The following is a 57118-nucleotide window of genomic DNA, read 5'->3' on the forward strand; positions in this document are numbered from 1 at the left end:
GCTGCCTGATTGCGGTCTATGCCCGGATACCCGACGATTTTTCCGATCCATAGGCGCCGCACCGCGCCGCCCGCGTTTTCGCGCCTTGCAAATAGGGCTGCGCGCCCATAGGTTCCGCCAAATTCGCGGGGGCGGCCCCGCCGTCAACAGGAGTATCCCACATGGAAGGCGGATCCGCGTTCGCGCAGTTCATTCCCCTCATTCTGATCTTTGCGATCATGTATTTCCTTCTGATCCGTCCGCAGCAGCGCAAGCTGAAGGCGCATCGCGCGATGGTCGAGAATCTGCGCCGCGGCGATCAGGTGATCACCCAAGGCGGCCTGATCGGCAAGGTCTCCAAGGTCAAGGATGATGACGAGATCGAGGTCGAGCTGGCCGCGAACATCAAGGTGCGCGTCGTCAAATCGACCGTCGCGCAGGTGATCTCCAAGACCGAACCGGCCAGCGACGCGCCCAAGGCGTGATCCCGCGCCCCGATAGCCGAAACCGCCAGCACTGCACATAAAGGCGCCGACATGCTTCAGATCGATCTGTGGAAACGTATTTGCATCTGGGGTCTTGTCGCCCTTGGCCTCCTTCTGGCGCTGCCGAACGGCTTTTACGGGCGGGTCGAGACGCATAACGATGCGGCCAAGGCCATCGAGCAGGGCGTCGATCCCGCGCAGGTGCAGGACGCTCTGGACAGCTGGCCCAGCTGGATGCCAAACGGTCTGGTCAATCTGGGGCTCGACCTGCGCGGCGGCGCGCATCTACTGGCCGAGGTCAAGGTCAGCGACGTCTATCAGTCGCGTATCGAAGGCATGTGGCCCGCGGTGCGCGATCTGCTGCGCGACCAGCGCGACGAGATCGGCACCATCCGGCTGGAGCCGACCGAGGGCCCCGAACTGGTCGTGCGCCTGAACGAGCGCCCCGAACAAGCGGCCCGCGCGGCCGAGCTGGTGCGCAGCCTTGCCACCCCCGTGGCCAGCCTGACCGGCGCCGGCGCCAGCGATATCGAGGTCACCACGCGGGACGGGCGCATCGTCGTCCGCCTGTCCGAGGCCGAAATGCGCGCCACGGACGAGCGCACGGTCCGCCAGTCGCTGGAGATCATCCGCCGCCGTATCGACGAGGTCGGCACGCGAGAGCCCACCATCCAGCGCCAGGGCACCGACCGCATCCTGATCCAGGTGCCCGGCATCGCCAGCACCGCCGAGCTGAAGGAAATGATCGGCACCACCGCGCAGCTGACCTTTCAGCCGGTCATCGGGCGCGCCAGTTCCGCCGATGAAAGCGCGGGGCCGGGCAACGAGGTGCTGCCGGATCTGAACGAGAAGGGCGTCTTTTACGTGCTGGAGCGCGCGCCTGTCGTCACCGGCGACGAGCTGGTCGATGCACAGCCCGATTTCGATCAGAACGGGCGGCCCGCCGTGTCGTTCCGCTTCAACCCGACCGGCGCGCGCGCCTTTGGCGACTATACGGCGGCCAATATCGGCAGCCCCTTCGCCATCGTGCTGGACAATGAGGTCATCAGCGCCCCCACGATCCAAAGCCACATTCCCGGCGGATCGGGCATCATCACCGGACGTTTTTCGGTCGAGGAGAGCACGAATCTCGCCGTCCTATTGCGCGCGGGCGCGCTGCCTGCGGGGCTTGAATTCCTCGAAGAGCGCACGATCGGCCCCGAGCTGGGCGCCGACAGCATCGAGGCGGGCAAGATCGCCAGCATCGTGGCGTTCGGCCTTGTGCTGATCTTCATGTTCGCCAGCTATGGGCTGTTCGGCCTTTTTGCCAACATCGCGCTGATCATCAACGTCGGGCTGATGTTCGGCCTGCTCAGCCTGGTCGGCGCCACACTGACGCTGCCGGGAATCGCGGGCATCGTGCTGACCATCGGCATGGCGGTGGATGCCAACGTGCTGATCTTCGAGCGGATCCGCGAGGAGATGAAGACGGCCAAGGGTGCCGCCCGCGCCATCGAACTGGGCTATGAAAAGGCGCTGAGCGCCATTGTGGACGCCAACATCACGACGCTGATCACCGCCATCATCCTTTTCGCGATGGGCAGCGGGCCGGTGCGCGGCTTTGCCATCACGCTGGGCCTCGGCATCCTGACCTCGGTCTTTACCGCGATCTTCGTCACCCGCCTGATCACCGTCATGTGGTTCGAGCGCAAGCGCCCCAAGACCGTGCTTCAGGGCCGCTACCTGAAACTGGTCAAGCAGGAAACCAGCGTCAATTTCTTCCGCCGCTGGAAGCTGTCGCTGGGCGTCTCGGCGGTGCTGATCGTGCTGGCCTGCGTGTCCTTCTTCGCGCAGGGGCTGAACTTCGGCATCGATTTCAGGGGCGGCACCACGATCCGCACGCAAAGCGAGCAAAGCGTCGATATCGGCCAGTACCGCGCCGCGATGAGCGATCTGGGGCTGGGCGACATCTCGATCACCGAGGTCTTCGATCCCACCTTCGGCCCGGATGAGAACGTGTCGATGATCCGCATCCAGGCCCAGGACGATGCCGAGGCAGTGACCCCCGAAACCATTGCCGCGGTCGAGGCCGCGTTGCAGTCAGAGGTGCCGGATGTCAGCTTTACCTCCGTCGAAAGCGTCGGGCCGAAAGTGTCGGGCGAGTTGATCCAGACGGCGGCCATCGCGGTGCTGCTGGCGATCGGGGCGGTGCTGATCTACATCTGGCTGCGCTTCGAATGGCAATTCGCCGTCGGCGCGGTGGTGGCCTTGGTCCATGACGTGGTCCTGACCATCGGCGTCTTTTCCGAATTGCAGCTTCAGTTCGATCTGGCGACCATCGCGGCGCTTCTGACCATCGTCGGCTATTCTCTGAACGACACGGTAATCGTGTTCGACCGGGTCCGCGAGAACCTGCGCAAATACAAGACCAAGCCGCTGCGCGAGGTGCTGAACCTGTCGATCAACGAGACGCTCAGCCGCACGATCATGACGTCCTTCACGACCATGCTGGCCCTACTGGCGCTCTATTTCCTGGGTGGCGACGTCATCCGCGGGTTTGTCTTTGCCATGATGTGGGGCATCGTCGTGGGCACATACAGCTCGATATTCGTCGCCGCGACCTTCCTTTTGTGGCTTGGGGTCAAGCGCGACTGGTCCAAGCCGGACGCGAATTCCGGAACCCAGTTCGCCAACGTCGATGCCTGACGCGGCCCTCGCGGCGCTGGCGCTGCCGGGGTTCTGGTGGTTGGCCCTGACCATCGCGGTGGCGGGGGTCGTGCGCGGCTTCAGCGGCTTTGGCTCGGCGCTGATCTTCGTGCCGGTGGCGGGCATCTTTCTGCCGCCGGTCCATGTCATCGCGATCATCGCGCTGGTTGAGGTGGCCAGCATCGCGGCACTGGTGCCGCGCGCATGGGGGCAGGCGGATCGCAGGCAAGTGGGCCTTCTGGTGCTGGCGGCGCTGCCGACCATACCGCTGGGCCTGATCGTGATGGATGCGCTGGATGCAACGCTCGTGCGCTGGGTCGTCGCGGGTTTTGCGGGCGGCACGCTGGCCGCGCTGGTGCTGGGCTGGCGGTTCAGCGCAAGCGTGGGCGTGGGCATCACGCTGGCCATCGGGGCCGCCGCGGGGTTCATGGGGGGCATGACGGGGCTGACCGGGCCGGTCGTAGTGCTGTTCTATCTTGCCGCACGGCAAAGCGCCCGGACGGTACGTGCCAACACGATCCTGTTCCTCGGCGCGCTGGATCTGGCGATTGTCGTCAATCTGGGCCTGCGCGGTTTTGACGACTTTTCGATCCTGTGGCTGGGCGCGATCCTTGCAGTGCCCTATTTCATCGCCATGATGGTGGGGCAGGCGCTGTTTCACCCCGAACACGAGCGGCTTTATCGCCGCGCCGCGCTGGGTGTCATCGCGCTGTCCGTGCTGGTGGGCCTGCCGGTCTGGACCTGAGCCGAGATAAAGGGAGCGATCATGCAACTGACCGAAGTCATCTTCGAGGAGGCCACGCCGATCGATGGCTATGGCCCCGGCTTTTTCCGTGTGGGCGGGAGCGTCCTGAAAGGCGCGGCGCTCGTGACCGAAACGGGCGCGCGCAGTTGGGGCGGGCTGGACGATGCGCAGCCGCTGCTGGATCTTGTCGGCGATGTGGATGTCGTGTTCATCGGCACCGGCGCCGAGATCGCGCATATCCCCGCAGATTTGCGCAGCGCGCTGGAACAGGCAGGCATGGGCGTTGAAACCATGAGCTCGCCCGCCGCCTGCCGCACCTACAACGTGTTGCTGTCCGAGGGGCGCCGTGTCGCGGCGGCGGTTCTGCCGGTCTGACGCGCGCGCTGCCTTCCCCTTGTTTGCGCTTTGCGCTAAGCGTTTGCCATGTCCCTGTCTGCCCATGATCTCAGCGTGTCGCGCGGCGGAATCGCCGTGCTGGAGGGCGTGACGTTCACGCTCGATCCCGGCCGCGCGCTGATCCTGCGCGGGCCCAATGGGTCGGGCAAGACAACGCTTCTGCGCACGCTTGCCGGGCTGCAGCCCCCCTTGCGCGGACGCGTTCAGGCACCGCCCGAGGCGCGCGTTTACGCCGGGCACGCGGACGGCATCAAGGCGGCGCTGACCGCGCGCGAAAACCTGAGCTTCTGGGCAGATATCTTTGGCGGCGGCGATGTGCACGCCGCCCTTGCCGCGTTCGAGCTGGAGGGGCTGGCGGAGCGCCCCGCCGGTGCCATGTCGGCCGGGCAAAAACGGCGCCTCGGCCTTGCGCGGCTGATCGTGGCGGGGCGCGAGATCTGGCTGCTGGACGAGCCGACGGTGTCGCTCGATGCGCCCGCGACGGCGATGTTCGCGCGAACGGTGCGTGCGCATCTGGCCGCCGGAGGCTCCGCCGTGATGGCGACCCATATCGATCTGGGCCTTGATGAGGCGGAGGTGATGGATGTCGCCCCCTTCAAGGCGCGGGCGGCTGCGCTGGACGGCTTTGACGAGGCATTCCTGTGAGGGCGATCCTGATCCGTGATCTGCGTCTTGCGATCCGCGCGGGCGGCGGCTTTGGCCTTGGCCTTGCGTTTTTCCTGATCGTCGTGGTGCTGGTGCCCTTCGCCGTCGGCCCGCGGGGCGATCTGCACAGCGTGATCGCGCCGGGCATCCTGTGGCTGGGCGCGCTTCTGGCCTGCCTTCTGTCGCTCGACCGGATCTTTGCGCTGGATTACGAGGACGGATCGCTTGACCTGCTGGCCACCGCGCCGCTGCCGCTGGAGGCGCTGGTCACGCTCAAGGCTTTGGCGCATTGGTTGACGACGGGCCTGCCCCTGGTCCTGGTGGCACCCTTTCTGGCGGTGCTGCTGAACATGCCGGCTGCGGGCTATGCTCCGCTTTTGCAGGCGCTGGCGCTGGGGACACCGGCGCTGAGTGTGATCGGCACGTTCGGCGCGGCGCTGACGGTAGGCGTCAAGCGCGGGGGGCTGCTCCTGTCGCTGCTGGTGCTGCCGCTCTACGTGCCGACGCTGATCTTCGGCGCCGAGGCGGCACGGCGCGGCGCCGAGGGGTTGGACCACGGCATGCCCTTGGCGATGCTGGCCGGGATCACCTGCGGCACTATCGCCCTCTTGCCCTTCGCATCGGCTGCGGTAGTAAGGGTCAGTCTGCGCTAACTGTCTGAAGGATCGTCATGGCCTCGCTCTGGGAATACGCCAATCCGCGCAAGTTTATCGCGACCTCCGACCGCGTCCTGCCGTGGGTGGGGGCGCTGGCGCTGGCGTGCCTTGTGCTGGGGCTGGTCTGGGGCTTTTTCTTCACGCCCGAGGATTATCGCCAGGGCGCCAGCGTCAAGATCATCTATCTGCACGTGCCAGCCGCGCTCATGGCGATCAACGCCTGGCTGATGATGCTGGTCGCGTCCCTGATCTGGATCGTCCGGCGCCATCATGTCAGCGCGCTGGCGGCCCGCGCCGCGGCGCCGGTGGGCGCGGTGATGACGATCATCGCGCTTGCGACCGGCGCGTTCTGGGGCCAGCCGATCTGGGGCACGTGGTGGGTGTGGGATCCGCGCCTGACATCGTTCCTGATCCTTTTGCTTTTCTATCTGGGCTATATCGCCCTGTGGTCGGCGATCGAAAATGACGATGCGGCGGCGGACCTGACCTCGGTTCTGTGCCTTGTCGGGTCAGTCTTTGCGCTGCTCAGCCGGTATGCGGTGCTGTTCTGGAATCAGGGCCTTCATCAGGGCGCGTCGCTCAGCCTCGACAAGAAAGAGAACGTGGCGGATGTCTTCTATCTGCCGCTGCTGGTGTGCATTGCGGGGTTCGTGCTGCTCTTTGTGGCGCTGGTGCTGCTGCGCACGCAAACGGAAATAAGAGCGCGGCGGATGCGTGCGCTTTTGGCCCGGGAAAGGATGGGATGATGCCCGAGCTGGGAAAATATGCCGTCGCCGTCCTGTCCTCCTATGGCGTCTCGATCGCCTTGCTGGTGGTGCTTTGCGCCGTCAGCTTGGGCCGCGCGCGGCGGATGCGGCGCGAGCTTGCGGCGCTTGAGCAAAGGATGCGCAAAAATGGCTAGGATATCTCCGTTCATGCTGGCGCCGCCGGTGCTGTTCGCCTGCCTCGCGGGGCTGTTTTATGTGGGCATGCAGCGGGGCGATCCGAATGCGCTGCCATCGGTGTTCATCGGCCAGCCTGCGCCGGCGGTGCCGGAGCGGGGGCTGGAGGGCCGCACGATCCTGGCGGACGCGGACCTGCGGAGCGGCGATGTCACCGTCGTCAATTTCTGGGCCAGCTGGTGCCCCCCCTGCCGCGCCGAGCATCCGCAACTGCAGGCGATGAGCGATGCGGGATTGCGCGTGGCCGGCGTCAATTTCAAGGACGAGGCAGGTCAGGCGGACAAGTATCTGAAGGACGAGGGCGACCCGTTTTTCGCCCTCGGGTTCGACCCCAAGGGAAGCACGGCGATTGACTGGGGCGTCACGGCGCCGCCGGAGACGTTCATCGTGGACGGCGATGGCACCGTCCTTTTCCGCTTTGCCGGCCCGCTCGTGGGCAGCGATTATGAACAGCGCTTCCGCCCCGCGTTGGAGGAGGCGCTGGCGAAGTAGCCCGCGGCGTTCATGCCCCCACCTTGCCACGCAAAACGCCCGCAGCGATCATGCTGCGGGCGTTTTTGTGTTCAGCGCCCGGCGCGTGTCAGGCGGTTTTTGCCAGGTTGCGCAGCACGTAGTTCAGGACGCCGCCATTCTCGACATATTCGATCTCGATCGCCGTATCGATGCGGCACCGGATGGTGATCTCCTTCTCCGTGCCGTCCTCCATGCGGATCAGGCAGGGCACTTCCTGCTGCGGCTTGATCTGGCCCAGACCCTTGATCGTCACGCTTTCCTTGCCGGTCAGGCCCAGCGATTTGCGCGTGTCGCCGCCGGTAAACTCGAACGGGACAACACCCATACCCACGAGGTTCGAGCGGTGAATACGCTCGAAATCTTCGGCGATCACGGCGCGCACACCCAAAAGCGCCGTGCCTTTGGCAGCCCAGTCGCGGCTGGATCCGGCGCCGTATTGCTCGCCCGCAAAGATGACCAGCGGCGTGTCCTGCTCGTGGTAAGCCATGGCCGCGTCAAAGATCGACATCTGTTCTCCGTCGGGGCCGAGCGTATAGCCGCCTTCGACATCATCCAGCATCTCGTTGCGGATCCGGATGTTGGCGAAGGTGCCGCGCATCATCACCTCGTGATTGCCGCGCCGCGACCCGTAGGAGTTGAACTCCCGCACGGGCACTTGCCGCTCGCGCAGGTATTGTCCCGCAGGCGTCGATTCCTTGAAACTGCCGGCCGGGCTGATGTGGTCGGTCGTGACCATATCGCCAAGCAGCGCAAGGATGCGCGCGTCCTCGATATCGGCAATCTTCGACGGCTCCTTGGACATGCCCTGAAAGTAGGGCGGATTTTGCACATAGGTCGATTCGGGAGGCCAGTCATAAGTCTGCCCCTCGGACGTCTCGACCGCCTGCCATTTCTCGTCGCCCTTGAAGACGTTGGCATATTTCGACTGGAACGCATCGCGCGTCACCGTCTTTTCGACCAGCGCGTTGATCTCGTCGCTGGTGGGCCAGATGTCCTTGAGATAGACGTCGTTGCCGTCCTTGTCCTGACCCAGAGGCGATGCGGCGATATCCACGTTCATGTCACCGATCAGCGAATAGGCCACGACAAGCGGCGGGCTCGCCAGGTAGTTGGCGCGCACATCGGGGCTGATCCGGCCCTCGAAGTTGCGGTTGCCCGACAGGACGGACACCCCGATGAGGTCGTAATCGTTGATCGCCTTCGAGATTTCCGGCTCCAACGGCCCGGAGTTACCGATGCAAGTCGTGCAGCCATAGCCAACGAGATTGAAGCCGATCGCATCCAGATCTTCCTGCAATCCGGCGGCTTCCAGATAGTCGCTCACCACCTGGCTGCCGGGCGCCAGGCTGGTCTTGACCCAGGGCTTGCGCGTCAGGCCCAACTCGCGCGCCTTGCGCGCCACAAGGCCCGCGCCGATCATCACGTAGGGGTTGGACGTGTTGGTGCAGGAGGTGATCGAGGCGATCACGATGCTGCCATCATGCAATTGATACGGATCGTTGCCATTCACGCTTGCCACGGTGCCGCGGCGGTGATGTCCCGCATCGCCGGGAATGTCGCGCGGCGCGGCCGGGCCGCCCTCGCTCTCCCAGCGGTCCTTTTGCTTTTCCGGCGCTTTCTCGCTGCTGCGCTGTCCCTTGATGTACTCGCGGAATGTGACCGCAGCCTCGGTCAGTGCGACGAAATCCTGCGGCCGCTTGGGCCCCGAGATTGCCGGCACGATCGTGCCCATGTCCAGATGCAGCGTGTCGGTATAGATCGGCGCGTAATTCTCGTCGCGCCACAGGCCGTTTTCCTTGGCGTAGGCTTTGACCAGCGCAACGCGGTCCTTGTCGCGGCCCGTGTTGGTCAGGTAGCGCAGCGTTTCCTCGTCAATCGGGAAGAAGCCGCAGGTTGCGCCGTATTCGGGCGCCATGTTGGCGATCGTCGCGCGGTCTGCCAAGGGCAACGTGTCGAGGCCCTTGCCGTAAAACTCGACGAATTTGCTGACCACGCCGCGTTCGCGCAGCATCTCGACCACTTTCAGGACAAGGTCCGTGCCGGTGGTGCCTTCGGTCATCTCTCCGGTCAGCTCAAAGCCCACAACTTCGGGGATCAGCATCGAGATCGGCTGGCCCAGCATGGCCGCTTCCGCCTCGATCCCGCCAACGCCCCAGCCGAGGACGGCCACGCCGTTGACCATGGTGGTGTGGCTGTCGGTGCCGACCAGCGTGTCGGGATAGGCGACTTCCTCGCCATTCTGGTCGGTATCCGTCCACACGGTCTGGGACAGATATTCAAGGTTGACCTGGTGGCAAATGCCGGTGCCGGGGGGCACGACGCGGAAATTGTTGAAGGCGCCCTGTCCCCATTTCAGGAACTGGTAGCGCTCCATGTTCCGCTCGTATTCGCGGTCCACGTTCATCTGGAAGGCGCGGGGATTTCCGAACTCATCGATCATGACGGAGTGGTCGATGACCAGATCAACAGGGTTGAGCGGGTTGATCTGCTCGGCCTTGCCGCCCAGCGCAAGGATGCCGTCGCGCATCGCGGCGAGGTCCACAACCGCCGGAACGCCGGTGAAATCCTGCATCAGGACGCGCGCGGGGCGGTACGCAATCTCGCGTGGGTTCTTGCCGCCCTTTTTCGCCCATTCGGCAAAAGCCTTGATGTCGTCCTGCGTGACCGTGTTGCCGTCCTCGAACCGAAGCATGTTTTCCAGCACGACCTTGAGCGCGGCGGGAAGGCGGCTGAAATCGCCCAGGCCCGCCTCTTCCGCGGCCTTGATCGAGTAGAAGGCAACCGATTGATCACCTGATTTCAACGTTTTGCGCGTTTTGGCGGAATCATGTCCCACATTGATTGGCATCTGGCTATCCTTTCGGGTCACTCGCGTTATGCAAGGGCGCGGTTACGACTATGTGAAGAAACGCGCCAATCGGACCATTTGTTTCAGTCAAATTCCGAGCATACCCCGCCCGGACGGACCGCGCCATGGCGCATTGGCCCTCTATTCATGGTTCTGCCGCATTTGAAATCGGCTCGCAAGGGGTAAGGGCATTATTTGTATACTATTGCACACCAAGGCGCGATATCCCGCCTGAAAGGCTTCTGACGAAACGTTGATTGGTGTTTCAGGGCGCGGAACAATAGCGTCGCGCCGTTCCCAAGCGGACCAAAAGGACAAACCGATGCGTTCAGTCGCCGCAACATTTGCTGCCATGATCCTGGCGGCGCCCCTCTGGGCCGAGACGCCTGTGGCAGCCAGCGACGAGAGCTTTGCAGAGCAGCCGGTGCTGGTGGAACTCTTCACCTCGCAAGGCTGCGCGTCCTGCCCGCCGGCAGATGCGTTCATGCATCAGTTGGCGGCGCGCGACGATGTCGTCGCACTGGCGCTGCATGTCGATTATTGGGACTATATCTTTGACGACGTGTTCGGCAAGGCCGCCCACACCAAGCGCCAGTATGGGTACGCGGACGCGAGCGGGCGGCGCATGGTCTATACGCCCCAGATGATCATTGGTGGCAAGGAAGACGTCGTCGGCAACCGCCCTCAGGACGTGAACGCGTTGATCGAGCGCCATCTGGCCGCGCCGCCGACCGTTGCGCTGGAGGTGCGGCGCGAGAGCGGGGACATCATCATATCCGCGCAGGCGCTGACCGGAACTGACGCGCCGATGGACGTTCTGCTGGCACGGTTCATTCCGCAGCAGGATGTGGCGATCGATCACGGCGAAAATGCCGGGCAGACCTATAGCTATGCCAACATAGTGACGGACCTGCGCAGCATCGGCCAGTGGGATCCACGGCAGCCATTGTCGATGAAGCTGCGCTCGGACGGGGATGAACCGGTTGTCGTTATCGTGCAGCAACCCGCCTTCGGCCCGGTCGAGGCGGTGGCGCTGTTACGTTAGAGATGTGCTGCTGGCAGGCGCGTCCGTGTCGTCCGGTGCGCCGCTGGGCTGGGCGCTGATCCGTTCCGCGCCGCGGTCCGCCATCTCGCCGGTGCCGTCCTTCCAGCGCCGGTGAATCCAGAACCACTGATCCATGTGTGCCCGGACCTGCGCCTCAAGCCGCGCATTGAATTCGCGGGTCATGTCAACCGGATCGCCCGGTGCAATGGGCTCTTCGACGTGAATGTCGAAATCAAGGCCATTGGCCCGCCTGATTCCCCATACCGGCACGAGCGGGGCGTCAAATTTCAAGGCCAATTCCGCCGTCACCAGCGAGGTCAGGGCCGGTTTGCCGAAAAAATCCAGCGGCACGCCGCCATGGGCGTTAAGATCGTTCAGAATGGCCAGAACGCCGCCACTGCGCAGATGCTTGGTCATCTGGACCATGCCGCGGCGCCCCTGTTCGAACATCGGTTGGCTGAGGGCACCCATCGCCTTGGTATAATGAACGTTGAAATAGCGGTTCTTCATCGGGCGATAAAACACACCCATTTCAAAGCCCTGCTCGACCATCGCGACGCGCGCGGCGTTGAAGCTGCCCAGATGGCCGGTGACGAAGATGACCGGGCGGCCCTCGGCGCGCGCGCGCTCGATGGCGGGCAGGCCGGGTCCGGTGACGGGGGAGTGGCGCGCGCGGGCGGCAAATTCGGATGCCGAATACATCTCCATCATGTTGCGTCCGGCATTATCCGGGACAGCGCGCATCAAATGCCGCACCTGCGCGCCGGGCAGGTCCGGCCGCACGAAGGCCAGGTTTTCCTTCACGCGCCGCGAGTAGCCGGCCAAGGGCGCCACGATACGCGCCGTCATCCAGCCAAGCGCGGGGATGCGCCATGCGTAAGGCATGAGCCCCGCAAGCGCGATCGGCGCGCGCAGAAGCAGACTGACGATATACTCGCCAAGGCGCGTGATGGCCGGATCCTTTGTATCGCTCATGTAAGTCACCGTCTGTCTGGCATGATCGGGCAGACATAGAGCGACAGTGCCGCGATCACAAGCCGCGAGCGGCCCGGTGCACGCGGGCCTTCGGCGCCGCCACAGCTGCGATCACGCTTCCTCGCTACCCTCCTCATCCGGCTCCACCAGCGTCACCTCGCCAGAGGCGGCAAGGCGCCGAACCGCGTTGACCACCTGCGTCATCGCCTCCTCGCCGTCCTTTGGTTTGACGCGGCCCAGTTCCTCCATTTCTTCGCGCAAGGCGTCCGCCATGCGGCGCGACATGTTCTCCAGTATGAATTCGGTCACGTGCCCAAGATCGCCCGCCGATGCCGCGGCCAGCGCCGTCACCAGCACCGCGGCGTCGACCTCGCGGGTCACTTTCGGAATGTCGACCGGGTTCACGCGCGCGGGCACGTTTGCGAAGGTGAATATCGTGCGGCGCACCTCTGCCGCAAAATCCTGATCGTCGGCGTCGAGCCCGTCGAGAACGGCATCGCGCAGCGCGGACGGCGTTGAATTCAGGATGGCGCCGATCCGATTGGCCGGACCATCCTCGAAGGCGGCCTGCGGTATATCGTTCAGTTGCGCGGCAAGCGACAGGCCGATGCGGTCCACCGCGGCGGGCGTAACACCGCCGGTCTGCGATATCGCGAATGTGACGCGGCGCGCGCGGTCGCCCGGCAACCGGCTGAGCAGATCGGCGGCGCGCGTGACGTCGAGCTTGGACAGCATGACGGCGGCCACCTCGGTGCTTTCGGCCATGACGATCGGGACCAGATCATCCAGATCGGCGGCGCGCACCTGCTCCCACGGATCGCCGAACTGGCGCACGCCCGCCTCCTTGCGCAGGCGCGAGGCGGTCTGCGGGCTGATTCGCCCGTCCAGCGCAGTGAGCGCACCGGCCATGCCATGCGGAAATGTCAGCCCCATCCCCTCAAGCTCGGCCGCGAATTCGTTCACGACGCCGATCAGCGTGGCGCGGTCCACATATCGCATGGACCCCATTTGCGTGGTCAACGTGGCCTGCAACGCGTCGGGCAGCTCTGACAGGGACACTTCGGCGCCCTCATTGATCAGGAACCGCACGATGATGGCCGCCTTTTGCTTGCGCGTAAGACGCGCGGCGGTTGGGGCAGGCGGTGGCGGAGCCTGCGGCGCGATGCGGGCAAGCGGTTTTGGCTGACTCATTCCATCCCTCGTTCCGGACGTTTCGACGATCATACGTCCGGAAGAGTGAAGAAAGGTCTAAAGCGTGAACGCCGCCCGTGATCTTTTGCGCAGGCCGCGCGGCATCAGCTGCTGATCGGCAGACATGCCTTGGTATCGGCATCATAGGTGGTGCCGGCCGCGCAGGTCATGGCCTGCGTGCTTTTCTTGCCGTGATCGCACCCCATCGCGAGCGACAGGGTGGGGGCCAGCGCCAGCAGGGCGGCGAGTGTCAGGATCTTCATGGCGAGGTCTCCTTTTGAGGAAAGGTGACGCGAGGGTAGCGCCAAAGCGCCACCGCTGCCTAATCACTTTTTCGCAAAATCACTCGCCAAAGACGCGTTTGAAAATCGTGTCGACATGTTTGGTGTGATAGCCGAGATCGAATTTCTCCTCGATCTGCGCGGCGCTCAGCGCCTTCAGCACGTCCTCATCCGCAAGCAGCTCGGTTTTGAAATCGCGGCCTTCTTCCCAGACCTTCATCGCGTTGCGCTGGACCAGCTTATAGGCATCCTCGCGGCTGACACCGGCCTGCGTGAGTGCCAGCAGAACGCGCTGCGACATGACGAGGCCGCGGAATTTATGCATGTTGGCCAGCATGTTGTCGGGATAGATCACCAGCTTGTCCACTAGGCCCGTGAGCCGCGCGAGGGCGAAATCGAGCGTGATGGTGGCGTCGGGGCCAATGTTGCGCTCGACCGAGGAATGCGAGATGTCGCGCTCGTGCCAGAGTGCCACGTTTTCCATCGCGGGAACCACCGCCATGCGAACAAGGCGGGCAAGACCGGTCAGGTTTTCCGACAACACCGGGTTGCGCTTGTGGGGCATCGCTGACGAGCCCTTTTGACCGGCGCTGAAGAACTCCTCGGCCTCCAGAACCTCGGTGCGCTGCATGTGGCGAATCTCGATGGCGATGTTCTCGATGCTGCTGGCGACGACGCCGAGCGCGGCGAAGAACGCCGCGTGGCGGTCGCGCGGAATGACCTGCGTGCTGATCGGCTCGGGCTCCAGCCCCAATTGCTTGCAGACATGCTCCTCGACCGCCGGGTCGATATTGGCGAAGGTGCCGACGGCGCCAGAGATGGCGCCGGTGGCGATCTCGTAGCGGGCTTTTTCCAGACGGTTCAGGTTGCGGTCCATCTCGGCGTAGAAGCGCGCGAAGGTCAGGCCCATCGTCGTCGGCTCGGCATGAATGCCGTGGCTGCGGCCGATGCGGACCGTATCCTTGTGTTCATACGCGCGGCGCTTGAGGGCGGCCAGCAGCGCCTTCATGTCGTCGATCAGGATGTCGCTGGCGCGCACCAGCTGAACGTTGAAACAGGTGTCCAGCACGTCCGAAGACGTCATGCCCTGATGCACGAAACGCGCCTCGTCACTGCCGACATGCTCGGCCAGATGGGTGAGAAAGGCGATGACGTCATGCTTGGTCACGGCCTCGATCTCGTCGATGCGGGCGACGTCGAATTCCACGTCCTTCGCCTTCCAGACGGCCTCGGCATTCTCGCGCGGGATGACGCCCAGATCGGCCATGGCGTCGCAGGCATGCGCCTCGATCTCGAACCAGATGCGGAACTTGGTTTCGGGCGACCAGATGGCGACCATTTCGGGGCGGGAATAGCGGGGAATCATGGCATCGGCCTCTGGCGGTTGGGAACGGGATGCGCGGGGTTTATCGCGCGCCGCCCCCGATGCCAAGGCGCGGCCTAACCCGCGCGCGTGACGATCTGCGAGGTCGCTTCGAGCGTGCGGTGCACCGGGCATCTGTCGGCGATCTCCAGCAGGCGCGCGCGCTGATCGTCGCTCAGATCGCCCTCTATGTAGACGACGCGCGTGAACTGATCGACCTTGGCGGGGCTGGCGTCGCCCGCGTCCTGCGCATGGACCTTGTCATGGCACACATCGACGCGCACGTGATCGAGCGGCCACTCCTTGCGCCGCGCATACATGCGGATCGTCATGGACGTGCAGGCGCCAAGCCCCGCCGACAGAAAGCCATAGGGCGACATGCCGCTATCGGTGCCGCCATAGGCCAGCGGCTCGTCCGCGAGCGCGTGATGGCGCGGGCCGGAGTTGATGTCCTGCAAGAAACCCTCCGCGTCCGCCTCGGTCACGCGCACGACGCCTTCGGGCGCGCCGGGGGGCGGGGCGGGTTTTTGCAGGTCCAGATAGCGCGTGGCCCATGTGGCGATGACCTCGGCGGCATATTCGGCGTCGCTGGCGCGGGTGATCAGGTGGTCGGCATCGCCCAGAGTGACAAAGCTTTTGGGGTGTTTCGCGGCGACAAAGATGCGCGCGGCATTGTCGATGCCGACCACCGCGTCGCGGGGCGCGTGCAGCACCAGCAGCGCGGCCTTAAGCCCCGCGATCTCGGGCGCCAGCGCCTCGCCCTTGACGTCCTCGACAAAGGCCCGGCCGATGCGCACCGGCTGGCCGCCCAGATTGACCTCGGCGGCGCCATGAGCCGCGATCTCGTCCAGCGCGCCCTCGAAGTTGCGCGTGACATGGCCCGGATCGAAGGGCGCGCCGATGGTGGCAACCGCGCGCACCGACGGGATTCGGCGCGCCACGCGCAGCACCGCCGCGCCGCCGAGCGAGTGACCGATCAGCAGGCCCGGCGCCATGCCGCGCGCCTCCAGCGCCTTGGCCGCAAGCTCCAGATCCTCGACATTGCTGGTGAAGGTGGTGTTCTCGAACTCGCCGCCCGAATGGCCCAGCCCGGTGAAATCAAACCGCAGCACGGCAATGCCCGCCCCGGCCAGCCGCGCGGCGATGCGGCGCGCGGCGTGGACATCCTTGGAGCAGGTGAAGCAATGCGCAAACAGCGCGGTCGCCAGATGCGGCCCCTTGGGCAGGTCCAACCGCGCGGCCAGGTCCGCGCCGTCGTGTCCGGCAAAGGTGAAACGTTCCGTGGGCATGGGCGCGGTCCTTGTCAGTGCATGCCCGCAGATTAGGCATCGCGCCGCCGGGTTGCACCCCCTTCGCGGCATTTTTCACGGCAAGGTGAGTTAGCGATCCCCTGTCAGCACCGGATCGAACGGATAATGTGTCAGGTTCTCATACCCGTCTTCGGTTATCAGCACCTGATCCTCCAGCTTGATGGAAAAATCGCCGCCCTCGGGGCTGATCAACGCCTCGACGCACAGGGTCATGCCCGGCTCCAAAGGGTAGTCGAAGGCGCCCAGCACCGCCTGATCGGGATAGGCCACCAGTGGCCATTCATCGCACAGCCCGACGCCATGCATCAGGCAGCCGTATTTGCCGCGCTGATACTGCGGCGCCAGGCGGTGCGCGCGCTCGGTGAGTTCGGGCACGGTGATGCCGGGGCGCAGAAGCGCCATGTTGGTGTGCATATGTTCGATCCCGTGCTGCATGGCGGCGATCATGTCGGGGCGCGGTCTGGCATCGCCGATCCACCAGGTGCGGCTGATATCGACGCAGATTCCATAGCTGCCGATCAGGTCGGTGTCGAATGCCACGATCTCGTTCGGCTGCACGATACGGCCGCCGCATTCCTGAAACCACGGGTTCGTGCGCGGGCCGGAGGTCAGCAGCCGCGTTTCGATCCACTCGCCGCCGCGGCGGATGTTCTCGGCATGCACACGGCCCAGATGTCATCCTCGGACATCGCGCCGCCCGGCACACCGGCGCGGGCGGCATCCTCCATCGCGCGCACGGCCACCTCGCAGGCGTGGGACGCGCAGCGCATCGCGCGGATCTCGTCCGGGCCTTTGACGGCGCGGCACTTCTCGGTCAGCTCCTCGCCGGGGAGGATCTGCAGCCCCTGCGCCGCCAGCGCGCGCAGGCCGTGCAGCATGATCTTGTCCACCGCAAGGCGCGTGTGGCCGGGCGCATGCTCGGCCAAGAGACGGCGCACTTCGTTCGAGAAGACATCGGCGGCGACGTCCACCTTGTCGCCCCGGTCGAAATAGAACAGGTCGGCGCCGCTTCGCTGTTCGCGCACCAGGGGGTTGAATTCGCTGAGAAAAGGCGAGTTCTTATAGTCCCAGATCACCATGTAGCCATCGGCACAGAGCAGCACCGCACGGAACGGATTGTGCGTGTTCCAAAGCTGCATATTGGTGCTGTCGGTCGCATAACGGATGTTCAGCGGATCGAAGACCAGAAGCCCGGCCAGCCCGCGATCGGTGACGAACCGCGTCAGCCGCTGCCAGCGATAGCGCCGCATTTCCTGCAGATCGGGCAGGTCCAGCCCCGCCGCCTCCCACTCGGCATAAGCCAGCCGCGTCGGCCCGATTTCGACCCGGTCGGCATCATTGGGCGTGTTGTCCCCCAGCCGCGCGCCGCGAGTCGGGTCGATCTTGCGCGTGCTGCTGTAATGCGTGTTCATGGGATGGCTACGGACCTGTGACACGCTCCCAGCGTGGTGCAGATGCCGCGGCCCTGTCGGTCCCGTTTGCGACATGGGCGCCGGTTTTTACCCTGCAATCCGCGCAAAACGAAGGGAGCGGGCGTTTCCGCCCGCTCCCCGATTTTGGTCACCCGGTCATCAGCAGCTGTAATACATCCCGAATTCCACCGGATGCGGCGTCTGGTCGTATTTCAGCACCTCGGCCATCTTCAGCGTGACATAGCCCTCGATCTGGCCCTTGGTGAAGACATCGCCGGCCAGCAGATAGTCGTGATCGGCCTGCAGCGCCTCCATCGCCTCGCGCAAGCTGCCGCAGACTGTGGGGATGTCCTTCAGCTCTTCGGCGGGCAGATCATAAAGGTTCTTGTCCATCGCCTCGCCGGGATCGATCTTGTTCTTGATCCCGTCAAGCCCGGCCATCAGCAGCGCGGAAAAGCACAGGTAGGGGTTGGCCGCCGGATCGGGAAAACGCGCCTCGACCCGCTTGGCCTTGGGGCTTTCGGTCCACGGAATACGCACGCAGCCCGAGCGATTGCGCGCCGAATAGGCCAGCAGAACGGGGGCTTCGAAGCCGGGAACCAGCCGCTTGTAGCTGTTGGTCGTGGGGTTGGTGAAGGCGTTCAGCGATTTCGCATGGCGCAGGATGCCCCCGATGAACCACAGCGCCTCCTGGCTGAGATCGGCGTATTTGTCGCCCGCGAACAGCGGCTTGCCGTCCTTCCAGATCGACATGTTGACATGCATCCCTGACCCATTGTCGCCATAGATCGGCTTGGGCATGAAGGTGGCCGATTTGCCATAGGCCTGCGCGACGTTGTGGATGACATACTTGTATTTCATCATCTCGTCGGCCTGCGTGGTCAGCGTGCCGAAGATCAACCCCAGCTCGTGCTGGCACGATCCGACCTCATGGTGATGCTTGTCGATCTTCATGCCGAGGCGCTTCATGGTCGACAGCATTTCGCTGCGGATGTCATGCGCGTCATCGGTCGGATTGACCGGGAAATACCCGCCCTTCAGGCCGGGGCGGTGGCCCATGTTGCCCATCTCGTATTCGGTGTCGGTGTTCCAGCTGCCGTCCTGCGCATCGACCTCGTAGGACACCTTGTTGATGGTGTTGGAAAACCGCACGTCGTCGAACAGGAAGAATTCGGCCTCGGGGCCCATGAAGGCGGTGTCGCCGATGCCTGAGGACTTCAGATACGCCTCGGCCTTTTCAGCGGTGCCGCGCGGGTCGCGGTCATAGGGTTCGCCCGTGTCCGGCTCGACCACGGTGCAATGCACGCAGATCGTCTTTTCGGCATAGAAGGGATCGATATAGGCGGTGGCTGTGTCCATCATCAGCTTCATGTCCGAGGCCTCGATGGATTTCCACCCGGCGATGGAAGAGCCGTCGAACATGAAGCCTTCCTCGATGAAATCCTCATCCACCAGATCGACGGCGATGGTCACATGCTGCAGCGTGCCGCGCGGGTCGGTGAAACGGATGTCGACATATTCGACGTCCTCTTCCTTGATGGTATCGAGCAGGTCAGATGCGCTCATTTTAATAATTCCTCTTGGATTTCCAGTGTTACAGCGCGTCCGAGCCGGACTCGCCGGTGCGGATGCGGATGGCCTGTTCGACGGGGCTGACAAAGATCTTGCCGTCGCCGATCTTGTCGGTCTTGGCGGCGTCGATGATCGCCTCGATGGCGCCGTCGACCTGATCGTCGTCCAGCACCACCTCGATCTTCACCTTGGGCAGAAAATCAACGACATATTCCGCGCCACGATACAGCTCGGTATGGCCCTTCTGGCGGCCAAATCCCTTGACTTCGATGACGCTCAGCCCCTGGATGCCGGCGTCCTGCAGCGCCTCTTTCACCTCGTCCAGCTTGAACGGTTTGATGATCGCTTCGATCTTCTTCATTATCGGGGCTCCTTGGCATGCCTGATCTGGGTGCATGTCAGACCATGAAAGGGCGGGCGGCTCAACACGAGGGCCGCCCATGTGGCGGGGAGCGGCCGGAATATTTTCGGGAGTGCCTAAAATTTAAGCAGGCTGCCGGAAATATCTGCAATTCGGTGACGGCAACGCGGCGGAGGACATGTGAGCGATATTCCAGACCAGAATACGATGGCAGCGGACCAGATCGACGCGCTGCGCAAGCTGCCGGATGCGCATAAATACCAGCATGGTCACGCATTGGTGCTGTCGGGCGGGCCGGGACAGACCGGCGCGGCACGGCTTGCGGCGCGGGGCGCGCTGCGCATCGGCGCGGGGCTGGTCACGCTGGGCGTGCCGCCCGCGGCGCAGATGGAGGTATCGGCGCAGGTCACGGCCATCATGCTGCTGCGCGTGCCGGATGCCGCGGCGCTGAGTGACGCGTTGAACGATGCGCGGATCAGCGTGCTCTGCGCCGGGCCGGGTTTGGGCGTGGCACGCGCGGCGGCGCTGCTGCCGGAGGCACTGGGCGCCGCGCGGCCATCCGTGCTGGATGCCGATGCGCTGACGGCGATCGGTCGGGACGGCGCGCTCTTTGATATGCTGCATCCGGCCTGCGTGCTGACGCCGCATGGCGGCGAGTTTGCCCGGCTCTTTCCGGATCTGGCGGACGCGCTGGAGATGGCGCCGCTGGCAGCGCGCGCTGCGATTCTCCGCACGGCGGCGCGGCGCGCGGGCTGCACCATCGTGCTGAAGGGGCCCGATACGCTGGTCGCCGCCCCAAGCGGCGAGTGCGCCGTCCACAGCGCACGCGGCGATGACGCCGCGCCCTGGCTGGCGACCGCGGGCGCCGGCGACGTTCTGGCAGGGATGATCGCCGGATTGCTGGCCCGCGGGCAGGGCCCTTATGCAGCGGCGCGAAGCGCTGTCTGGCTGCACGCCGCTTGCGGGCGCCATTGCGGTCCGGGGCTGATTGCCGAAGACCTGCCCGAAGCGCTGCCTGCGGTTCTGGCAAGCCTGGGTGTCTGACAGGCCGGTCAGGCCGCCTTTTGCTGCATCTTGCGAATGGCAGGTGCTACCATCTCGAGCCCGTCGATATAAACGACATGCGGCGCGTCAAAGCGCAGCTCGTGCAGCACCATGGTCTGCACTCCCTCGGATGTTATGAACTCGCCGTCCACCAGCGCGCCAATGCGCGCCGCCATCTGGCGTCGCCCGAACAATGCCTGCGCGCGCCAGTCGCGGATCAGGATCTGCTGATCCTCGGGCAGCAGGACATCACGATCGGGGCGCGTGTCGCCCAGCGATCCGGCCATCACCCGCACCGCCCGCGTGCGCAACTGGTGGCGATGCACAGATGACAGGACGGCGACGCCGCTGTCCCGCGTGATGACGCGGTCCCCCGGCAAAAGATGCTCGACCGGCATCTCGCCGTCCAGCGTGAGAACGATGCTGCCGGAGAGCACTCCGGCAGGTTGCAAAGGGGCCTCAAGGGAAGCTTGCCCGTGATCGCGCCCGGCCGTTTTCGGCGTCATGGCGTATGTCCGTGTTTTTATATCTGCTCGTTATTAGGTCGAGCATATCTGAACATTTCGTTAATGTCGCCGATTTTTCATATCGAGCCCGCGCCCGTGACGATTTTACCCTCGCCTCGGCGCTTGCACTGCGTTAGGAGGGCTTGGTGCTGCGTGCCTTCGGCTCGCGGCGGCGTGCGGGTGTGGCGGAACTGGTAGACGCACCAGATTTAGGTTCTGGCGCCTTTGGCGTGGGGGTTCGAGTCCCTTCACCCGCACCATTTTGATTTCATTGTGCTTTATATATGTCTTGAGCCGCTCCTGGCTTGACCTAAGCGAAAGTTTCGCACTCGGTTTCGCACATTCTTGTTCTGATCTTGTTCCGTTCTTAATGATCGCAGCGCCGCGTTGCCCGCTTCGACCCTGGAGGTGATTGGCTTTCCTCCTCCATCCCGAGGTGGACCTTGCGCCAAACCCGCCGCCTGGCATCGCCATATTTGCCGGTGTTCCACACGCCGTCACCCTCGACCTTGATGCCGACACTATCGATCAGGAGGTGGTGGTGTAGGCCGGCGGATTAAGACTGCTCATGTTCTCCAGCTACCGCACTGGATTCACAGGATGAATTTCTCACGAAATTGGTACAACATAGCCCTTTGAAAACCATAACTACTGCCTTCTCAAGTCGCCCGGCGCCCGTCGCTGTGCGAAGTGGGCTTGCTGCGCCTGCCATCCTTCCCAAAAACGCCTTGGCTCATGCCATGCCAGCGATCAAGATCGGCAGCGCCGCTTAAGCAGGTCGATATGATAGGTGCTGTGCTGGGCGCAATCTGTGGAGAAAATTCCACGGCTTGAAATTTTTAACAGCTTCGGGAAGGTCCGTGTTCAGCCTGCGCCGCGATCTTCGTCAAGCCAGCGCAGAACCTCGTCTGTGTGTTCACCCAGGCGCGGCGGCGCGACCGGCGCGCGCACCGGTGTGTCTGAGAACCGCAAGGGTGACTGAACCAGCCGCAGCGTGCCATGCTGTGCGTCCGGCACTTCGGCAATCATGCCCCGCTCTATGACGTCGGGTGATGTGAATACCTCGGATACTGTGCGGACCTTGCCGCCCGGTACTTTGGCCGCCTTGAGATCGGTCAACCAATCTGCGGTATCCCGCGTCTGAAAAGCGGCTTCCAGAATCGGGATCAGCGTATCGCGGTTGTTCACGCGCTCGCGGTTGCGGGTATAGCGCGGATCGTCCGGCAGATCGGGCAGGCCCAGCACGTCCTTGCATAGGGCGCGGAATTGCCCGTCGTTGCCGCATGCCAGCGCCAGCGTTCCGTCGGCCGTGCCAAACAGCTGATAGGGCACCACCGTTGCATGGGCGTTGCCGTAGCGCGGGCTCTGCCTGCCAGTCTGAAGATAACCAGATGCCACGTTGGCCAGCAGCGCGACGGCGGAATCGAATAGAGCAATGTCCAGATGCTGGCCCCGGCCGGTCCGTTCGCGCGCGATGATCGCGGCGAGAATGGCCTGCACCGCATTCATTCCGGTGACCAGATCGGAAATTGCAACGCCCAGCTTCATCGGCGCGCCGTCCGGCTGGCCGGTGATGGCCATCAGGCCGCTTTCGGCCTGAATGGTGAAGTCATAGCCGCCCTCATCGGCGCGTGGGCCGCTGCGCCCATAGCCTGAGACCGAGCAGTAGATCAGCCGCGGATTCACCTTCGCAAGCGTCTCGGGATCCAGCCCGAAGGCCGCCAGCGCGCCCGACCTGAAGTTTTCAACCAGCACGTCCGCCTTGGCGGCGAGGCGCCGCAGCGTTTGCTGCCCCTCGGGCGATTTCAGATCGATAGCAACGGATTTCTTTGAACGGTTGCAGCACATGAAATAGGTCGACTCGCCGTCCAGCTCGGGCGGCATCCAGCCGCGCGTGTCGTCGCCGGCGGCCGGGTTTTCGATCTTCCAGACCTCTGCTCCCAGATCGGCCAGCGTCTGGGTGCAACTGGGGCCGGCAAGGACGCGCGACAGGTCAAGAACGCGAATACCAGTGAGGGCAGGATCACTCATTGCTGCCACCATCTATCATGTGTAGGCCCGGCCCCAGATGTGCGGCGCCGTCAATCTGGATCAGCTGGCCGGTCATCAGCGCGCCCGCCGGGCTGGCCAGAAAGGCGGTCAGCTCTGCGACCTCCTCAACGCTGGTGGTGCGGCCCATGGGGGTGGCCGCGACAAGGCTGTCCAGCATCTGGCGCGCGGCCTCGTCCGACAGGCCGGCGGTCACCACGGTGCCGGGGCCAAGGCAATTCAGACGGATGCCATCCCCGGCCCATTCCAGCGCCAATGTGCGGGTCAGTCCCAGCACCCCGGCGCGCGCGGCGACGGAATGAGCCAGCCCCATCGACCCGCGGTCGATACCCGAAAGCGAGATGTTGACGACCGCGCCCTGCGCCGCCTTGAGATAGGGATAGGCGGACTTTGTCGCGGAAAAGACGGCGCTCAGGTTCAGGTCCAGCACGGAATCCCAACCCTTGCGGCTGATCTTGGTTGCGGGCGCAAAGAACTGGCCGCCGGCATTGTTTACCAGCAGGTTGATGCCGTGCCGGTCCCCGGAGCGGGCCATCGCGGCGTCCAGCGCCTCGGTATCGCGCACATTCAGCGCCTCGAAATCAAAGCTGCCGGGCATATCGGCGGCCAGATCGGCGGTTTCCTTCAGCGCGTCTTCGCGGCGGCCAAAGCCGGTTACGGCCATTCCAAGTGCGCACAGGCGCAGGGCAATGGCGCGGCCAATACCGCTGCCTGCGCCGCTGACAACGGCGCCCTGTCCGTTGAAAATATCGTCGCGAAGAACCGGCTGCGGTGTGAAATCAGAAACGCTCATGAGGGTGATCCTTTGCTGGAATTGCGGGGGGCGCCGCCAAGTGGTGGCGCAGGCGTGCGGGCAATGCGCGCGCCGTCGAAAAGGGCGGGGAAGCTGGGGACATGCTCGCCCGTTGGTAAGGCTTCGGCGCCGCCGCCGGGGCGCATCGCCCGAATGCGCGCGATACCATCTGCTGGCTGGCGCACGGCGCCCGCGGGAATGCCGCATGGGCCAAGCTGTGCCAGCACATGCTCGACACTGTGCTGACGGGTCCAGCTTTCGATCATCTCGTCAAAGGCATCAGCGCGGGCCAGCCGCTCGTCTTTTGGGGCGTCCTCGCCGCCGACGATGGGGCGTAGCCGCGCCCAATAGACATCCAGCCCGCCGTAGATATAAACATGCCCGTCCGCGCAGGCATAGACGCCTGAGGGCGCGGACGCGCGATCGCGGTTGCCCGATGGCTGGCCGATCTGCGCGCCCTCCATCACCAGGATTGCAGCCGGACCCAGCAGCATGGCCGAGGCCACCTCCATCATCGTCATGTCAATGACTGTGCCTGTCGTCGCCGGGTCCAGCAGCGCCATGGCCGTGGCGTATGAGGCATAGAGCCCCGAGTAGAAATCCACCGGCCAGCTGGAGGACACGCGCGGCGTGCCGTCCAGATTGCCGTTCATCCAGGCAAATCCGCTTTCGCATTGCGCGATCGTGTCCATGCAGGTGCGATCGTCCTGTTGGCCAAATCCGGAAATCAAGGTGATGACCAGATGTGGGTGACGCGCGCGCAGGCTGTCGGCGTCCAGACCCAGCTTGCGCAGGGTGCCGGGTGCAAGGTTGCACAAAAGCGCATCGGCATCCGCCAGCAACGCCTCCATTTGCGCGCGCCCCTCGTCGGTGCTCATATCGACGACAAGGCTGGTCTTGCCGGTGTTGAAGCACCTGAAATAAGCGCTGCCAAACTCCGTTCCCGGCAATTCGCGCGATCCGTCGCCGCGCGCAGGCTCCAGCTTGATCACTTCGGCGCCGAAATCCGCCAGAAGCTGACCTGCGGTCGGGCCTGCGATGAACTGCGTGAATTCGATCACGCGGCGTCCTGTCAGGGGCTTGGGCGTGGGGCTGGGCGTGCTCATGGCTACTCCTTCACGACGCGGGTTGCCTTGTGGACGGTGCGGGGCAGGGTGCCGGCATCCAGCACTTCGACATCGAAGCTGACATTCAGTTGCGCGCGCAGCGCTGCTTTCAGCGTCTCGCCCAAGCCCGTGTCGGCTGCATCCTCGCGCTCGACCCGCAGGGTGATGCGGCGCAGCATGCCGGTGTTGGGGTCTTTCATGCTGTCATTGACGACCAGAACATATTCGTTGGTGGTGCCGGGATGGGCGCGCACGACATCCTCGACCGCGCTGGGAAACAGGTTCACCCCCCGTACGATCAGCATATCGTCGCCGCGCCCATGCACGCCGCCGACCAGCCGGGCATGCGTGCGCCCGTCGGGGGCGGGCGTGCTGTCGCGCACCACGATGTCGCCGGTCCACCAGCGCACCAGCGGACAGGCTTCCTTGTCCAGATGGGTCAGGACCAGCACGCCGGGGGTGCCGTCGGGCACAGGCTCGTCCGTCTTGGCGTCCAGAATTTCGACATGGATGAAATCTTCGGCCAGTGTCGGGCCGGTCTGGGCAGCGGTGTCCCAGCCAATGGGCTGGCATTCCAGCGCGCCGTAGCAGTCGAACATCTTGGCGCCCCATTGCCGCTCGATCTTTTCGCGGGTGCCGGGGATGCTGGCGCCCGGCTCGCCGCCGACGCAGACCATCTCGACGCTGGAGTCGGCCAGATCAATGCCGCGGGCGATGGCCGCCTCTGCGATATGGGCCATGAACGAGGGCGTGCCGATGACGCAGCGAGGCTTGTATTGCAGGATGGTGTCAATCTGGCGCTGCGTGTCGACCGATCCGCCGGGGATGACCAGGGCACCCAGTTTTTGCGCCGCCATCGTCGCGCCAAGGCCGCCGACAAACCACGAATAGCCGAACATGCAGTGAAACACATCCGTCTTGCGCAAGCCCTGCGCATACAGGTACCGCGCATAAAGGTCAGCCCAACGATCCGCGTCATAAGCGCTCCACAGCACAGGGGCGGGTGCGGCGGTGGTGCCGGATGAAAAATGCACGCGCACCGCGTCTGCCACATCGACCGCGCGGAACGTGCCAAACGGCGGATCCTGGGCCAGACCGGCAACGTAATCTTTCTTGCGCGTCAGCGGCAAGCGGCGCAGATCATCAAGCGATGTAAAGCTGGCGGGATCGAAACCGCATTCGGCAAACACCTTGCTATAATGCGCGCTGGTCCGGCCCACGCGCACCAGCTGCGCCTTCATCTGCTCGGTTTGATAGGCGGTAATCTGGTCGCGTGACCACAGCTCGCGCGCGTCCCAGACAGTGTCAGAATAGGGGAATTCAGCCTGATTTTGGCTCATGGTCGGGTTCCTTCTGAATACCTTGCATGGCGAAGGAAACCAGTGTTTCCACGATCATGCGATTGCTTTGGGCGTCCTGTAATTTGCGCGGGCGATACCAGACCGTGACCCAGTTCAATGCGCCAAAGAACGGCTTGGTTAAAAGACGGGGGGGCATGTCGCTGAACACCCCCTCGCGGGCGCCCTGATCTATGACCTCGGCGAATATCTGTTCGTAGGTGTCGCGCAACTGATTGATTTCGCGCAGTTCATTGACATAGCGATAGCCGGAGGAGTGAAACAGATACCGCTCAAGCCCCTGCACCGACACTTTTTGTATCGGCAGATCTGCCAGCAGCATGCCCAGATGCGCCTCGGCCATGCCGCGCAGCTTGTCAGCGGGGCCAAGGGTGCTGCGTGCGATGGGTTCAACCTCGGCCATCAGGCGGGCCATCGCGGCGCGCTGGATGTCAAAGAAGATGTCGGCCTTGCTTTTGAAGTAGTAATAGACACGTCCCTTGGTCGCGCCCAGCCGTTCGGCGATGGCGTCGATTGACGTCAAGGCATAGCCGAGATCGGTGAACAGCTCGGCTGCCGCCTGAAGAATTTCTTCGCGGGCGGCTGTTGCGGCGTCGGTTGTGGGCTGGGCGCGGGACATGGATACTCTCCGGTTGTGGTCAGGCAGACGCCTCTTGCGCTGCCTTTTCCACGTCTTTACGCACCGCGCGCGCCAGAACAAGGCGCTGGATTTCGGATGTGCCCTCGTAAATCTCCAGAATCCGCTGGTCGCGGTACAGCCGCTCGGCCAGATTGGGCTTGCAATAGCCAAAGCCGCCCCAGACCTGCACCGCCACATCCGCCGCTTTGTGCGATACTTCGGAGGTATACAGCTTGGCCATCGCGCCAAGGTTCGACACATCCTCGCCGGCGTCATAGGCGCGCGCGGCCTCGTATAGCATCAGGCGCGCGGCTGAAATTTCGGTCGCCAGATCGGCCAGTTTGAAACCGATGCCCTGATTGTCGATGATCGGCCCGCCAAAGGCATGCCGCTCGACCGCGCGTTTGGCAGCGGTGCGATATGCCGCCAGTGCCAGCCCCAGTGACTGCGCCGACACCATGATGCGCCCCACGTTCAGCGTTTTCAGTGCCAGACGCAGCGCGCGGCCCTCTTCGCCGATCATGGCGTCATCCGGCACCCATGTATCCAGCTTGAGGTTTGACGTCTGCGTGCCGCGAATACCCATCTTGTCGTTCAGCTCGTCAATGCTGACGCCGTCCGCCTCCTTGTCGACCATGAAGGCCGTGATGCCGCGCCCGCCCGCGTCCGGGTCTGTCTTGGCGAAGACGACGTAGTAGCGCGCGGCGCCGCCGTTGCCGATCCAGTATTTCTCGCCCTTGATGCGCCAACCCTCGCCCTCACGCTCCGCCGTGGCGGTGATGGCGGCGGCGTCCGACCCGGTCGAGCGTTCGGACAGCGCAAAGCTGGTGGCGGTGCCCTTGGCCATCTCGCCCAGATACTTGTGCTTTTGTTCCTCGCGCCCGCCCAGCAGGACGGGAAACGCGCCCAACTGGCAGGCGCACAGGATCGCGGCGGTGGAAGAGCAGGCGATCGCCACACGTTCAACGGCCGCGATTGTGGCCGTCAGTGGCGCGCCGCTGCCGCCGAATTCGGACGGAATGAACAGCCCGGCAAGGCCGGAGTTCACCAGCTCGTCAATGCTCTCCCACGGGTAGCGTTGATCGCGGTCCAGCTCTTCGGCCAGCGGTGCAAATTTCTCGTCGCTGAGGCGCGCGGCAATATCATGCCATTTTTGCGCTTCTTCGGTCAGCTTGGGGGTCCAGATCACAGTCACCGGTGTGGCTCCTTTTTAGGTGTTTATGTTTTTGGCGCGGCGCTTGATCCAGCGCAGCATATCGAATGCGGGTCCGGCCAGACCGCGTGGCATGAAAGACAGGATGACAATCAGAACCGATCCCAGAATGATCCGGTCGACATAGCCGCCGAAGGACAGGAATTTCTCTTGGCACAGGATCAGCGCCACCCCGATCAGCGGCGCCAACAGAATGCGGCGCCCGATCAGAACAACGGCGGTCAGCATCAGGATCAGGAAATACATGTCCACGACATCGGCGCTGATATAGGCGCGCTGGTAGGAATAGAGCCAGCCGGCAGCCGCTGTGATGGGCGCCGAGAACAGGAACACCTGAATGCGCACGCGGTGCGGGTCGATGCCCGACATTGTGGCAAGGCGCGGGTTCAAATGCACTGTCATCGCCTCCTGGCCCAGCCGTGAGCGGCGGAAACAGCGCACCAGATAGAGCGCGGCCACCAGCAGCAGCCACGCCACCGGCCACAATTCGCGGTCGGTCAGGGCGCTGTAGCCAAAGATATTGAACACCGGAATGCCGGTAATGCCGTCTGAGCCGCCCAGAAACGCCCAGTTTGCGGCCAGTGTCATGCCGACGACCGTGACGGCGTAAGTCACCAGCGAGAAAACAAACTCCCGCATCCGCAACGTGACGATGCCGATACCCGCGGCAATGATCGCGGCCGCAGCGATGGCCAGCAGCAGCGTCGAAATGGGGTCAAATCCCCAGCGCGACGATCCGATGGCGGATGCATAGGCGCCAGCGGCAAAGAACACCGGATGCGCCAGACTGACCTCGCCCAGATCGGACACGATGACATCAAGACCATAAGACATGACGGCAAAGATCGCGATCAGAACGAAGGCCGAATAAACCGCGCCCGACCCGCCGAGCAGAGCAGGTGCGATCAGCATCAGACCAAGGCCGATCAGCCATGAAAGGGGTGTCATCATCCGCATATCAATGTGCCCCCGGACGCGAGGCAAGGCCGCCGGGACGCACCACCAGCACGACGATCAAAAAGACGAACATCGCCGCCGTCGAATACGCCGCCGAGACGTAGGCGCCGAAGAATGCGGCAAACAGACCCAGCGCGATACCGGCAACATAGCTGCCGGTGATACTGCCAATGCCGCCCAGCACGACCACGACAAAGGTGATGATGACCTGATCGAACCCCATTGAGGTCAGGATCGGCGTGCGCGGCGCAATCAGCGCGGCGGCGATGGCAACGGCAGCGCCCTCGAAGGCGAAAACACCCAGATAAATCTTTCGAATGTCGATACCGGCCAGCAGCGCCAGCTTGGGGTCTTCGGCAACCATCCGCACCAGACGGCCAACGCGCGTTTTCTCAACCACATATTTCAGCAGTGCAAAGAACAAGATCGCGACAATGATGATGGCAATATCCTGCCAGGTGATCCAGATATCGCCAATATAGATGTCGCGGACCGACAGCGGCGTGTCCAGTATCTGCCCGGTCGAGCCAAAGAAAAGCGCGGCGACCCCTTCCAGCACATGACCAAAACCCAATGTCACGATCATCACCGATACCAGATCCTGCCGGATGGTCAGCTGTAGCATGGTGCGCTGCATCAGATACCCGACGCCGATGCCCACCGCCATGGCAATGGGTATGGCGACCAGATAGGGCAGGCCAAAGCGCGACATGACAAACCATGTCACGAAGGCGCCCAGCATATACATCTGCCCGTGGCCAAAGTTGACCAATCGGGCCACGCCCAGAAGAACGGTCCAGCCGATGGCGATCAGCGCATAGGAGTGGCCGAGCACCAGACCATTGATTAACTGTTGGGTAAAATTCATGTGTCCGCTCCCAGATATGCGTCTGCGACGCGGGGATCTGCCTTCATTTCGTCCACCGGGCCTTCGGCCAGAATTTGGCCCCGCTCCAGCAGGATCAGGCGGTCAACGGTTCGGATTGCGGCCTTGACGTTCTGTTCGACCAGAAGGACCGTCAGCCCCTCATCCACCAACGTGCGCACCGTTTTCAGCACGACTGTCACCAGCAGGGGCGCAAGTCCGATTGACGGCTCGTCCAGCATCAGCACACGGGGCGCCAGCCGCAGCGCGCGGGCGATACCCACCATCTGCCGCTCGCCGCCGGACAGCTGCCCGCCCAGATGATTGCGACGCTCGGCGAGGTTGGGGAAAAGATCGTAAATTTCGTCCGTGGTGTAGATCCGCCGACCGCCTGCCTGACGCGCACTGGCTGCATGAGCCAGATTTTCCGAAACGGTCATGGTGGCAAAGACCAGATCGTTCTCGGGGATCAGCAGCAACCCACGGCGCACCCGCTCGGGCGTGGTCAGGGCGCTGATGGACTGACCGTCCAGCAGAACATCGCCCGTCACCTTGGGCGCGCCGCGCGACCAGCCCATCATAGCATTGGCAAAAGTCGATTTGCCCGCACCGTTGGCGCCGACGATCCCGGCCAGTTCGCCCTCGGCCAGCTGAAAATTCTCTACCGAAAGGGCGCGATTTCCGGCATAGACAACCGACAGGTCGCGCGCCTCCAGAACGGGGGTGGCGGGGGCTGGCGCGCTCATTCGTCGCGCCCCAGATAGGCTTCCAGAACGTCGGGGTCGTGGCGAATTTCGCTCGGCGTGCCATAGGCGAGCCGTCTGCCGCGATCCAGCACGACGATGCGGTCAGTTATCTGCATGACAAGGTCCATGTGATGTTCGATGACAACGATAGCCATTCCGCCGGCGCGCAGCGCCAGCAGGCGATCGCACAGCTCGCGCATGTCCTCGCCGCCCAGCCCGGCGGCCGGCTCGTCCAGCAGCAGGATGCGCGCGCCGGTGCCGTTGGCCAGCGCAATCGACAGCATGCGCTGCGTTCCATAAGGAATTTCGCCCGGCAGTCGGTGATGAAATTCGGGCGGTATACCCATGTTCTTCAGCGCCGCCTCGGCGACTTGGCGGGTATGGACGGCCCTGCGATGCTCGGACAGGGGGCGCAAAATTGTGCCCAGCAGGCTGGTGCCGTGCTGGGGCTGAATGACAGCGATCATGTTCTCCAGCACCGTAAGATGCGTGAAAAAGGCGTTTTGCTGAAACGCGCGGCGCAGGCCAAGCGCAGCCAGCCTGCTGGCCGGCATGGTGGACACGTCGCGCCCGTCGATTTCCACCTTGCCGGTGCGCTGCACCATGTTGGTCGCGGCGTTGTAGCAGGTGCTTTTGCCTGCACCATTGGGACCGATGATGCCCAGAATTTCGCCAGGGTTCACTTCCCAGCTGACATCATCCAGCGCCACCAGCGCGCCAAAGGCCACGCGTAGGCCCTCGACCCGTAGGGTGCCGCCATCTGTCTGGAACATGGTGTTCATCGGTCCCGCTCGCTCCGGTTTGCGATCAGTTTGCGCTGTCGCGGACGACGATTTGCTGATCGGTCACATCGAAAATGTAGTGATTGCTGTTCAGCTGGCCGTTTTCGCCAAACGTGATGTCGCCAAGAAGGGTGTTCTCAAAACTGCCACCACGGATGCGGTTCGCAACGGCCTCTTTTTCCAGGCTCTCGACCTCGTTCGCGGCCATTGCCCAGACCTGAAGCGCGGTTGCGCCGAGGGCCATGAACTTGTCTGGCGTGTAGTCATGCAGCTCTTCTGTGGTCGCGATAAACCGCCGGTTGACCTCGTTCGAGGCGAACGGCTCGACGTTGGGGAAGTAGATGTCGGCCCCGACCAGCCCTTCGGATGCGTCGCCTGCCACCTCGATCACGCTGGGCGCAACGGTGCCGACGGCTGCGACCAGCGTGCCGGGCAGGCGGCTGCGCTTGGCCTGGCGGATGATCGCCGGCATGCCCAGACCCTCGTTGGCATTGATCGCAATGGTGATGTCGGGATTAGCGGATTTCACATTCGACAGCTGCACCCGGAAATCGGCCTGATCGAAGGGAAACAGCTCTTCTGCGACTTTCTCATAGTCATGGCCCATTTCCTTGAGCGATGCTTCGATCGACGCCTGCGCGCCGGTGCCATAAGCATCGTTTTCGGTCAGGAACGCGATGCGCGTCGCGCCCGCATCTGCGATGAATTTGGCGATAACGGCGCCGTCTTGCGCGTTCGAGCTGTTCAGCCTGACGGCCAGCGGGTTACCTTCGCCCGACAGGATTGGGTCTGCCTTGGAAATGGCGGTGATGTCCATGATGCCTGCGCGCGCGATAACCGGCTGCATCGCCAGCGTGACAGGGCTGTTCCAGCCTTCGATAATGACGTCCACGCCTTCGGAAATCAGCTCGTTTGCGCGCGATACGCCGACGGCGGGCGTGGATTCGTCGTCACGGCTGATCAGTTCCAGCTGGCGGCCCATCACGCCGCCATCCTCGTTTATCATTTTGGCCATGGCTTCGATGGCCCAGTTCACGTGTTTGCCCTGCGGGCCTGCACCGCCGCTGAGCGGAAAGATCACGCCAACCTTGATCGGATCCTCTTGCGCTTGCACGCCTGATGCCAGCAGACCGGCGGCCATCATGGCGGCGGCGGCTGTTCTTGCGACTTTCGAAAATACCATTTTCATCCTCCCTTGAGCGGCCGCATTGCGCGAGCCACCATTTTGATCATTTCACCGGACCCGCGCGACACTCCCACCGCTATGCCGGCCTGTGTGCTGTCTGGCGTGAATATTGCCGCGCCAGAATGGCAGTCGGATCTTGCCATAAAATTAGCATACTGATTGGTATGTTGATCTGTCAATCGTTGTGTTATGCTGCCCTCTGTTTACCTCTGTGTCCGGCATGAATCGTATATTCTGTATGATTGGTGGCTCTAACCGCTATACAAGCGCGTAAATTACCAGATATGCGCACGAATATTTCGTCAACCCTGCACCGGTCGGTGATTAAAGCCATCTTGACCGTTTGCAAAATTTAACTTGTTAAGATACCGACTAGTATGTCAGCCTGTCGGTGAGGGGGGAACCATGAGCTCGATTCACAGTCATTCAGGTAATTTGGTCCGGTTTGATCAACGTGGCGCCGTGGGCGTCGTTACGCTGTGCAGGCTTGATGCGCGCAATGCGCTGAGTGTTCCGATGCTGGAGCAGTTGGCGCGCATCATGGCCCTGTGCGATGCGGCGCGGGATGTGCGCTGCATCGTGCTGACGGGCGGTGACACGGTGTTTTCGGCAGGCGCGGACATCGACGTGCTGTCCGGTCACACAGCGGCCACATATCCCGATTCGGTGAACCGGCGCGCCTTTGATGCGATCCGTGCGATTCGAACGCCGGTTGTTGCGGCTGTTGCCGGCTATTGTCTGGGCGGCGGCTGCGAGATCGCGCTGGGCTGCGATCTGATCGTCGCGTCGGACACAGCGCAGTTCTCGCAGCCCGAGATCAACCTTGGCTTCATTCCGGGCGCGGGCGGCACGCAGCTGTGGGCGCCGCGCGCGGGGCAGGGCGCGCAGGCGCGCGCAGCCCTGACCGGGGACATGCTGGACGCGTTTGCCGCGCGCCGTGCCGGGATCGCAGACATAGTGGTGCCGACTGCGGCGTTGGCTGCCGCATCGCTGGAACTGGCGCAGCAGATTGCCGCAAAGGCGCCGCTGGCCACGCGCGCGGCCAAGGCGGCAATGCGTGCGCCTTGGGGTGCGCCATTGAACGCGGCGCTGGAGCAGGAGGTCGCGCTTATGTCGGGCCTTCTGGCGAGCGCGGATGCGGGGGAGGGCATCGCTGCCTTTTTGGAAAAGCGCAAGCCCCGGTTCGAGGGACGCTGAACGATGGGAGAGGCTGCGCCAAACGTGATTGAAATTGATGGCGCCGCCGAAGATGCAGCGCTGACTGCTGCTTTGCGCAAGGGCGCGCGGGCCGCGGGCTGTGTGCTGATTGCGGGCGATTTGTCCGCAGGGCTGGGCGCGCCGGACGGCTGGATTGCGCTGCTATCTGATATGTCGGCGCTCCCGATTGTTGCGGCAGCTGGCTCGGTCGGCACGCGCGGTCTGGCGCTGATTTTATTGGCCGATGTTGCGGTCATTGGCGCGGATGCCGCTTGGGTCGGCGCGGATGTCGCGGCACTGGCCGAGCTTGCCGTGCTTCGGCTGGGCGCATTGAATGCCCGGCGCGTGCTGCTGGCCGCTGATCCGCTGTCAGAGCTGTGCGCAATCGGCCATGCCACCCGCGCTGATGCGCCGCTTGATACGGCGCGCAGCCGCGCTGCGGCGCTTGCGCCCACGGGGCAGCGCCTGCGCCAGGGGTGGCGCGCGGCACGTGATCTGCCCGCGGGCGAGGCGCTGACCTATGCCGGCTGGTTCAATTCCATTTCCACGAAGGAGGCGTCATGATGCCCGAAGATCCGCGTTTCGATGGCCCCGGACCCGATGCAAGGTGGCAGGCCGCTCTGTCCGAGGGCGTTTTCACAATTCAGCACTGTGATGCATGCGGCGCAGCGCAGTTCCCACCTGCCGTGACCTGCCGCGCCTGCCACGGCGGCGCGCTGAGCATGGTGTCGGCATCGGGCAAGGGGGCGGTCTATTCCACCACGACCGTGCGCAGCCGCGAGGGCGCGCACAACGTCTCGATCATCGAACTGGCCGAGGGGCCGCGCATGATGGCATCTGTCGAGGGCGATCCCGAAGCGGTGCGCATCGGGCAGGCCGTTACAGCCCGAGTTGCGCCGGGCGAGCCGCCGATGGTTGTCTTTGCAGCGGAGGGCGCGGAATGACCGATGGATTGCGCGGCAAAGTGGCCATTGCCGGGATCGGAAACACGCGGCGCTGGCATGCGCCGGGCCGATCGGCTTATGACCAGCTGGAGGAAGCGTCGTTTCTGGCGCTTGAGGATTGCGGCCTGACGCTGGGCGATGTCGATGCGCTTTATTGCGCGCATTCCACCTCCGGTTTGCCAGTGCTGAACGTGGCCGAGCGTCTGGGCCTTGGACCGAACCTGCGCCATGCGGACGGCACCATGGTGGGCGGCGCGTCGTTTCTGTTCCACATGCGCAGTGCGGTGTCGGCGCTGAACGCGGGGCAGTGCGACGTGGCGCTGATCTGCTACGGCTCCAATCAGGCCAGCGCGGGCGGTCGGCTGGTGCCGATGCCTGACCCGCAACCCTATGAGGCGCCCTACAAACCGCGCTATCCGATTTCCAGCTATGCGCTGGCCGCCGCGCGACACATGCACAGCTATGGCACGACCCGCGAACAACTGGCCGAGGTGGCGCTGGCGGCGCGCGCATGGGCGCAGATGAACCCCGACGCGCAAGAGCGCGGGCCGCTGACGCTGGGCGATGTCCTTGGTGCGCGGATGGTGTCCGACCCGCTGAGCAAGGCCGATTGCTGCCTGGTGACTGATGGCGGTGCCGCGCTGGTGTTGACGCGCGGCGACCGGGCGCGCGATTTGGCCCGCCCCCCGGTGCATATCCTTGGCACCGGGGTTGCGGTCAGCCATCGCCAGATTGCGCAAATGCCGGATCTGACCACCAGCGCGGCAGCTATATCCGGCCCTGCGGCGCTTCGCGAGGCGGGGCTGGGCATCAAGGATGTCGATCACGCCATGCTTTATGATGCGTTCACTATCTGCACGCTGATGTTCCTTGAGGATCTGGGATTCTGCGCCAAGGGCGAGGGCGGCGATTTTGTTGCGTCGGGCGCCATTGCTCCGGGCGGCGCGCTGCCGGTGAACACCAACGGCGGCGGTTTGTCCTGCAATCATCCAGGGATGTACGGGCTTTTTACAGTGCTGGAGGCCGTCACGCAGCTGCGCGGCGATGCGGGCGCGCGGCAGGTGGCGGGCGCCGAGGTGGCGCTGGCTCATGCCAATGGCGGCGTTCTGTCCAGCCAGGCGACCGCGATTCTCGGCACCGCGGCCACAATATGAATAAGGAGACATGAGATGAGCAAGATACTGAATGGTAAAGTCGCGATTGTCACCGGTGCGGGGCAGGGCGTAGGCGCGGCGATCGCCAAAGGGCTGGCCGCAGACGGCGCCAGCGTGGTGGTAAACGACGTTGGCGTTACGCTTCAGGGTGAGGTCGAAAATGCCTCGGCAGCGGATGATGTGGCCAAGGAGATCCGTGACGCGGGCGGCGAGGCGGTCGGTAATAGCGATTCCGTTTCTGAATGGGACGCGGCGCAGCGGATCGTTCAGACCGTCATCGACACATACGGGCGCGTTGATTTGATCGTGAACAATGCCGGCATTCTGCGGGATGCGATTTTTCACAAGATGCAGCCAGACCAGTTCGAGGCGGTGCTGAATGTCCATCTGCACGGCGCGTTCAACGTCAGCCGCGCCGCCGCCCCGCATTTCAAGGAGCAGCAGAGCGGCAGTTACGTTCACATGACGTCTACTGCCGGGTTGATCGGTAATTTCGGGCAGGCCAATTACATGGCCGCCAAGATGGGCATTGTGGGTCTGTCGCGGTCGATCGCCATGGATATGCAGCGCGTCAACGTGCGCTCGAACTGTATCGCGCCCTTTGCCTGGAGCCGCATGGTCAGCTCGATCCCGACAGAGACGGAAGCCGACAAGATCCGGGTGGCCAAGCTGAAGCGGATGACACCGGAAAAGATCGCGCCGCTGGTCGCGTTCCTGGGTTCGGACGCGGCCGAAAAGATAAGCGGTCAGATATTTTCGGTCCGCAACAATGAGATCTACCTCTTCAGTCAGCCGCGCCCCGTGCGTACGCTGCACCGCGGCGACGGCTGGACCGCCGATGCACTGGCCGAGATACTGCCAGATGCGTTCGGCACATGGATGACCCCGCTGGAGCGGTCGGCGGATGTCATTACATGGGATCCGGTCTGATGCCCCTCGATCCCGATGTGCTGATGAGCATGCAGATTGATCCTGTGCGCCGCCGCTATGACTGGCGCGACAGCGCGCTTTATGCGCTGGGGCTGGGATATGGCACCGATCCGGTGGACGGCGATCAGCTGCGCTTTGTCATTGAGCGCGACCAGCAGGCGATGCCGACCATGGTCAACGTGCTGGGCCATGACGGATCCTGGATGAAGCGCCCGGAAACGGGCATCGACTATACCAAGGTCGTGCACGGCGAACAGTCCATGCAGATCCATGCACCGCTGCCAGTGTCGGGCGAGATCATTGCCCAGACCCATGTTGAGGAAATCGTTGACAAGGGCGAAGGCAAAGGCGCGCTTGTCACGGCCCGCCGCGAAATCCGCGATGCGAAGACGGACGCGCCTTATGCGACTGTCTGGCTGACGATCTTTTGCCGGGGCGCGGGTGGCTTTGGCGGCACGTCCACGGCGTCGCGTCAGCCACATGCGCAGCCCGAGAGTGCGCCGGAGGCCTCCGTCACGCTGAAAACACGCCCGGAGCAGGCGCTGATCTATCGTTTGTCGGGCGACTACAACATGCTGCACGCCGATCCTGCGACCGCGCAGAAGGCTGGATTCGACCGGCCCATTCTGCACGGTCTGGCGACATTCGGAATGGCCTGCCGCGCATTGATGGATCGCTTCTGCGCCGCCGATGGCACTCGGGTGCGCGCCCTTGAGGGACGTTTTTCCGCCCCGGTCTATCCCGGTGAAGCGATCACCATCGATATGTGGCCCCAAGGGGCCGGCCAAGCCGCCTTTGCGGCCCGCGTGGAGGACCGCGAGGTTCTGCGCAACGGGCGGTTTGAATTCAGCTAATCAGCGAACAAGAGTGAGACGAACCAATGGATTTCAACCTGACCGACGATCAGAGGCAACTGCAGGAAAGCGCGCGCCGCTTTGCGCAGGCCGAGCTTCCCGCGCTGGCGATCGAAACCGAAGAGACCGGCCATCCGGTCAGCGACACATGGATGGCGCGCTATGCCGATCTGGGCGTGCTGGGCGTCAACACGCGCGAGGAACATGGCGGGCTAGGCCTGCCGCATCTTGATGCGTTTCTGGTGATGGAGGAATTTGCCAAAGTGTCGGTCGGGGTCGCGTTTCCGGTGTTCGAGACGTCGGCCGGCCCGGTGCGCATCGTCGAGGCGCTGGGCCATCCCGATCTGGCGGCGCGCGTTGTGCCCGCCTCGGTGCAGGGCAAGATGCTGGTCGCCATCTGCATGTCCGAACCGGGCGCCGGCACCGCGCTGACCGATCTGCGCACCACTGCGCGGATCGATGGCGACGAGATTGTGATAAACGGCTCCAAGCGCTGGTGCTCGGGGGCGGGGCACTCGCAGGGCTACGTGGTGTTCTGCCGCTTCGATGACACGCCCGGCGCCAAGGGGATCGGCGCGGTCTTTGTGGACAAGGATACGCGCGGCCTGACCTTCGGTCCGGCTGAGCGACTGATGGGCTTTCGCGGTGTGCCTTCTGCGGACATCATGCTGGACGAGGTGCGCGTGCCGCGCGAGCACATGCTGGTTGGCGCGGGCGGGTTTTCGCAACTGATGGGCCTGTTCAATCTGGAGCGTCTGGGCAATGCCACCATGGCGATGGGCGTTGCCGCCGGCGCGCTGGAGCAGGTGCAGGCTTATGTGCAGGAGCGCAGCCAGTTCGGCAAGGAGATCATCGATTTTCAGGCAGTTCAGATGCGTCTGGCCGAAATGGCGATCAAGGTCGAGGCATCGCGCCTGATGATCCACCGCGCCGCGGCCAATGCCGGCACCGGTCTGCCGAAATCGGACGAGGCCGCGATGGCGAAATGCATGGCAAACGAGATTACGCGCGAGGTGACGACAGCCGCGATGCAGCTGATGGGCGGCTACGGCTATGCGCGCGAATATGGCATGGAACGGCGCGTGCGCGACAGTTTCGGCTGGGGCATCGCGGGCGGATCCATCGACATCCAGAAGGTGAATATCGCGGCCGGTCTGGTGGGTCGGCGGTTCAATCAGCGGGGGTAGAATATGACCGGTCACATTTTGATCGCAGGCGCGTCGGGCGTTATCGGACAAGCGGCAGTTGCCGCCTTCGCAGCCAAGGGCTGGCAGGTAACGGCGCTGTCGCGCCGCCGCCCGGCGGTCGATGCCGAATTCCGTCATCTGGCGGTCGATCTGACCGATCCCGGAGCCAGCCGCGCGGCGCTGGAGGCGCTGCCGCCTGTAACGCATGTGGTTTACGCGGCGCTGTTCGAAGAGCCGGACCTGGTCAAGGGCTGGCAATCCACGGCACAGATGGACACCAACCTTGCCATGCTGGACGCTGTGATTGCGCCTCTGACCGCCCGCGGCGATCGCCCGCATGTGTCCCTGTTTCAGGGCACGAAGGCTTATGGCGTGCATATCCGACCTTTCCCAGTGCCCGCGCGTGAAAGCTGGCCGCGCCATGACCACGCCAATTTTTACTGGCTGCAAGAGGATTATCTGCGCGCAGAGGCGGCGAAGGGTAATGTCACGCTCACCATCTGGCGGCCACAGGTCGTGTTCGGAAATGCCGTCGGCGTGGCGATGAACCTGATTCCGGTCCTTGGCGTCTGGGCCGGGCTTTGCGCGGCCGAAGGGCGCGGGCTGTCCTTCCCCGGCGGCCCTGCCTACCTGCTGGAGGCTGTCGATGCGGGGTTGATCGCGGATGCGCTGATCTGGGCGGCCGGATCGCAGCGTGCCGTCGGCGAGACGTTCAACATCACCAATGGCGATGTCTTTGTCTGGCAAAACGTCTGGCCCGCCATCGCGGACGCTATGGGGCTGGCGGTTGCCCCGCCGCAGAAGGTGGCGCTGGCCGATGTGATGCCGACCAAAGCGGACGTCTGGCGCAAGATTGCGACCGATCACGCGCTGGAGCAACCCGACCTTGCCGCCATGGTGGGTCATTCGCACCATTACGCTGATTTCACCTTTGCCACCCATGCCAAACGCGAACCCGCCCCCGCGCTGGTCAGCACGATCAAGCTGCGTCAGGCCGGGTTCGATGGCTGCATGGATACCGAAGTGATGTTCCGCCGCCTGATTGCGGATCTACAGGATCGCAACCTTCTGCCCGCCCCCAGGGCGCTGGCGGATCTTGCTACATACAAAGAAGGAGCCCCCGAATGACGCAGCGTTGGAAAAACCGGCCCGAAGGGTCGAACTGGGGCGATTTTGGCCCCGACGATCAGATTGGGCGCATGAACCTGATCACACCCGAGGCCCGCCTGCGCGGCGCGCGCGAAATCCGCGAGGGGCACAGTTTCTGCCTGTCGCTGCCTTTGGATTATCCGGGCGGAAATGCGCTGTTTCCGCTGCGGCGCGAGCCTGTGTTTCACCACGAACCGCGCGGCGATGGCCATAATTTCAACTACGAGATGAGCCAGGTATCTGGCTGCTATTGCGATGTCATCTCGGACGATGCGGTGACGCTGTTCACACAGTATTCCACCCAATGGGACGCGCTGGCGCATGTCGGCATGATGTTTGACGCCGACGGCGACGGCGTGCCGGAAAAAGTCTATTACAACGGCTACCGAGCCGGGATCGATATTGTCGGACCGGACGACCGCGCAGATGATCTGGGCGCGCAGGCGCTGGGGATCGAAAACCTGGCCGTGTCCGGCGTGCAGGGACGCGGCGTGATGGCGGACCTTGAGGCGCGCTGGGGCCGGGACCGGCATCTGGTCGGCTATGACGATCTGATGAGCGTTCTGGACGAACAGGGCGCCGAGATCGAGCAGGGGGATTTCCTGTGCCTTTACACCGGCTTTGCCGATCTGATCCTGTCGATGAAGAAAAGGCCAGACGGCGATGTTCTGGCCAAGTCCTGTCCTGTGCTGGACGGGCGTGATGAGAAACTGCTGAACTGGATCACCGATAGCGGGCTGGTCGCGATCTGCGCCGACAATTTCGCCGTCGAGGCATATCCGGCCCGCGTGCCGGAGGGCGACAGTTTCCCGGCGCTGCCCTTGCATAATCTGTGCCTGTTCAAGCAGGGCATCCACCTGGGCGAGCTGTGGTATTTTGCCGAACTGGCGGAATTCCTGCGCGCCCACAAACGCTCGGCCTTCTTTCTGACGGCGCCGCCGCTGCGTCTGCCCGGCTCTGTGGGGTCGCCGCTGACGCCGGTCGCAACGGTGTGAGGCAGGCAATGCGCATCACTTCGGTCGCCATCATCGGCGCGGGTACAATGGGCGGGGGCATTGCCATCGGTTGCCTTGCTGCCGGTTTGACAACCCGCGTGATTGATCTGGATGCAGGCAGCCTGACGACGCTGCACACCCGCGTTCAGCGCTTTTTCGATCGCGCGGTTGAAAAGGAGCGCATGAGCCGGGCCGAAGCGGATGCGGCCATCGGCTGCCTTCGGACCGGCAATGCGCTGGCCGATGTGGTTGGCGCCGATCTGGTGATCGAGGCGGTGTTCGAGGACAGGCAGGTAAAGCGCGACGTGCTGGCCGACATCGGCTCGCATCTGGCGCCGGACGCCATCGTGGCAACCAACACCAGCGCATTGCGCGTGGCCGATCTGGCGGCCTCGCTGCCTTGCCCGGAGAATTTTCTGGGGCTGCACTATTTCAGTCCCGCCGAGATAAATCCGCTGGTCGAAGTCGTCTCGGGCCCGCTCACCGCGGCGCCGACTGTGGCGGCTGCGCTGGCGTTTCTGGAACGCGTCGGCAAAACAGCCTTGCCCTGCCGCGACTCGAGCGGATTTGCCGTCAACCGGTTCTTTTGCCCCTATACGAACGAGGCCGCGCGCCTGCTGGATGAGGGAATTGCCACCACCGGACAGATTGATCATGTCGCCTGCGCCGCATTCGATCTGGCGATGGGCCCCTTTGCGGTGATGAATATCGTCAGGCCGCGCATCGCGCTTAACGCCGTGCAGAACCTTGCCGGGCTGGGCGCCTTTTACACACCCACAGCTGCGCTGATCGCGGCGGGCGAGACGAATGAGCCATGGCAGATCGAGGATGATCCGGCGCCTTTACCAGACGCTGTTCAGCAGCAGGTCGCGGACCGACTGCGGGCCGCGCTGTTCCTGCCGGTGCTTGAAGCCATTGGCGAGGATGTGGCAGCGCCGGATGACCTTGATCTGGGCGCGCGGATGGCACTTCGGTTTGGCCTGCCGCCGGTTCAGGCCATGCGCGCCCTTGGCCGCGCCCGCACGGAAGAGGTGATCGAGCCACTGACGCGGCAGTATGGCGCCGACATGCCGGTAGCCGGTCTAAAGAGGGCGTTTGATGCGCCACAAACAGATTGAGCAGACAACTTAACAGGGAGGAAATAAACATGAAGAATATCTTTATTCCGGGGATATATGCGCTGGGTCTGACCTTCGCATATTCCGCAACCGCGCAGACAGCTGCCGATCTGCCCGACGTCGTGACGTGGAGCGCATATGGTCAGGGTTCGACAGGCAACGCGCAGGCCGTTGCAATGGGGGCGGCGCTGAAAAACGAATTTGGCACGACACTGCGGATTTTGCCGGGCAAGAACGACGTTTCGCGCATGATCCCCTTGCGTGACGAACGGGTGATGTTTTCGGCTGCCGGGATCGCGTCGTATTTTGCGCAGGAAGGCATTGAGGAATTCGGAAGCAAGGAGTGGGGCCCGCAAAAGCTGCGTGTGCTGCTTGCGTCCAACCCGGATCACAATCAGGGCATCGCAGCCACCAAGGAAAGCGGCATCGCTTCGGTCGCGGACCTCAAGGACAAGCGTGTGGCTGCAATCGTCGGCTCTGCGGCGATCAATAACGGGATCGAGGCCATTCTCGCCTTTGCCGACCTTGGCTGGGATGATGTGGAGCGGGTCGATTTTCCCGGCTACTCGGCCTCGTGGGACGGCATGAATTCCGGCCTTGTCGATGCGGCATGGGGCGCGACCACAATCAGCGGTGCATACCAGTTGGAGAATTCCAACCGGGGCATCAACTGGATACCGGTGCCGCATGACGACATCGAAGGTTGGCGGCGCCTGCAGGCTGTTGGTCCGCATATCATTCCGCACATGGCAACCGAGGGCGCCGGAATTTCCGTGGATGCACCCCATGAAGGAACGAACTATCCCTATCCTGTCCTGATCGCCTATGCAGATCAGGATCCTGCGTTGGTCCAGTCGATGACGCAGGCGTTGATCGACACCTACCCGATCTACAAGGATGCGGCACCGGGCGCCGATGGGTGGGCGCTGGACAAGCAGTCGTTCAACTGGATCATTCCATTCCATGATGGCGCCGTCTTCGCACTGAAGGACGCGGGCATCTGGACGGACGCAGCTGAGAGCTACAACACCGCATTGATCGACCGGCAGGACGCGCTGGGCGCCGCGTGGCAGGGTCTGATGGATCAGGGCCTTGAGGGTGCCGAACTCCAGCAAGCCTGGAGCGAGGCGCGCAGCGAAATTCCGATGCCGGGCGCGCAGGATTGACGAGCGTGGCGCCGCATAACTCCAATCAGGCCCCTGTCATAAAGGCAGGGGCCGTCGGCAGGGGCGAACCGCCCGGCGGCATGGATGCGCGCGCGCTGCGCCGCGGGCCGGTTGTATCCAATCTGGTTGCAGCCCTGACGCTGGTGGCGATCTTTTTCGCCGTCAATCAGATCTTTAACTTCCGGCTGTTCGTGGATGTCACGATCCTTCAGAATGCCTATCTATACACCCTTGGCGCCATTTTCCTGAGCATTGTGTTTCTGGTCTATCCCCTGACGGCCGGATCGCACCGCTGGTCGAATGTCACGGATTTTGCGGCCGCAGGCGCGGCATTGCTGATTTGCGGGTATTTCGCCCTGACCGGCAAACAGAGCTTGAATGAAGGCTGGGAATACGCCCAGCCGATGCTGCCCAAAATGCTCAGCTTTGCGCTTTGGGCGTTGATTATCGAAGCGATGCGCAGGGTCACGGGCATGTTGATGGCCGTGATTGCGTTGGCGTTTTCGCTATATCCCGTCTTTGCAGGGTCGATGCCGGGGCCGATTGCCGGATTCTCGCAGCCGATTGGCGATATCATTCCTTTTCATATTCTTTCCAGCGAAAGCAGCTTTGGCATCCCGATGGAGGCATTCGGCACGCTGGTTCTGGGCTTTGTCCTGTTTGGCGCGGCGCTTCAGTTCACCGGCGGCGGCGCGTTCTTCAACGACCTCGCGTTTCGCATGGTCGGAAAATACCGCGGCGGCGCGGCAAAGGTTGCGACCGTCGGCAGCGGCCTGATGGGCTCGATGAGCGGATCGGTCATTTCGAACATCATGACCACGGGCGCCGTTTCCATCCCGGCGATGAAGCGCACCGGGTTTTCGGCCAACTACGCCGCCGGCGTCGAGGCTTGCGCCTCTACCGGAGGGGTGATGATGCCGCCGATCATGGGAGCGGTCGCGTTTGTCATGGCGTCCTTTCTGGGCGTTGGGTATGCCGAGATCGTGCTGGCGGCGATCATACCGTCGGCGCTGTTTTATTTCGGGCTGATCATCCAGATCGACAGCTATGCGGCGCGCCGGGGCCTGACCGGGCTGAACAAATCCGAGCTGCCGGTTCTTTTGGACACTCTCAGAAACGGGTGGCATTACATCATCGTCTTTGCTGTGCTGATCTGGATGTTGATCGGGCTGGAGCAAGAGCGGATCGCGCCATTCATCTGCACATTCCTTTTGCTAGTGGTGACGCAGCTTTTCCCAAGCACACGTCTGTCGCTGTCCAAGATACGCGATCTGCTGAGCTATACCGGCACCGCCCTCGCTGAAATGGCCGCAATCCTGCTGGGTGTGGGATTCATTGTCGGTGCATTCTCGGCAACCGGGTTATCTGGCACGCTTGCGAATGATCTCGTGTTTCTGGCCGGTGATGGCGTGCTGGCACTGTTGATCATGGGCGCACTGACCAGTTTTATTTTCGGCATGGGAATGACGGTTACCAGCTGTTATATCCTACTGGCCGTCGTGCTGGCGCCTGCGCTTGTTCAGGCCGGATTGCACCCGATTGCGGCACATCTTTTCATAATGTACTGGGGGATGGTGTCCTACATCACGCCGCCCGTCGCCCTTGGTGCCTTTGCCGCGGCGACGCTGGCCGGGACAAGCCCGATCCGCGCCGGATTCACCGCCATGCGGCTTGGCTCCATCATCTATGTTCTGCCATTTCTGTTCGTTCTGGAGCCGGCCCTGATCGGGGTCGGCGAATGGAGCGAGGTGATCCCCGTCATGGCTCTGGCGTTTATCGGCGTCTGGCTGATTGCATCCGGCACGCAAGGGTATCTGGCCGTGTTCGGCCCGCTTGGACACGGCAAACTTGGCATCGCGGTGCAAATCTGTATCATTGCCGGAGGTGTCGCAATCGCCATTCCAGCCACGTTAGTTCCTGTTTTCGGCCATATCGGAATGACCGTGCTGGGACTGATATTGGTGGCTATCGGGCTTGGGCTTTGCAGCGTGACGATGCGGCGGCAGCCCTGAAATGAACTCTTTCGCAACATATCAGGCTTTGAACGCCTCTCATGGCCTTCGGGCGTATTTCGGATTTAGTAAAAGGAACCAAACATGACCAGATCCGTCGTCATCGCCGCGGGCGTGCGTACCGCAATCGGTACTTTCTCAGGGTCGCTGTCGGGCACGTCACCTTGCGATCTGGGAGCTGCTGTCGCAACCGAGGCGATCGCGCGCGCCGGGATCGGCGCCGCCGACGTGCAGCAGACCGTGCTGGGCAATGTGCTGCACACCCAGCCCGAAGATATGTATATCAGCCGCGTTGTCGCGATCCGCGCCGGTGTTCCGGACACGGCGCCGGCGCTGACGCTGAACCGGCTGTGCGGTTCGGGGCTTCAGGCGGTGCTGACGGCCGCCGAGCAGATCATGCTGGGGAACGCGGATATCACCCTGGCTGGCGGCGCCGAGAGCATGAGCCGCGCAGGCCATTTGCTGACCACGGCGCGGCACGGGCAGAAAATGGGGGATACCCGCGCGATCGACATGATGATCGGCGGGCTGACGGACCCGTTTGGCAACGGCCATATGGGCGTGACCGCCGAGAATATTGCGCAGCGCCATAGCATTGACCGCGCGGCACAAGATGCGTTCGCGCTGGAATCGCACCGGCGTGCGGCGCAGGCCATTGCAGAGGGCCGGTTCACCGATCAGATCCTGCCCCTGACCGTCCGGCAGGGCCGCAGCGAGGCGACATTCGACACCGACGAGCATGTGCGCACCGATATTACCGCCGAGCGGCTGGAGGGGCTGCGCCCCGCCTTTGCCAAGGACGGCAGCGTCACGGCGGGCAATGCCAGCGGGATCAACGATGGCGCCGCCGCGCTGGTGCTGATGGACGAAGACACCGCCCGCAGCAAAGGCACCGCCCCGCTGGCGCGCATCGTATCCTACGGGCTTGGCGGCGTTGCGCCCGAAATCATGGGCATGGGGCCGGTGCCCGCCACCAAGCAGGCGCTGGAGCGCGCGGGGCTGAGCATCAGCGACATAGACGTGATCGAGAGCAATGAGGCGTTCGCAGCTCAAGCCTGTGCCGTGTCACAGGAGTTGGGCTTTGATCCCGCACGGGTCAATCCGAACGGCGGCGCCATTGCCCTGGGCCATCCGATTGGCGCATCGGGCGCAATCATTCTGGTCAAGCTGCTTTATGAATTGCAACGCAGCGGCGGGCGCTATGGGCTTGCGACCATGTGCATCGGCGGCGGGCAGGGCATCGCCATGATTGTCGAGCGGATGTGACAGGGCCGGAACAGTCTTGATGGCTTGCAATACGCAAGGCGTGATTGTCACGCCCCGATCTGGTTTGATGCGGCCCTGCAGCACCCTTACTGCAAAGCGCTGCCGGGGCGCACGGTGATTTGTCGCAAAATGGCCGCTCGCTAGCGAGAAGGATCACACCTACCAGCGCGCCATCTGTGAGATCAACCACCGACACGACCCGTACTTTGACAGCATCCGACACATAGACAGAAAATGGCGGAACAATCTGATTGAGAGCGATCATGTCGCATTGAAAATGCTCCTCCGCTATTGCCAAGGCTTTCGATCCCTACGATCAGCCAACGCGACCCTATGGGGCATTGAAAAGGTCAGAAATATCAGACGAGCCCACGTTCATTGCAAGTAAATAGAAGTCAGAGGGGAGATCGAGTTCATCGATATCCTGATCAGTATCACTGCCTGATTACGGCACCGTTTGACGCTAGCGCACCTTACCAAAATTAATGGAACAGTCTGGTTGTAATCTTTCCGGTCCTTCATGCCAGGAAGATGTCAAAGTGCCGAAGCCATCAGTGCCAGCGCAGCGATTGTGCCGATGGCTTGTTGATGGCTTACTGCAGTAAATGAAATCTCGGTGGCAGACTTTCGGATGATATGGGGCAGCAAAGCGGCCGCATCGGCATAGACCTGACGCATCAGTCTGATTTCGATGTCGAGTGGTGGTTTGCAAGGTAAGTCAATCTTGGCGGTGTCGGCGTTCCTGACAGCTTCCGCGACCTCAGCCTCGATTAGTTCGCGCGAAGCCTCTGGCGATAGGCTCTGGCTGGATTGCGCGCCCAAGGCTGTCTTGACCTCGACCCGGCGTGCGCCCGGAAACTGCTTCAAGATTTCGGCGCAAAGCCGGTCGTCGCCGCTGGCTGCAAGCAGTGGAACGCCGATTTCGGCGGCATGACCAGCGAAAAGCGTCGGCTCGCCTGTGATCTTTCCGTTGACGCGGATCTGGGCAAACGCCAGTCCACTCACCGTGTGTGCGAGAACGCCTGTTTCGCCTGCGGCGGCATGATAGCCGATCAGGATGACTCCGGAATGATCCGAGCGAAGCCCCTCGATCATTGATAGCGGCCGCGGCTTGCCTGATACCAAGAAAGCGCGGCGGTCCAGATCCTCGGCGATCATGTTGCGCATTGGCCCGTGCGAGTCAGCCACCACCACCTCGCTTGCTCCGCCAGCAAATGCGCCCCGTATGGCCGCGTTCGCCTCCTGCGTCATGAGGCGGCGAGCAATCTCGTACTCGGGATTGCCGCGCTGGCCCTGAAGCGGCTCGTTGACGCCCGCGATTCCTTCGATATCGACCGATATAAAGATCTTCATGTCTATTGTCTTTCCTTGTTAAGCGTTTGCGTGTCGCCGGATGACATAACGGCCTGCCAGATCTTGCGTACTGGCGCGCGGCGCGACTCGCGCAGACGATAGAGACGCACGTCGAGCGGCATCCGCCAGTCCGACCCGCCAACGGCGACCATGCGGCCCTGCGCGATGACGTCGTCAGCGCAACTCGTCGGCAGTAAGGTGAGTGCACCATAGGTCAGCGCCATGCGTTTCAGCACTTCGGAGGTGGGGCTTTCACCCAGTCGCTCCAGCAACGGTGCCGCCGCAGCGTGCCGCTTGAGCAATAGAGCCTCGACCTCAGCAAAATAGCCGTCGCTTGAATAACCGACATAGGGAATGGCGCCGCCATCCGCCGGCGGATGTGCCGGATCAAAAAGTGGCGTGCCGTTCTTGCCCACGGGCGACACCATCATCAGCGGATCCTGCGCAAGCACACAGGACTCAAATCGCATGCGCTCGAACAAAAGCGGCGCATCGTCATGCGCATACTGGAGTACCAAGTCGATTTCGCCCTCGGCGAGTTGCTGAACCATGTCGTGAAAGTTCTGAGTAAAGATATGTGTCGTCAGATGCCCTGTTGCGGCTTCGAGGCTCTTGAGCCAGCCTGGAATGAAGTTGAGGCTCAGCGTCGTGGCGGCGGCGATGCGCAAATCTGGTCGCGCGCCATGCACCTTTTGATGAAACTGCGCGCGATCCGCATAGAGCGCACCGACCACCGTTTCGGCAGTTTCGCGGAATGCCCGGCCCTCGGCGGTTAGCGTGACAGGATAGGTGCGACGGTCGATCAACGGCACCCCGAGCCAGATTTCAAGCGCGCGGATCCTGCGGCTGAAGGCCGGCTGCGTGACATTGCGATCCTCAGACGCCTTGGAAAAGTTGCGCGTTCGGGCCAGCGTCAAAAAATCTTCCAGCCATTTCATGTCCATATGCATCAGGTCACCACGGATTTGAAAATCTCGCAAGGATGAAACTATGCATATTTTGCATAATCAATGCGAAATTGGCCTTGGCTCGGAGCGGGGCGGATAGGGTCCTATGGTCGTCAGCGGAGACAACCGTCACGGGAGGCATGGCCGGATGAATGCAGAGCATTTGCTGAAAATCGAAGATCTCGACATTCGCTTCGGCAAGGAAAGTGCCGAAATGCGTGCCGTCAAGAAGCTGAACCTGCATGTCAATCGCGGCGAGACGGTTGCCATCGTCGGCGAATCCGGCTCGGGCAAATCCGTTACCGCGCTGTCGGTGATGCGCCTCGTCGAATTCGGCGGGGGGCAAATCGCGGGGGGCAAGATTTCGTTCCGCAAGCGCGACGACAGCGTTATCGACATTGGCAGTCTCGGCCCCGAGGATGCGCGCCTGATGCGAGGCGACGACATCGCCATGATCTTTCAAGAGCCGATGACTTCACTCAACCCGGTCTTCACTATTGGCGATCAGATCGTCGAGGCGGTGATGACGCATCAGGCCAAGAGCCGCAGCGCGGCAAGGGCGACGGCGCTCGAGACGCTGGAGAAGGTGCGCATCCCCGATGCGGCGCAGGTGATGAAGCGTCATCCTCACCAGCTTTCGGGCGGGATGCGCCAGCGCGTCATGATCGCCATGGCCCTGTCCTGCCGTCCGCAGCTCCTGATCGCGGACGAGCCGACGACGGCGCTCGACGTGACCATCCAAGCGCAGATTCTTCGCCTTATCCGTGAGTTGCAGGACGAAGAGGGCATGGCCGTTCTCTTCATCACGCATGACATGGGGGTGGTCGCCGAGATCGCGGATCGCGTGGTAGTGATGTATCGCGGCGAAAAGGTAGAGGAAGGTGATGTCGAGACGATCTTTGCCGCGCCGCAGCACCCTTATACCAAGGCCCTTCTAGGGGCGGTTCCCTGCCTCGGCTCGATGAAGGGCACCGACAGCCCCGAGCCGTTTGTCATCCCCGGCCAGGAGGTGGCCGCAACCGAGGTCGTGCCCGCCGAGGCGATCGACTACAGCGCCGATCCGCTTTTGTCCGTGCGCGGGCTGACCACGCGGTTCGACATCGGCGAGGGGCTGTTCGGCCGCGTCACCAAAAGGGTTCACGCGGTCGAGCATCTCGATCTTGATATCTGGCCGGGCGAGACGCTGGGCCTCGTGGGGGAGTCGGGCTGCGGCAAGTCGACGACCGGCCGCTCGATCCTGCAGTTGGTCGACGCGACGTCAGACCGGCTCACCTTCGGCGGCGAGGACATGACGCGCCTCTCGGCCTCCAGCCTGCAAAAGCTGCGCCGCCAGGTGCAGTTCGTGTTTCAGGACCCCTACGCCTCGCTTAATCCGCGCCTGACGGTGGGCTATTCCATCGCCGAGCCGATGCTGCTTCACGGTCTTGAGACCAAGCAGAACGCCTTTGACAAAGCAGTCTGGCTGCTGGAGGAGGTCGGACTGAGCGCGGATCACGCCAATCGCTATCCGCACGCATTTTCGGGTGGCCAGCGTCAGCGCATCGCGATTGCGCGCGCGCTCGGCACCGACCCCAAACTGATCATCGCGGACGAGGCAGTGTCGGCACTGGATGTTTCGGTGCAGGCGCAGGTCATCAACCTGATGATGGATCTGCAGAAGCGTTTCGGACTAGCCTATCTCTTCATCTCGCATGACATGGCCGTGGTCGAGCGGATCAGCCACCGCGTCGCGGTAATGTATCTGGGCCAGATCGTCGAAAGCGGCCCGCGCCGCGCCGTGTTCGAGAATGCGCAGCACGCCTATACGCAGCGGCTGATGGCCGCGGCACCGGTACCCGATCCGGCCGTGCGCCGCCGTGACATGCGCATGATTACAGGCGAAGTGCCTAGCCCCGTGCGCCCCATCGGCCAGCCGCCCGTCATCAACACCATGGACGAAGTCGCGCCGGGCCATCTGGTGGCCCGCGAACAGGCTCGAACTGTCGATGCTGCCTGAGCGGGCAAAGACCCGCAAAACCCCGATACCCAAGCAAGGAGAGGAGACCACCATGACATTCCTGAAACGCGCTGCCCTCAGCGCCATGCTGATGGCCGGAACCGCGCTGGCAACACCAGTGCTCGCCGAGGATCTGAAAATCGCGATGGACCAGATCTTTCAGAAGATGGATCCGCATAACTCGAACTATAACGTGGATTATTCTGTGGCCAGCGGCGTGCTTGAGCGGCTGATCACGTTTGACGCCAACATGAAGCTCGTCCCTCAGCTCGCTACCGAGTGGGAAGGCAGCGACGATGCCAAGACCTTTACCTTCAAGCTGCGCGAGGGTGTGACCTTCCATGACGGCACCCCCTTCGATGCGGCAGCCGTCAAGGCCAATTTCGACCGACTGGCCGATCAGTCGCAGAATCTAGCCAAGAACAGCCTTTTCAAGGTGGTCGATACTGTCGAGACACCCGACGATTACACCGTTGTGCTGAACCTCAAGGAGCCGTTCGGCGCGATGATCAATACCGTTGCGCATCCCTCGGTGGTGATCCACAGCCCTAAGGCGCTCGAAGAGCTTGACGTTCAGAAGAATCCCGTCGGCACCGGACCTTTCATCTTCAAGGAGTGGATCCCCGGCGAGCGCGTCGTGCTGGAAAAGAACGACGATTACTGGGACAGCGAATGGCCCAAGGTCGACACCGTCACCTTCTATCCCGTAACCGAGAGCGCAACGCGCGTGTCGATGCTGCTGTCGGACGAAGTCCAGTTCGTCCATGTCTTGCCTGCCGAGTTGTCGGAGCGCGTCGAGAATGACGACAGCGCCGAAGTGCTCGAAGTGCCCGGCATCACTGTCTGGACCGCTTCGTTGAATATGCTCAAGGACAAGTTCAAGGATCAGCGCGTGCGCCGCGCCTTCAACCTCGCGGTCGATCAGGAGGCGTTCATCGATGTGGTCTATTCCGGCCACGGCGTCGTGCCGGATTCGCCCATCGCGCCCGATACACGCTTCTACGAGTCGCAAGGCGCCTTTGGCACCGATCTAGAAGAGGCGCGCGCGCTGATGAAGGAAGCGGGCCACGAGGACGGGTTCGACGTCGAGATCTGGGGCATCAACAACTCGACCGGAGTGCGAATGCTGCAATTCCTCCAGCAGCAGCTCTCGCAAATCAACGTGCGGGCCAAGATCGTCCCGATGGAGGGCGCAACGCGGTCGGAAAAGCTGTTCTCGTCGGTGGATCCGGAGACCGCCGAATTCGACATGGTGATGGGTGGCTGGTCGCCCTCGACCGGCGATGCCGACTGGCACCTGCGCCCGGTCTACGCCACCGAAGGTTGGGTGCCCAAGATCTACAACATGGCATTCTATTCGAACGAAACCGTCGATCAGGCAATCGCTGATGCGCTGAACACCGGCGACGCGGATGCCCGCGCCGAGGCCTACGCGACCGCGCAGAAGCAGATCTGGGAGGACGCACCGGCGGTCTGGCTCGCGATCGAGAATAAGATGGCCGGCCGCAAGAAGGGCCTCAGCGGCGTGTTCCAGATGCCCGATGGCACGATGCAATACGCCAAGGCCGAGTATCAAAACTGAACCCGGCTGCCTTGACACCGGCCCGGCGCCACATGCGCCGGGTCACATCCGAAAGACCGAGTGATGCTGAATTACTTTCTGAGACGACTGGCGGCGATGGTGCCGGTGCTGTTCTTGATCTCCATCTTCGTGTTCCTGTTCATTCATGCCCTTCCGGGCGATCCCGCGCGCCTTCTGGCGGGCGAGACAGCGACACAGGCCGAAGTGGAATCGATCCGGCGCGCGCTCAATCTCGATCAGCCTTTGATCTGGCAGTATGTCGATTTCGTCGCGAACCTCGTGACGCTGGACCTTGGTAATTCTCTGCGCACGGGGGAGCCGGTTTCGCAGATGATCGCCCGCGCCTTCTGGCCGACTTTCTGGCTGTCGATCTGCGCGCTGGTCTGGTCGGTACTTTTCGGCCTCGTCGCCGGCGTGATCTCGGCGGTGCGCCGTGGATCGCCCGGCGATCACGCGGGTATGTTCCTCGCCGTGTCCGGTATCTCGATGCCCAATTTCTGGCTCGGCCTTCTGTTGATGCAGTACTTCTCGGTTCATCTGGGCTGGCTCGGCACCAGCGGCTTTGACGAGCCGTCGGATCTGATCCTGCCCTCGCTGACACTGGGCGCGGGCGTGGCGGCGGTCATGGCGCGCTTTACCCGCTCGGCGGTGATCGACGTCGCGCGCGAGGATTTCATCCGCACCGCTCGCGCCAAGGGCCTTCGCGAGCGTATTGTCATCTGGAAACATGCGCTGCGCAATGCACTGATCCCGGTGGTCACGATGGCGGGTCTGCAGTTCGGCTTTCTGCTGGGCGGCTCGATCGTGGTCGAAAAGGTGTTCCGCTGGCCCGGGCTCGGCTCGCTCCTGCTCGATGCGATCAACTTCCGAGATTATGCGGTCGTGCAATCCGAAATCATGCTCTTCTCGCTGCAATTCCTGCTCATCAATCTGGCGGTAGACATGCTCTACGGGTTCATCAACCCCGCCATTCGTTACAAATAGGAGCGCGCGATGACCAATTCGACGGACCCCGCGATCGCCATGCCCACCCGGATCGAGCGGACGGCTCGGTCGCCTTTTGCCGAATTCCGCCGCCGCTTTGCCACGCGCTACGGCTCGATGGCGGCGGGCGTTTTCCTGCTCCTCCTGCTGCTGGGCGGGGTGCTGGCGCCTTGGATACTGCCATTCGGCCCCGACCAGTTCGACTACAAGAACACGCTGGACGGTCCCTCGATGCTCCACTGGGCCGGTACGGATGAATTCGGGCGCGACATCTTTGCTCGCATCCTGAACGGGGCCAAGCTGTCAATGTTCATCGGCTTTGTCTCGGTCACGATCGGCGCGGTCATCGGCATCCTTGCCGGTCTGCTGGCGGGCTATTACGGGGGGTGGCTGGATTCGATCACGATGCGCATCTCGGATGTGCTCTTTGCCTTTCCCGGCATTCTTCTGGCCATCGGCATTGTTGCGATCTTGGGCGCGGGCCTGACCAACGTTATCATCGCGGTCGCGGTCTTCAGCGTGCCGGCCTTTGCGCGCATCGTGCGCTCGGGCACGCTGGGACTGAAGGAGTCAACCTATGTCGAGGCAGCGCGCGCGGCGGGCGCCTCGAACAGCATTATCATGTTTCGCCATATCCTGCCGGGCGTGCTCGGTGCGGTGATCGTTTACTTCACCATGCGCATCGGCACGTCGATCCTGACCGCGACGAGCCTGTCTTTCATCGGGCTAGGCGTCGAGCCGTCGATTGCCGAATGGGGCGCGATGCTGGCAACGGGACGGGAATACATGCTGGCCGGTGAGTGGCATCTGACCTTTTTTCCCGGTCTCGCCATTTTTCTCACCGTCCTGTGTTTCAACATTCTGGGCGACGGGCTGCGCGATGCGCTGGACCCCAAACTGGACGACCACTGAGAAAGAACCGGACCATGCGTGATACATTCAACCATCCCGATTGGTGGCGCTTTCCCGTAGGCAAGACCAACACGATCTCCGATATCAGCGGCGTGCGCGTCGGACATGCCGACATCCGCGGCGAGGGGATCTGCACCGGCGTCACGGCGGTCCTGCCGCATGACGGCGATCTCTTTCGCCAGCCTGTCCCGGCGGCTGTCAGCGTGCTCAACGGCTTTGGCAAGAGTGTCGGGCTCTTGCAACTGGCCGAACTGGGCGAGATCGAAACGCCGATCCTCTTGACCAACACGTTCGGCGTGCCGGCCTGCACCACGGCACTCATCCGACGTGCGATCGCGGCCAATCCCGAAATCGGGCGCAGCGTCGGTACCGTCAATTCGCTGGTGCTGGAATGCAATGACGGCAAGGTAAATGACATCCAGGTGCTCAGGGTGACAGAGGCCGACGCGGACCGTGCCATCGATAACGCATCCTCCGGTTTCGCGCTGGGAGCGGTCGGCGCCGGCAGCGGGATGAAGACCTTTGGCTATGCCGGCGGCATCGGCTCGGCTTCGCGCCGCCTGACACTGGACGGGGGCACGGCCTATGGGCTGGGCGCGCTGGTGCTGTCCAATTTTGGCGCGCAGTCCGATCTGCGGGTATTTGGTCAGCTCATCCCGCCCGCGACAGACGGCGCAGGTGACGAGCCAGACAAGGGATCGATCATCATTCTTCTGGCGACCGACGCGCCGCTCTGCTCCCGCCAATTGGAGCGCGTCGCACGACGCAGCGGCGCGGCACTGGGTCGGCTGGGCAGCCATATCGGGCATCAAAGCGGTGATATCGCGCTGGCCTTTTCCACCGCCGGCGCCCATGTGCGCGACAGCAGAGACACCCACTCCGCCACGCGCATCTGCGAAAGCCGGATGGACACGTTCTTTGCCGCCGCCGTCGAGGTGGTCGAAGAGGCGATCCTGAGCGCACTCTGGCACTCTGTTCCGAGCCGCGGTTACGACGGCTCGATGCTGCCATGCTTTCGCGACGCATATAGCGCGTTTGCCGGACAGCTTTGTGAGGGCGTGTCGTGAGCGGAGCCGTAGATTGGGCACTGGCCTTGCATGGCGGCGCTGGCACCATCCTGCGCGAACACCTCTCGCCCGAGGACGAGACCCGGTATCGCGCAGGGCTGGAAGTCGCTCTGGCAGCCGGCCGTGCAGTGCTGGAGGCGGGCGGCACGGCGCTGGATGCGGTCGAGGAGACCGTCACTGCACTGGAGGAAAATCCAGTTTTCAACGCCGGCAAAGGCTCGGTCCTGACCGCCGAGGGCGCGGTTGAAATGGATGCGGCGATCATGGATGGCGCCAGCCTTGATGCGGGCGCGGTCATCGGCTTGCGCCGTGTGCGCAACCCGGTCAGGCTGGCCCGGCAGGTCATGGAGCACAGCCCCCACGTCATGCTCGCGTGGCAGGGCGCCGAGGATTTCGCGCGGCACATGGGCGCCGAGACGATGGCGCTCGAATGGTTCGTCACGGGGCACCGCAGCACGCAGCTGGCCGAAGCGCGCGCCGCCAATGTGGTCAGTCTCGATCACAGCGATGGCAAATATGGCACCGTGGGTGCCGTGGCGCGGGACCGCAATGGCAACCTTGCCGCCGCGACCTCGACGGGTGGCATGACGAACAAGCAGCCGGGCCGCGTCGGTGATGCGCCTCTTATCGGCGCCGGCACCTATGCCAGCAATCGAAGCTGTGCGGTCTCGGCGACGGGGCACGGCGAGATGTTCATTCGTCTTACCGTCGCGCGAGATATCGCCGCGATGATGGAATATCAGGGTCTCGATCTGGCGGCAGCCACCTACCGCAAGGTTCACGAGGAACTGCCGCGCATCGACGGCGCGGGCGGTGTCATCGCGGTCGGCGCCGAAGGCGCGCCGGTCCTGTCGTTCAACAGCGAGGGCATGTACCGCGCCGCGCAATGCGAGGGTGCGGCACCGATCATCGCAATTTTCGAGGACGCGCCGCAGGATGGCGATCCAGAAGGAACCGGGAAATGATCGTTTATCTCGACGGGGACTTTCTGCCTCTGGACGAGGCCCGTATCTCGCCGATGGATCGCGGGTTCCTGATGGCGGACGGGATCTATGAGGTCACATCCGTACTCGACGGCAAGCTGATCGATTTCGCGGCCCACCTGAACCGGCTGGGCCGCTCGCTTGCCGCTCTCGACATCGCGCCGATGCACGATTTTGATGCGTGGCTCGCCATCCACCGTAAGCTGATCGAGCGGAACGGCGTGACCGAAGGCGGCGCCTATCTGCAGATCACCCGCGGCGCGGGTCCGGGGCGCGATTTCCTCTGGCCCGATCCGGCCGAGACCCGCCCCACCGTCTATCTCTTTGCCTTTCAAAAGGCACTGGTCGATACCGCGTTGGCGCGGCGCGGCGCCCGCATCAGGACGGTTCCCGATCTGCGCTGGAAGCGGCGGGATATCAAGACCGTGCAGCTCCTCTATTCCTCGCAAGCGAAAAGCCTCGCTATTGCGGAGGGGTTTGACGACGTGTGGATGACCGAGGACGGGGCCGTGACCGAAGGCAGTTCGAGCAACGTGCATCTCGTGCTGGGCGGCAGGCTCGTTACCCGTCCGCTCAGTACCGACATCCTCCACGGCATCACCCGCGCCGCGTTGCTGCGCTACGCCGCCGAGACCGGCATCGCCATCGAAGAGCGCCCCTTCTCAGTCGAAGAAGTGAAAGCGGCGGATGAAGCG

At 63.3% G+C, this 57118-nt stretch carries 54 protein-coding genes, 1 tRNA gene and 3 pseudogenes (2 of these 58 only partly in view); 34 read left to right on the top strand and 24 right to left on the bottom strand.

The window, feature by feature from the left end; genetic code table 11:
- The 10 genes from DC366_RS11765 to DC366_RS11810 form a co-directional block, all read left to right on the top strand.
- Positions 1–53, top strand: partial view of a cupin domain-containing protein gene (locus tag DC366_RS11765; RefSeq protein ID WP_108692413.1) — the end only. It extends 307 nt beyond the left edge of the window; only the last 53 of its 360 coding nucleotides appear in the window; the start codon falls outside the window, past its left edge; it ends in the stop codon at positions 51–53.
- A 108-nt stretch (positions 54–161) separates the two neighbouring features.
- The gene (yajC, locus tag DC366_RS11770) at positions 162–464 is read left to right on the top strand and encodes a preprotein translocase subunit YajC (protein WP_108692414.1); all 303 of its coding nucleotides are present in this window, start codon (positions 162–164) and stop codon (positions 462–464) included.
- Positions 465–515: 51 nt separating this feature from the next.
- On the top strand, positions 516–3149 hold the full coding sequence (gene secD, locus DC366_RS11775) for a protein translocase subunit SecD (RefSeq protein ID WP_108692415.1): 2634 nt from the start codon (positions 516–518) through the stop codon (positions 3147–3149).
- Positions 3142–3894, top strand: a complete 753-nt coding sequence (locus DC366_RS11780) for a sulfite exporter TauE/SafE family protein (RefSeq protein WP_108692416.1) — start codon at positions 3142–3144, stop codon at positions 3892–3894. The genes secD and DC366_RS11780 overlap by 8 nt, the downstream gene beginning before the upstream one ends.
- 21 nt (positions 3895–3915) lie before the next feature.
- Positions 3916–4269 carry an Mth938-like domain-containing protein gene (locus DC366_RS11785; RefSeq protein ID WP_108692417.1) on the top strand — a complete coding sequence of 118 codons (354 nt, stop codon included), beginning with the start codon at positions 3916–3918 and terminating at the stop codon, positions 4267–4269.
- 48 nt (positions 4270–4317) lie between these two features.
- On the top strand, positions 4318–4935 hold the full coding sequence (gene ccmA, locus DC366_RS11790; protein ID WP_108692418.1) for a heme ABC exporter ATP-binding protein CcmA: 618 nt from the start codon (positions 4318–4320) through the stop codon (positions 4933–4935).
- Entirely contained in the window at positions 4932–5588 is a 657-nt protein-coding gene (gene ccmB / locus DC366_RS11795; RefSeq protein ID WP_108692419.1) for a heme exporter protein CcmB, read from the top strand. The genes ccmA and ccmB overlap by 4 nt, the downstream gene beginning before the upstream one ends.
- A 17-nt stretch (positions 5589–5605) precedes the next feature.
- The gene (locus DC366_RS11800; RefSeq protein WP_108692420.1) at positions 5606–6337 is read left to right on the top strand and encodes a heme ABC transporter permease; all 732 of its coding nucleotides are present in this window, start codon (positions 5606–5608) and stop codon (positions 6335–6337) included.
- Positions 6337–6492 carry a heme exporter protein CcmD gene (gene ccmD / locus DC366_RS11805; protein WP_108692563.1) on the top strand — a complete coding sequence of 52 codons (156 nt, stop codon included), beginning with the start codon at positions 6337–6339 and terminating at the stop codon, positions 6490–6492. The genes DC366_RS11800 and ccmD overlap by 1 nt, the downstream gene beginning before the upstream one ends.
- Positions 6485–7024 (top strand): DsbE family thiol:disulfide interchange protein, encoded by a 540-nt coding sequence (locus DC366_RS11810; RefSeq protein WP_108692421.1) that lies wholly within the window; start codon positions 6485–6487, stop codon positions 7022–7024. The genes ccmD and DC366_RS11810 overlap by 8 nt, the downstream gene beginning before the upstream one ends.
- A gap of 88 nt (positions 7025–7112) precedes the next feature.
- Here the strand turns inward: DC366_RS11810 and acnA are convergent, their stop codons facing one another.
- Positions 7113–9893, bottom strand: coding sequence for an aconitate hydratase AcnA (gene acnA / locus DC366_RS11815; RefSeq protein WP_108692422.1), 2781 nt, complete (start codon positions 9891–9893; stop codon positions 7113–7115).
- 322 nt (positions 9894–10215) lie between these two features.
- On the opposite strand from acnA, the gene DC366_RS11820 reads away from it, so the two are divergent.
- Entirely contained in the window at positions 10216–10938 is a 723-nt protein-coding gene (locus DC366_RS11820; protein WP_108692423.1) for a DUF1223 domain-containing protein, read from the top strand.
- Here DC366_RS11820 and DC366_RS11825 read toward each other — a convergent pair.
- From DC366_RS11825 to DC366_RS11860, 8 genes and pseudogenes are all read right to left on the bottom strand, one after another.
- Entirely contained in the window at positions 10930–11913 is a 984-nt protein-coding gene (locus DC366_RS11825; RefSeq protein WP_108692424.1) for a lysophospholipid acyltransferase family protein, read from the bottom strand. The genes DC366_RS11820 and DC366_RS11825 overlap by 9 nt on opposite strands.
- A gap of 111 nt (positions 11914–12024) precedes the next feature.
- On the bottom strand, positions 12025–13104 hold the full coding sequence (locus DC366_RS11830) for a flagellar motor switch protein FliG (protein ID WP_108692425.1): 1080 nt from the start codon (positions 13102–13104) through the stop codon (positions 12025–12027).
- A gap of 104 nt (positions 13105–13208) precedes the next feature.
- Positions 13209–13367 (bottom strand): adenylosuccinate lyase, encoded by a 159-nt coding sequence (locus tag DC366_RS11835; RefSeq protein WP_108692426.1) that lies wholly within the window; start codon positions 13365–13367, stop codon positions 13209–13211.
- 79 nt (positions 13368–13446) lie between these two features.
- Positions 13447–14751 (bottom strand): adenylosuccinate lyase, encoded by a 1305-nt coding sequence (gene purB, locus DC366_RS11840; protein ID WP_108692427.1) that lies wholly within the window; start codon positions 14749–14751, stop codon positions 13447–13449.
- Between the two features lie 74 nt (positions 14752–14825).
- Entirely contained in the window at positions 14826–16037 is a 1212-nt protein-coding gene (locus DC366_RS11845) for a bifunctional alpha/beta hydrolase/OsmC family protein (protein ID WP_108692428.1), read from the bottom strand.
- Between the two features lie 90 nt (positions 16038–16127).
- A pseudogene (gene dddP, locus DC366_RS11850) lies at positions 16128–17470 on the bottom strand (dimethylsulfonioproprionate lyase DddP).
- A gap of 159 nt (positions 17471–17629) precedes the next feature.
- Positions 17630–19036 (bottom strand): type I glutamate--ammonia ligase, encoded by a 1407-nt coding sequence (gene glnA / locus DC366_RS11855; RefSeq protein ID WP_108692429.1) that lies wholly within the window; start codon positions 19034–19036, stop codon positions 17630–17632.
- Between the two features lie 28 nt (positions 19037–19064).
- Positions 19065–19403, bottom strand: coding sequence for a P-II family nitrogen regulator (locus tag DC366_RS11860; protein ID WP_108692430.1), 339 nt, complete (start codon positions 19401–19403; stop codon positions 19065–19067).
- 180 nt (positions 19404–19583) lie between these two features.
- Here DC366_RS11860 and DC366_RS11865 point away from each other — a divergent pair, with 180 nt between their 5' ends.
- Positions 19584–20447 carry an NAD(P)H-hydrate dehydratase gene (locus DC366_RS11865; protein WP_341476696.1) on the top strand — a complete coding sequence of 288 codons (864 nt, stop codon included), beginning with the start codon at positions 19584–19586 and terminating at the stop codon, positions 20445–20447.
- Between the two features lie 8 nt (positions 20448–20455).
- On the opposite strand, the gene DC366_RS11870 is transcribed toward DC366_RS11865, so the two are convergent.
- Positions 20456–20953, bottom strand: coding sequence for a Hint domain-containing protein (locus DC366_RS11870; RefSeq protein ID WP_108692432.1), 498 nt, complete (start codon positions 20951–20953; stop codon positions 20456–20458).
- Between the two features lie 176 nt (positions 20954–21129).
- Between DC366_RS11870 and DC366_RS11875 the strand changes: the two genes are divergently transcribed.
- Positions 21130–21213 (top strand) — tRNA-Leu (locus DC366_RS11875).
- A 155-nt stretch (positions 21214–21368) separates the two neighbouring features.
- Here DC366_RS11875 and DC366_RS20290 read toward each other — a convergent pair.
- The 12 genes and pseudogenes from DC366_RS20290 to DC366_RS11930 form a co-directional block, all read right to left on the bottom strand.
- Positions 21369–21491 (bottom strand): annotated as a pseudogene (locus tag DC366_RS20290) (IS5/IS1182 family transposase); the annotation flags it as partial.
- A gap of 326 nt (positions 21492–21817) precedes the next feature.
- Entirely contained in the window at positions 21818–22984 is a 1167-nt protein-coding gene (locus tag DC366_RS11880) for a CaiB/BaiF CoA transferase family protein (protein WP_108692433.1), read from the bottom strand.
- Complete coding sequence (locus DC366_RS11885; RefSeq protein ID WP_108692434.1) at positions 22977–23795, bottom strand: SDR family NAD(P)-dependent oxidoreductase; 819 nt, start codon at positions 23793–23795, stop codon at positions 22977–22979. Before DC366_RS11885 ends, DC366_RS11880 begins: the two co-directional genes overlap by 8 nt.
- A complete protein-coding gene (locus tag DC366_RS11890) occupies positions 23792–24901 on the bottom strand; it encodes a CoA transferase (RefSeq protein WP_108692435.1) in 1110 nt (369 codons plus the stop codon). The genes DC366_RS11885 and DC366_RS11890 overlap by 4 nt, the downstream gene beginning before the upstream one ends.
- A 2-nt stretch (positions 24902–24903) precedes the next feature.
- Positions 24904–26241, bottom strand: coding sequence for a phenylacetate--CoA ligase family protein (locus tag DC366_RS11895; protein WP_108692436.1), 1338 nt, complete (start codon positions 26239–26241; stop codon positions 24904–24906).
- The gene (locus DC366_RS11900) at positions 26222–26878 is read right to left on the bottom strand and encodes a TetR/AcrR family transcriptional regulator (RefSeq protein ID WP_108692437.1); all 657 of its coding nucleotides are present in this window, start codon (positions 26876–26878) and stop codon (positions 26222–26224) included. Before DC366_RS11900 ends, DC366_RS11895 begins: the two co-directional genes overlap by 20 nt.
- A gap of 19 nt (positions 26879–26897) precedes the next feature.
- On the bottom strand, positions 26898–28073 hold the full coding sequence (locus tag DC366_RS11905; protein WP_108692438.1) for an acyl-CoA dehydrogenase family protein: 1176 nt from the start codon (positions 28071–28073) through the stop codon (positions 26898–26900).
- A 15-nt stretch (positions 28074–28088) separates the two neighbouring features.
- Entirely contained in the window at positions 28089–29042 is a 954-nt protein-coding gene (locus tag DC366_RS11910; RefSeq protein WP_207768702.1) for a branched-chain amino acid ABC transporter permease, read from the bottom strand.
- 7 nt (positions 29043–29049) lie between these two features.
- The gene (locus DC366_RS11915) at positions 29050–29916 is read right to left on the bottom strand and encodes a branched-chain amino acid ABC transporter permease (RefSeq protein WP_108692440.1); all 867 of its coding nucleotides are present in this window, start codon (positions 29914–29916) and stop codon (positions 29050–29052) included.
- Positions 29913–30659, bottom strand: coding sequence for an ABC transporter ATP-binding protein (locus DC366_RS11920; RefSeq protein ID WP_108692441.1), 747 nt, complete (start codon positions 30657–30659; stop codon positions 29913–29915). The genes DC366_RS11915 and DC366_RS11920 overlap by 4 nt, the downstream gene beginning before the upstream one ends.
- Positions 30656–31432, bottom strand: a complete 777-nt coding sequence (locus tag DC366_RS11925; RefSeq protein ID WP_207768703.1) for an ABC transporter ATP-binding protein — start codon at positions 31430–31432, stop codon at positions 30656–30658. Before DC366_RS11925 ends, DC366_RS11920 begins: the two co-directional genes overlap by 4 nt.
- A 34-nt stretch (positions 31433–31466) precedes the next feature.
- Positions 31467–32624, bottom strand: a complete 1158-nt coding sequence (locus DC366_RS11930) for an ABC transporter substrate-binding protein (RefSeq protein WP_207768704.1) — start codon at positions 32622–32624, stop codon at positions 31467–31469.
- A gap of 408 nt (positions 32625–33032) precedes the next feature.
- On the opposite strand from DC366_RS11930, the gene DC366_RS11935 reads away from it, so the two are divergent.
- The 14 genes and pseudogenes from DC366_RS11935 to DC366_RS12000 form a co-directional block, all read left to right on the top strand.
- Positions 33033–33824, top strand: a complete 792-nt coding sequence (locus DC366_RS11935; RefSeq protein WP_108692444.1) for an enoyl-CoA hydratase/isomerase family protein — start codon at positions 33033–33035, stop codon at positions 33822–33824.
- Between the two features lie 24 nt (positions 33825–33848).
- The gene (locus DC366_RS11940; protein ID WP_133176205.1) at positions 33849–34388 is read left to right on the top strand and encodes a hypothetical protein; all 540 of its coding nucleotides are present in this window, start codon (positions 33849–33851) and stop codon (positions 34386–34388) included.
- Positions 34385–34768 carry a Zn-ribbon domain-containing OB-fold protein gene (locus DC366_RS11945; RefSeq protein WP_243405114.1) on the top strand — a complete coding sequence of 128 codons (384 nt, stop codon included), beginning with the start codon at positions 34385–34387 and terminating at the stop codon, positions 34766–34768. Before DC366_RS11940 ends, DC366_RS11945 begins: the two co-directional genes overlap by 4 nt.
- The gene (locus DC366_RS11950; protein ID WP_108692446.1) at positions 34765–35922 is read left to right on the top strand and encodes an acetyl-CoA acetyltransferase; all 1158 of its coding nucleotides are present in this window, start codon (positions 34765–34767) and stop codon (positions 35920–35922) included. Before DC366_RS11945 ends, DC366_RS11950 begins: the two co-directional genes overlap by 4 nt.
- A gap of 15 nt (positions 35923–35937) precedes the next feature.
- Positions 35938–36852, top strand: coding sequence for an SDR family NAD(P)-dependent oxidoreductase (locus tag DC366_RS11955; RefSeq protein ID WP_108692447.1), 915 nt, complete (start codon positions 35938–35940; stop codon positions 36850–36852).
- Positions 36837–37706 carry a MaoC/PaaZ C-terminal domain-containing protein gene (locus DC366_RS11960; RefSeq protein ID WP_243405115.1) on the top strand — a complete coding sequence of 290 codons (870 nt, stop codon included), beginning with the start codon at positions 36837–36839 and terminating at the stop codon, positions 37704–37706. The genes DC366_RS11955 and DC366_RS11960 overlap by 16 nt, the downstream gene beginning before the upstream one ends.
- Before the next feature lie 26 nt (positions 37707–37732).
- On the top strand, positions 37733–38893 hold the full coding sequence (locus DC366_RS11965; RefSeq protein WP_108692448.1) for an acyl-CoA dehydrogenase family protein: 1161 nt from the start codon (positions 37733–37735) through the stop codon (positions 38891–38893).
- A 3-nt stretch (positions 38894–38896) separates the two neighbouring features.
- The gene (locus DC366_RS11970; protein ID WP_108692449.1) at positions 38897–40021 is read left to right on the top strand and encodes an NAD-dependent epimerase/dehydratase family protein; all 1125 of its coding nucleotides are present in this window, start codon (positions 38897–38899) and stop codon (positions 40019–40021) included.
- Complete coding sequence (locus DC366_RS11975; protein ID WP_108692450.1) at positions 40018–41037, top strand: cyclase family protein; 1020 nt, start codon at positions 40018–40020, stop codon at positions 41035–41037. Before DC366_RS11970 ends, DC366_RS11975 begins: the two co-directional genes overlap by 4 nt.
- An 8-nt stretch (positions 41038–41045) precedes the next feature.
- Positions 41046–42155 (top strand): 3-hydroxyacyl-CoA dehydrogenase family protein, encoded by a 1110-nt coding sequence (locus DC366_RS11980; protein WP_108692451.1) that lies wholly within the window; start codon positions 41046–41048, stop codon positions 42153–42155.
- Positions 42156–42184: 29 nt separating this feature from the next.
- Positions 42185–43321 carry a TAXI family TRAP transporter solute-binding subunit gene (locus DC366_RS11985; protein ID WP_108692452.1) on the top strand — a complete coding sequence of 379 codons (1137 nt, stop codon included), beginning with the start codon at positions 42185–42187 and terminating at the stop codon, positions 43319–43321.
- Positions 43322–43326: 5 nt separating this feature from the next.
- Positions 43327–45333 (top strand): TRAP transporter permease, encoded by a 2007-nt coding sequence (locus tag DC366_RS11990; RefSeq protein ID WP_207768705.1) that lies wholly within the window; start codon positions 43327–43329, stop codon positions 45331–45333.
- Between the two features lie 84 nt (positions 45334–45417).
- A complete protein-coding gene (bktB, locus tag DC366_RS11995) occupies positions 45418–46599 on the top strand; it encodes a beta-ketothiolase BktB (protein WP_108692453.1) in 1182 nt (393 codons plus the stop codon).
- 136 nt (positions 46600–46735) lie between these two features.
- Positions 46736–46987, top strand: a pseudogene (locus tag DC366_RS12000) (DDE-type integrase/transposase/recombinase); the annotation flags it as partial.
- A 146-nt stretch (positions 46988–47133) separates the two neighbouring features.
- Here the strand turns inward: DC366_RS12000 and DC366_RS12005 are convergent.
- Together DC366_RS12005 and DC366_RS12010 are read right to left on the bottom strand one after the other, a co-directional pair.
- On the bottom strand, positions 47134–47952 hold the full coding sequence (locus DC366_RS12005; RefSeq protein WP_108692455.1) for a M55 family metallopeptidase: 819 nt from the start codon (positions 47950–47952) through the stop codon (positions 47134–47136).
- 2 nt (positions 47953–47954) lie between these two features.
- The gene (locus DC366_RS12010; RefSeq protein ID WP_165802894.1) at positions 47955–48890 is read right to left on the bottom strand and encodes a LysR family transcriptional regulator; all 936 of its coding nucleotides are present in this window, start codon (positions 48888–48890) and stop codon (positions 47955–47957) included.
- Between the two features lie 157 nt (positions 48891–49047).
- Here DC366_RS12010 and DC366_RS12015 point away from each other — a divergent pair, with 157 nt between their 5' ends.
- From DC366_RS12015 to DC366_RS12045, 7 genes are all read left to right on the top strand, one after another.
- Positions 49048–50895 carry an ABC transporter ATP-binding protein gene (locus tag DC366_RS12015; protein ID WP_108692457.1) on the top strand — a complete coding sequence of 616 codons (1848 nt, stop codon included), beginning with the start codon at positions 49048–49050 and terminating at the stop codon, positions 50893–50895.
- 52 nt (positions 50896–50947) lie between these two features.
- Positions 50948–52477: a glutathione ABC transporter substrate-binding protein gene (locus tag DC366_RS12020; protein ID WP_165802895.1), complete on the top strand. Its 1530-nt coding sequence runs from the start codon at positions 50948–50950 to the stop codon at positions 52475–52477.
- Between the two features lie 63 nt (positions 52478–52540).
- Positions 52541–53461 (top strand): ABC transporter permease subunit, encoded by a 921-nt coding sequence (locus tag DC366_RS12025; RefSeq protein WP_108692459.1) that lies wholly within the window; start codon positions 52541–52543, stop codon positions 53459–53461.
- Between the two features lie 9 nt (positions 53462–53470).
- Entirely contained in the window at positions 53471–54373 is a 903-nt protein-coding gene (locus tag DC366_RS12030; protein ID WP_108692460.1) for an ABC transporter permease subunit, read from the top strand.
- A gap of 14 nt (positions 54374–54387) precedes the next feature.
- On the top strand, positions 54388–55440 hold the full coding sequence (locus tag DC366_RS12035; RefSeq protein ID WP_108692461.1) for a P1 family peptidase: 1053 nt from the start codon (positions 54388–54390) through the stop codon (positions 55438–55440).
- Entirely contained in the window at positions 55437–56405 is a 969-nt protein-coding gene (locus DC366_RS12040) for an isoaspartyl peptidase/L-asparaginase family protein (protein ID WP_108692462.1), read from the top strand. The genes DC366_RS12035 and DC366_RS12040 overlap by 4 nt, the downstream gene beginning before the upstream one ends.
- Positions 56402–57118 carry the 5' portion of an aminotransferase class IV gene (locus DC366_RS12045; RefSeq protein ID WP_108692463.1) on the top strand. 138 nt of this gene lie beyond the right edge of the window, so the window shows 717 of its 855 coding nt (coding positions 1–717); its start codon is at positions 56402–56404; its stop codon lies beyond the right edge, outside the window. The genes DC366_RS12040 and DC366_RS12045 overlap by 4 nt, the downstream gene beginning before the upstream one ends.

The sequence above is a fragment of the Pelagivirga sediminicola genome (assembly GCF_003072125.1).
Classification (GTDB): domain Bacteria; phylum Pseudomonadota; class Alphaproteobacteria; order Rhodobacterales; family Rhodobacteraceae; genus Roseovarius; species Roseovarius sediminicola.

Coding starts and splice junctions, on each gene's coding strand:
- yajC (WP_108692414.1), top strand. CDS start 162: ATGGAAGGCGGATCCGCGTTCGCGCAGTTCATTCCCCTCATTCTGATC.
- secD (WP_108692415.1), top strand. CDS start 516: ATGCTTCAGATCGATCTGTGGAAACGTATTTGCATCTGGGGTCTTGTC.
- DC366_RS11780 (WP_108692416.1), top strand. CDS start 3,142: ATGCCTGACGCGGCCCTCGCGGCGCTGGCGCTGCCGGGGTTCTGGTGG.
- DC366_RS11785 (WP_108692417.1), top strand. CDS start 3,916: ATGCAACTGACCGAAGTCATCTTCGAGGAGGCCACGCCGATCGATGGC.
- ccmA (WP_108692418.1), top strand. CDS start 4,318: ATGTCCCTGTCTGCCCATGATCTCAGCGTGTCGCGCGGCGGAATCGCC.
- DC366_RS11800 (WP_108692420.1), top strand. CDS start 5,606: ATGGCCTCGCTCTGGGAATACGCCAATCCGCGCAAGTTTATCGCGACC.
- ccmD (WP_108692563.1), top strand. CDS start 6,337: ATGCCCGAGCTGGGAAAATATGCCGTCGCCGTCCTGTCCTCCTATGGC.
- DC366_RS11810 (WP_108692421.1), top strand. CDS start 6,485: ATGGCTAGGATATCTCCGTTCATGCTGGCGCCGCCGGTGCTGTTCGCC.
- acnA (WP_108692422.1), bottom strand. CDS start 9,893: ATGCCAATCAATGTGGGACATGATTCCGCCAAAACGCGCAAAACGTTG.
- DC366_RS11820 (WP_108692423.1), top strand. CDS start 10,216: ATGCGTTCAGTCGCCGCAACATTTGCTGCCATGATCCTGGCGGCGCCC.
- DC366_RS11825 (WP_108692424.1), bottom strand. CDS start 11,913: ATGAGCGATACAAAGGATCCGGCCATCACGCGCCTTGGCGAGTATATC.
- DC366_RS11830 (WP_108692425.1), bottom strand. CDS start 13,104: ATGAGTCAGCCAAAACCGCTTGCCCGCATCGCGCCGCAGGCTCCGCCA.
- DC366_RS11835 (WP_108692426.1), bottom strand. CDS start 13,367: ATGAAGATCCTGACACTCGCCGCCCTGCTGGCGCTGGCCCCCACCCTG.
- purB (WP_108692427.1), bottom strand. CDS start 14,751: ATGATTCCCCGCTATTCCCGCCCCGAAATGGTCGCCATCTGGTCGCCC.
- DC366_RS11845 (WP_108692428.1), bottom strand. CDS start 16,037: ATGCCCACGGAACGTTTCACCTTTGCCGGACACGACGGCGCGGACCTG.
- glnA (WP_108692429.1), bottom strand. CDS start 19,036: ATGAGCGCATCTGACCTGCTCGATACCATCAAGGAAGAGGACGTCGAA.
- DC366_RS11860 (WP_108692430.1), bottom strand. CDS start 19,403: ATGAAGAAGATCGAAGCGATCATCAAACCGTTCAAGCTGGACGAGGTG.
- DC366_RS11870 (WP_108692432.1), bottom strand. CDS start 20,953: ATGACGCCGAAAACGGCCGGGCGCGATCACGGGCAAGCTTCCCTTGAG.
- DC366_RS11880 (WP_108692433.1), bottom strand. CDS start 22,984: ATGAGTGATCCTGCCCTCACTGGTATTCGCGTTCTTGACCTGTCGCGC.
- DC366_RS11885 (WP_108692434.1), bottom strand. CDS start 23,795: ATGAGCGTTTCTGATTTCACACCGCAGCCGGTTCTTCGCGACGATATT.
- DC366_RS11890 (WP_108692435.1), bottom strand. CDS start 24,901: ATGAGCACGCCCAGCCCCACGCCCAAGCCCCTGACAGGACGCCGCGTG.
- DC366_RS11895 (WP_108692436.1), bottom strand. CDS start 26,241: ATGAGCCAAAATCAGGCTGAATTCCCCTATTCTGACACTGTCTGGGAC.
- DC366_RS11900 (WP_108692437.1), bottom strand. CDS start 26,878: ATGTCCCGCGCCCAGCCCACAACCGACGCCGCAACAGCCGCCCGCGAA.
- DC366_RS11910 (WP_207768702.1), bottom strand. CDS start 29,042: ATGATGACACCCCTTTCATGGCTGATCGGCCTTGGTCTGATGCTGATC.
- DC366_RS11915 (WP_108692440.1), bottom strand. CDS start 29,916: ATGAATTTTACCCAACAGTTAATCAATGGTCTGGTGCTCGGCCACTCC.
- DC366_RS11920 (WP_108692441.1), bottom strand. CDS start 30,659: ATGAGCGCGCCAGCCCCCGCCACCCCCGTTCTGGAGGCGCGCGACCTG.
- DC366_RS11925 (WP_207768703.1), bottom strand. CDS start 31,432: ATGTTCCAGACAGATGGCGGCACCCTACGGGTCGAGGGCCTACGCGTG.
- DC366_RS11930 (WP_207768704.1), bottom strand. CDS start 32,624: ATGGTATTTTCGAAAGTCGCAAGAACAGCCGCCGCCGCCATGATGGCC.
- DC366_RS11935 (WP_108692444.1), top strand. CDS start 33,033: ATGAGCTCGATTCACAGTCATTCAGGTAATTTGGTCCGGTTTGATCAA.
- DC366_RS11945 (WP_243405114.1), top strand. CDS start 34,385: ATGATGCCCGAAGATCCGCGTTTCGATGGCCCCGGACCCGATGCAAGG.
- DC366_RS11950 (WP_108692446.1), top strand. CDS start 34,765: ATGACCGATGGATTGCGCGGCAAAGTGGCCATTGCCGGGATCGGAAAC.
- DC366_RS11955 (WP_108692447.1), top strand. CDS start 35,938: ATGAGCAAGATACTGAATGGTAAAGTCGCGATTGTCACCGGTGCGGGG.
- DC366_RS11960 (WP_243405115.1), top strand. CDS start 36,837: ATGGGATCCGGTCTGATGCCCCTCGATCCCGATGTGCTGATGAGCATG.
- DC366_RS11965 (WP_108692448.1), top strand. CDS start 37,733: ATGGATTTCAACCTGACCGACGATCAGAGGCAACTGCAGGAAAGCGCG.
- DC366_RS11970 (WP_108692449.1), top strand. CDS start 38,897: ATGACCGGTCACATTTTGATCGCAGGCGCGTCGGGCGTTATCGGACAA.
- DC366_RS11975 (WP_108692450.1), top strand. CDS start 40,018: ATGACGCAGCGTTGGAAAAACCGGCCCGAAGGGTCGAACTGGGGCGAT.
- DC366_RS11980 (WP_108692451.1), top strand. CDS start 41,046: ATGCGCATCACTTCGGTCGCCATCATCGGCGCGGGTACAATGGGCGGG.
- DC366_RS11985 (WP_108692452.1), top strand. CDS start 42,185: ATGAAGAATATCTTTATTCCGGGGATATATGCGCTGGGTCTGACCTTC.
- bktB (WP_108692453.1), top strand. CDS start 45,418: ATGACCAGATCCGTCGTCATCGCCGCGGGCGTGCGTACCGCAATCGGT.
- DC366_RS12005 (WP_108692455.1), bottom strand. CDS start 47,952: ATGAAGATCTTTATATCGGTCGATATCGAAGGAATCGCGGGCGTCAAC.
- DC366_RS12010 (WP_165802894.1), bottom strand. CDS start 48,890: ATGAAATGGCTGGAAGATTTTTTGACGCTGGCCCGAACGCGCAACTTT.
- DC366_RS12015 (WP_108692457.1), top strand. CDS start 49,048: ATGAATGCAGAGCATTTGCTGAAAATCGAAGATCTCGACATTCGCTTC.
- DC366_RS12020 (WP_165802895.1), top strand. CDS start 50,948: ATGACATTCCTGAAACGCGCTGCCCTCAGCGCCATGCTGATGGCCGGA.
- DC366_RS12025 (WP_108692459.1), top strand. CDS start 52,541: ATGCTGAATTACTTTCTGAGACGACTGGCGGCGATGGTGCCGGTGCTG.
- DC366_RS12030 (WP_108692460.1), top strand. CDS start 53,471: ATGACCAATTCGACGGACCCCGCGATCGCCATGCCCACCCGGATCGAG.
- DC366_RS12035 (WP_108692461.1), top strand. CDS start 54,388: ATGCGTGATACATTCAACCATCCCGATTGGTGGCGCTTTCCCGTAGGC.